Source organism: Luteimonas sp. MC1782, assembly GCF_014164605.1.
In the GTDB taxonomy this organism is placed as follows: domain Bacteria; phylum Pseudomonadota; class Gammaproteobacteria; order Xanthomonadales; family Xanthomonadaceae; genus Luteimonas.
Genome location: NZ_JACJFT010000001.1, coordinates 1,023,797 through 1,081,467, shown reverse-complemented (window position 1 = coordinate 1,081,467; position 57,671 = coordinate 1,023,797). Strand labels below are relative to the sequence as shown.

The 57,671-nt window shown below is 69.5% G+C and carries 47 protein-coding genes and 3 tRNA genes (2 of these 50 running past the window's edge); 36 read left to right on the top strand and 14 right to left on the bottom strand.

Annotated elements, in window-relative coordinates; translation table 11 throughout:
- Positions 1–242, bottom strand: partial view of a 30S ribosomal protein S20 gene (rpsT, locus tag H5368_RS05100; RefSeq protein ID WP_182821986.1) — the 5' portion only. 28 nt of this gene lie to the left of the window's left edge; 242 of the gene's 270 nt are visible here — the first part of the coding sequence; the start codon lies at positions 240–242; the stop codon falls past the left edge of the window.
- A 236-nt stretch (positions 243–478) separates the two neighbouring features.
- On the opposite strand from rpsT, the gene murJ reads away from it, so the two are divergent.
- The 5 genes from murJ (at position 479) to ispH (ending at position 7,416) form a co-directional block, all read left to right on the top strand.
- Positions 479–2,020 (top strand): murein biosynthesis integral membrane protein MurJ, encoded by a 1,542-nt coding sequence (gene murJ, locus H5368_RS05095; RefSeq protein WP_182823768.1) that lies wholly within the window; start codon positions 479–481, stop codon positions 2,018–2,020.
- Between the two features lie 91 nt (positions 2,021–2,111).
- Positions 2,112–3,062 (top strand): bifunctional riboflavin kinase/FAD synthetase, encoded by a 951-nt coding sequence (locus H5368_RS05090; protein ID WP_182821985.1) that lies wholly within the window; start codon positions 2,112–2,114, stop codon positions 3,060–3,062.
- 59 nt (positions 3,063–3,121) lie between these two features.
- Entirely contained in the window at positions 3,122–5,920 is a 2,799-nt protein-coding gene (gene ileS / locus H5368_RS05085) for an isoleucine--tRNA ligase (RefSeq protein WP_220486567.1), read from the top strand.
- Positions 5,911–6,408, top strand: a complete 498-nt coding sequence (gene lspA, locus H5368_RS05080) for a signal peptidase II (RefSeq protein WP_182821980.1) — start codon at positions 5,911–5,913, stop codon at positions 6,406–6,408. The genes ileS and lspA overlap by 10 nt, the downstream gene beginning before the upstream one ends.
- Before the next feature lie 57 nt (positions 6,409–6,465).
- Entirely contained in the window at positions 6,466–7,416 is a 951-nt protein-coding gene (gene ispH, locus H5368_RS05075; protein WP_182821978.1) for a 4-hydroxy-3-methylbut-2-enyl diphosphate reductase, read from the top strand.
- A gap of 503 nt (positions 7,417–7,919) precedes the next feature.
- On the opposite strand, the gene H5368_RS05070 is transcribed toward ispH, so the two are convergent.
- Positions 7,920–8,150, bottom strand: coding sequence for a hypothetical protein (locus H5368_RS05070; protein WP_182821975.1), 231 nt, complete (start codon positions 8,148–8,150; stop codon positions 7,920–7,922).
- Positions 8,151–8,223: 73 nt separating this feature from the next.
- Between H5368_RS05070 and H5368_RS05065 the strand changes: the two genes are divergently transcribed.
- The gene (locus H5368_RS05065; protein ID WP_182821973.1) at positions 8,224–8,463 is read left to right on the top strand and encodes a hypothetical protein; all 240 of its coding nucleotides are present in this window, start codon (positions 8,224–8,226) and stop codon (positions 8,461–8,463) included.
- Positions 8,464–10,366: 1,903 nt separating this feature from the next.
- Here H5368_RS05065 and H5368_RS05060 read toward each other — a convergent pair.
- The 4 genes from H5368_RS05060 to H5368_RS05045 all read right to left on the bottom strand — a co-directional run bounded on the left by H5368_RS05060 (position 10,367) and on the right by H5368_RS05045 (position 12,917).
- Complete coding sequence (locus tag H5368_RS05060; RefSeq protein ID WP_182821971.1) at positions 10,367–10,639, bottom strand: hypothetical protein; 273 nt, start codon at positions 10,637–10,639, stop codon at positions 10,367–10,369.
- Complete coding sequence (locus tag H5368_RS05055; RefSeq protein WP_182821968.1) at positions 10,636–10,845, bottom strand: AlpA family phage regulatory protein; 210 nt, start codon at positions 10,843–10,845, stop codon at positions 10,636–10,638. Before H5368_RS05055 ends, H5368_RS05060 begins: the two co-directional genes overlap by 4 nt.
- Positions 10,846–11,438: 593 nt before the next feature.
- A complete protein-coding gene (locus H5368_RS05050; RefSeq protein ID WP_182821966.1) occupies positions 11,439–12,665 on the bottom strand; it encodes an integrase arm-type DNA-binding domain-containing protein in 1,227 nt (408 codons plus the stop codon).
- A gap of 176 nt (positions 12,666–12,841) precedes the next feature.
- Positions 12,842–12,917 (bottom strand) — tRNA-Thr (locus tag H5368_RS05045).
- A gap of 124 nt (positions 12,918–13,041) precedes the next feature.
- Between H5368_RS05045 and radA the strand changes: the two genes are divergently transcribed.
- Positions 13,042–14,424 (top strand): DNA repair protein RadA, encoded by a 1,383-nt coding sequence (gene radA, locus H5368_RS05040; RefSeq protein ID WP_182821964.1) that lies wholly within the window; start codon positions 13,042–13,044, stop codon positions 14,422–14,424.
- Positions 14,425–14,436: 12 nt separating this feature from the next.
- Here radA and ccsA read toward each other — a convergent pair whose 3' ends face one another.
- Positions 14,437–15,228: a cytochrome c biogenesis protein CcsA gene (ccsA, locus tag H5368_RS05035; protein WP_182821962.1), complete on the bottom strand. Its 792-nt coding sequence runs from the start codon at positions 15,226–15,228 to the stop codon at positions 14,437–14,439.
- 79 nt (positions 15,229–15,307) lie between these two features.
- Here ccsA and ffh point away from each other — a divergent pair, with 79 nt between their 5' ends.
- The 7 genes from ffh (at position 15,308) to H5368_RS05000 (ending at position 20,228) form a co-directional block, all read left to right on the top strand.
- Complete coding sequence (gene ffh, locus H5368_RS05030) at positions 15,308–16,675, top strand: signal recognition particle protein (RefSeq protein WP_182821960.1); 1,368 nt, start codon at positions 15,308–15,310, stop codon at positions 16,673–16,675.
- Positions 16,676–16,697: 22 nt separating this feature from the next.
- Positions 16,698–17,450: an aminotransferase class IV gene (locus H5368_RS05025; protein WP_182821958.1), complete on the top strand. Its 753-nt coding sequence runs from the start codon at positions 16,698–16,700 to the stop codon at positions 17,448–17,450.
- Between the two features lie 96 nt (positions 17,451–17,546).
- Positions 17,547–17,816, top strand: coding sequence for a 30S ribosomal protein S16 (gene rpsP, locus H5368_RS05020; RefSeq protein ID WP_182821955.1), 270 nt, complete (start codon positions 17,547–17,549; stop codon positions 17,814–17,816).
- Positions 17,817–17,853: 37 nt separating this feature from the next.
- The gene (rimM, locus tag H5368_RS05015; protein ID WP_182821953.1) at positions 17,854–18,366 is read left to right on the top strand and encodes a ribosome maturation factor RimM; all 513 of its coding nucleotides are present in this window, start codon (positions 17,854–17,856) and stop codon (positions 18,364–18,366) included.
- Positions 18,367–18,389: 23 nt separating this feature from the next.
- Positions 18,390–19,169 (top strand): tRNA (guanosine(37)-N1)-methyltransferase TrmD, encoded by a 780-nt coding sequence (gene trmD, locus H5368_RS05010; protein WP_182821951.1) that lies wholly within the window; start codon positions 18,390–18,392, stop codon positions 19,167–19,169.
- Positions 19,170–19,304: 135 nt separating this feature from the next.
- A complete protein-coding gene (rplS, locus tag H5368_RS05005) occupies positions 19,305–19,727 on the top strand; it encodes a 50S ribosomal protein L19 (protein ID WP_182821949.1) in 423 nt (140 codons plus the stop codon).
- Between the two features lie 75 nt (positions 19,728–19,802).
- A complete protein-coding gene (locus H5368_RS05000; protein ID WP_182821947.1) occupies positions 19,803–20,228 on the top strand; it encodes a S4 domain-containing protein in 426 nt (141 codons plus the stop codon).
- 36 nt (positions 20,229–20,264) lie between these two features.
- Here the strand turns inward: H5368_RS05000 and H5368_RS04995 are convergent, their stop codons facing one another.
- A complete protein-coding gene (locus tag H5368_RS04995) occupies positions 20,265–20,870 on the bottom strand; it encodes a DUF937 domain-containing protein (protein WP_182821945.1) in 606 nt (201 codons plus the stop codon).
- 96 nt (positions 20,871–20,966) lie between these two features.
- Complete coding sequence (mutS, locus tag H5368_RS04990) at positions 20,967–23,552, bottom strand: DNA mismatch repair protein MutS (RefSeq protein ID WP_182821943.1); 2,586 nt, start codon at positions 23,550–23,552, stop codon at positions 20,967–20,969.
- Positions 23,553–23,984: 432 nt separating this feature from the next.
- On the opposite strand from mutS, the gene H5368_RS04985 reads away from it, so the two are divergent.
- The 14 genes from H5368_RS04985 (at position 23,985) to H5368_RS04920 (ending at position 40,412) form a co-directional block, all read left to right on the top strand.
- Positions 23,985–26,525, top strand: coding sequence for a TonB-dependent receptor (locus tag H5368_RS04985; protein ID WP_182821941.1), 2,541 nt, complete (start codon positions 23,985–23,987; stop codon positions 26,523–26,525).
- A 194-nt stretch (positions 26,526–26,719) separates the two neighbouring features.
- Positions 26,720–27,214 carry a CinA family protein gene (locus H5368_RS04980; protein ID WP_182821939.1) on the top strand — a complete coding sequence of 165 codons (495 nt, stop codon included), beginning with the start codon at positions 26,720–26,722 and terminating at the stop codon, positions 27,212–27,214.
- A gap of 19 nt (positions 27,215–27,233) precedes the next feature.
- On the top strand, positions 27,234–28,916 hold the full coding sequence (locus tag H5368_RS04975; protein WP_182821937.1) for an AarF/UbiB family protein: 1,683 nt from the start codon (positions 27,234–27,236) through the stop codon (positions 28,914–28,916).
- A gap of 50 nt (positions 28,917–28,966) precedes the next feature.
- Entirely contained in the window at positions 28,967–29,605 is a 639-nt protein-coding gene (lexA, locus tag H5368_RS04970; protein ID WP_182821935.1) for a transcriptional repressor LexA, read from the top strand.
- A 189-nt stretch (positions 29,606–29,794) separates the two neighbouring features.
- A complete protein-coding gene (gene recA, locus H5368_RS04965) occupies positions 29,795–30,880 on the top strand; it encodes a recombinase RecA (protein ID WP_182821933.1) in 1,086 nt (361 codons plus the stop codon).
- A gap of 17 nt (positions 30,881–30,897) precedes the next feature.
- Positions 30,898–31,419: a regulatory protein RecX gene (locus tag H5368_RS04960; RefSeq protein ID WP_182821930.1), complete on the top strand. Its 522-nt coding sequence runs from the start codon at positions 30,898–30,900 to the stop codon at positions 31,417–31,419.
- Positions 31,420–31,580: 161 nt separating this feature from the next.
- Positions 31,581–34,223, top strand: a complete 2,643-nt coding sequence (alaS, locus tag H5368_RS04955) for an alanine--tRNA ligase (protein WP_182823765.1) — start codon at positions 31,581–31,583, stop codon at positions 34,221–34,223.
- Between the two features lie 152 nt (positions 34,224–34,375).
- Positions 34,376–34,579 carry a carbon storage regulator CsrA gene (csrA, locus tag H5368_RS04950; RefSeq protein WP_182821928.1) on the top strand — a complete coding sequence of 68 codons (204 nt, stop codon included), beginning with the start codon at positions 34,376–34,378 and terminating at the stop codon, positions 34,577–34,579.
- A gap of 75 nt (positions 34,580–34,654) precedes the next feature.
- Positions 34,655–34,747: transfer RNA gene (locus tag H5368_RS04945), tRNA-Ser, on the top strand.
- Between the two features lie 52 nt (positions 34,748–34,799).
- Positions 34,800–34,876, top strand: a tRNA-Arg gene (locus tag H5368_RS04940).
- A gap of 385 nt (positions 34,877–35,261) precedes the next feature.
- On the top strand, positions 35,262–36,911 hold the full coding sequence (locus tag H5368_RS04935; RefSeq protein WP_182821926.1) for a right-handed parallel beta-helix repeat-containing protein: 1,650 nt from the start codon (positions 35,262–35,264) through the stop codon (positions 36,909–36,911).
- A 212-nt stretch (positions 36,912–37,123) separates the two neighbouring features.
- Positions 37,124–38,518: a TIGR03013 family XrtA/PEP-CTERM system glycosyltransferase gene (locus H5368_RS04930; RefSeq protein WP_223878028.1), complete on the top strand. Its 1,395-nt coding sequence runs from the start codon at positions 37,124–37,126 to the stop codon at positions 38,516–38,518.
- A 47-nt stretch (positions 38,519–38,565) separates the two neighbouring features.
- On the top strand, positions 38,566–38,844 hold the full coding sequence (locus tag H5368_RS04925) for a phosphopantetheine-binding protein (protein ID WP_182821922.1): 279 nt from the start codon (positions 38,566–38,568) through the stop codon (positions 38,842–38,844).
- On the top strand, positions 38,841–40,412 hold the full coding sequence (locus H5368_RS04920; protein ID WP_182821920.1) for an AMP-binding protein: 1,572 nt from the start codon (positions 38,841–38,843) through the stop codon (positions 40,410–40,412). The genes H5368_RS04925 and H5368_RS04920 overlap by 4 nt, the downstream gene beginning before the upstream one ends.
- A 21-nt stretch (positions 40,413–40,433) precedes the next feature.
- Here the strand turns inward: H5368_RS04920 and asnB are convergent, their stop codons facing one another.
- From asnB to H5368_RS04905, 3 genes are read right to left on the bottom strand one after another with little or no spacing between them, the layout of a single operon-like run.
- Positions 40,434–42,401 (bottom strand): asparagine synthase (glutamine-hydrolyzing), encoded by a 1,968-nt coding sequence (gene asnB, locus H5368_RS04915; RefSeq protein WP_182821918.1) that lies wholly within the window; start codon positions 42,399–42,401, stop codon positions 40,434–40,436.
- A 2-nt stretch (positions 42,402–42,403) separates the two neighbouring features.
- Positions 42,404–43,189, bottom strand: a complete 786-nt coding sequence (locus H5368_RS04910; protein ID WP_182821916.1) for a hypothetical protein — start codon at positions 43,187–43,189, stop codon at positions 42,404–42,406.
- 16 nt (positions 43,190–43,205) lie between these two features.
- A complete protein-coding gene (locus H5368_RS04905; protein ID WP_182821914.1) occupies positions 43,206–44,192 on the bottom strand; it encodes a polysaccharide deacetylase family protein in 987 nt (328 codons plus the stop codon).
- Between the two features lie 196 nt (positions 44,193–44,388).
- Between H5368_RS04905 and H5368_RS04900 the strand changes: the two genes are divergently transcribed.
- From H5368_RS04900 to H5368_RS04890, 3 genes are read left to right on the top strand one after another with little or no spacing between them, the layout of a single operon-like run.
- Complete coding sequence (locus H5368_RS04900; RefSeq protein ID WP_182821912.1) at positions 44,389–47,049, top strand: right-handed parallel beta-helix repeat-containing protein; 2,661 nt, start codon at positions 44,389–44,391, stop codon at positions 47,047–47,049.
- A gap of 38 nt (positions 47,050–47,087) precedes the next feature.
- Positions 47,088–48,158, top strand: a complete 1,071-nt coding sequence (locus H5368_RS04895) for a Gfo/Idh/MocA family oxidoreductase (protein ID WP_182821910.1) — start codon at positions 47,088–47,090, stop codon at positions 48,156–48,158.
- Positions 48,155–49,162, top strand: a complete 1,008-nt coding sequence (locus H5368_RS04890; RefSeq protein ID WP_182821908.1) for an NAD-dependent epimerase/dehydratase family protein — start codon at positions 48,155–48,157, stop codon at positions 49,160–49,162. Before H5368_RS04895 ends, H5368_RS04890 begins: the two co-directional genes overlap by 4 nt.
- Here H5368_RS04890 and H5368_RS04885 read toward each other — a convergent pair.
- The gene (locus H5368_RS04885) at positions 49,159–50,331 is read right to left on the bottom strand and encodes a glycosyltransferase (protein ID WP_182821906.1); all 1,173 of its coding nucleotides are present in this window, start codon (positions 50,329–50,331) and stop codon (positions 49,159–49,161) included. The genes H5368_RS04890 and H5368_RS04885 overlap by 4 nt on opposite strands.
- A gap of 106 nt (positions 50,332–50,437) precedes the next feature.
- On the opposite strand from H5368_RS04885, the gene H5368_RS04880 reads away from it, so the two are divergent.
- Positions 50,438–51,607 carry a glycosyltransferase gene (locus H5368_RS04880; protein ID WP_182821904.1) on the top strand — a complete coding sequence of 390 codons (1,170 nt, stop codon included), beginning with the start codon at positions 50,438–50,440 and terminating at the stop codon, positions 51,605–51,607.
- Positions 51,604–53,139, top strand: a complete 1,536-nt coding sequence (locus tag H5368_RS04875; RefSeq protein WP_182821902.1) for a polysaccharide biosynthesis C-terminal domain-containing protein — start codon at positions 51,604–51,606, stop codon at positions 53,137–53,139. The genes H5368_RS04880 and H5368_RS04875 overlap by 4 nt, the downstream gene beginning before the upstream one ends.
- Before the next feature lie 16 nt (positions 53,140–53,155).
- Here H5368_RS04875 and H5368_RS04870 read toward each other — a convergent pair whose 3' ends face one another.
- Positions 53,156–54,013 (bottom strand): class I SAM-dependent methyltransferase, encoded by an 858-nt coding sequence (locus tag H5368_RS04870; RefSeq protein ID WP_182821900.1) that lies wholly within the window; start codon positions 54,011–54,013, stop codon positions 53,156–53,158.
- Positions 54,014–54,144: 131 nt separating this feature from the next.
- Between H5368_RS04870 and H5368_RS04865 the strand changes: the two genes are divergently transcribed.
- The 3 genes in view from H5368_RS04865 to H5368_RS04855 are tightly spaced (at most 13 nt apart) and all read left to right on the top strand, a layout consistent with a single transcriptional unit that may run on beyond the window.
- Positions 54,145–55,263: a glycosyltransferase family 2 protein gene (locus H5368_RS04865; protein WP_343203879.1), complete on the top strand. Its 1,119-nt coding sequence runs from the start codon at positions 54,145–54,147 to the stop codon at positions 55,261–55,263.
- A 13-nt stretch (positions 55,264–55,276) separates the two neighbouring features.
- Entirely contained in the window at positions 55,277–56,587 is a 1,311-nt protein-coding gene (locus H5368_RS04860) for an O-antigen ligase family protein (protein WP_182821898.1), read from the top strand.
- Positions 56,584–57,671: the 5' portion of a glycosyltransferase gene (locus H5368_RS04855; protein WP_182821896.1), read on the top strand. 139 nt of this gene lie beyond the right edge of the window; the window shows 1,088 of its 1,227 coding nt (coding positions 1–1,088); it begins with the start codon at positions 56,584–56,586; its stop codon lies off the right edge, out of view. The genes H5368_RS04860 and H5368_RS04855 overlap by 4 nt, the downstream gene beginning before the upstream one ends.

Genomic DNA, 57,671 nt, shown 5'->3' with positions numbered 1-57,671 from the left:
GCGTTGATGCGGCTCTTGTGGCGGGCGGCCTTGTTGCGGTGGATCAGGCCACGCGCGCTGAAGCGATCGAGGATCGGCTGCGCGACGTTGAAGGCCTCGCGGGCGCCGGCGGCATCGTTGGCGTCGAGCGCCTTGAGCACTTTCTTGACGGCGGTGCGCAGCTGCGAACGCTGGCTGTTGTTGCGCAGGTTGCGCACGACAGCCTGCTTGGCGCGCTTCTTGGAGGACTTGATGTTGGCCACGATGGGATCCTGGAAACTGGGGTAGAGATGAGTTTGGGGTCGAGCAAGCAGGAAATTATGGGTGAATCAGGGGCTTGCGTCAACAATGCCCGCCACGCGGGGCGGCGGGCGTGACCGGCTCCGCCCCCGCACCGGGCGTTGACAGCCCCGATCCCGCCGCGGCCGCGCCCGCGGCCGCTTCGGCAGCCACGCCGGGCGCCCCTGGCCCCGGCGGGCGCGGCCCGCGTGGCGGGCTGATGCGCTCGACCGCGGTGTTCAGCGCGATGACCCTGCTGTCGCGGATCGCCGGCTTCGTGCGCGACATGCTGCAGGCCACGCTGTTCGGCACCGGTGGCGCGATGAGCGCGTTCATCGTCGCCTACCGGATCCCGAACTTCCTGCGCCGCGTGTTCGCGGAGGGTTCGATGGCGATGGCCTTCGTGCCGGTGCTCAACGAGATCAAGGAGCGCGGTGACCGCGCGGCGCTGAAGGACTTCATCGACCACATGGCCGGCGCGCTGTGCGCGGTGGTGCTGGTGGTGTGCGCGGCCGGCGTGTTGCTGGCGCCGGTGATCACCGCGCTGTTCACGCCAGGCGCGCTGGACGAGCCGGAAAAGTTCTCGCAGACGGCGATGATGCTGAGGATCACCTTCCCGTACCTGCTGTTCATTTCGATGATGGCGCTGGCCAGCTCGGTGCTCAACAGCGAAGGGCGCTTCGCGCTGCCGGCGTTCACCCCGGTGCTGCACAACCTGACGATGATCGCCGCCATGTTCTGGCTCGCGCCGCGCTTCGAGGTGCAGCCGGTGGGCCTGGCCTGGGGCGTGCTGATCGCCGGGTTCCTGCAACTGGTGCTGTTGTGGCCGGCGCTCGGAAGGCTGGGCCTGCGGCCGCGCCTTCGCCCCGGCTTCCGCCATCCGGACGTGCGTCGGGTCGGCAAGCTGATGTTGCCGACGCTGTTCTCCTCGTCGGTGGCGCAGGTCAACCTGCTGGTCGGCACGGCGTTCGCGTCGCTGCTGGCCGACGGCAGCCAGGACTGGCTGTACTACTCCGACCGCCTGGTCGAGTTCCCGCTGGGGCTGTTCGGCGTGGCGCTGGGCACGGTGATCCTGCCGCACCTGTCGCGCCGCCATGCCGCCGAGGACGCGGCGGGTTACAGCCATTCGCTCGATTGGGCGCTGCGGATGGCGCTGCTGGCCGGGCTGCCGGCGGGCCTCGGGCTGCTGCTGCTGGCCGAGCCGGTGACGGCCACGGTCTACAACTACGGCGCGTTCACCGCGGTGGACACGCGGATGGCGGCGCTCAGCCTGACCGCCATGAGCATCGGCATCCCGGCCTTCATGCTCAGCAAGGTGCTGGCGCCGGCGTTCTACGCCCGCCAGGACATGAAGACGCCGATGCGCGCGGCCCTGCTCACGGTCGCCATCAACGTGGCGCTCACCATCGCCTTCACCACGCCGATGTGGCTGCACGACACGCCCGGCGCGCACGGCGGCATCGCACTCGCCACGGGCCTGGCCGGGGTGGCCAATGCCTGGTTGCTGTGGCGCTACCTGCGGCGCGGCGGCGTGTACCTGCCGGCGGCCGGCTGGGGCCGGTTCGGCCTGCGGCTGCTGCTGGCGTGCGCCGCGATGGCGGCGGCGGTGCTTGCGATGCGCGCATGGATCGGTGACTGGACCGCGCTCGCTGGCTGGCAGGCACGCGTCGGCTGGCTGCTGGCGACCATCTCCGCCGGGGCGGCCACCTATGGCCTGGCGCTGCTTGCGCTTGGCCTGCGCCCCCGCCACCTGCGGCATTGAGGCCGGCGGTGGAGCGCCGCCGTTATACTCTGCGGTCGACCCCACGCGGTCGCGGCGCCGGTGGTGGCCGCACCTCTCCACCCAGGACCCCATGAAGCAGCTGTTCCGCGACGTCGACGGCGGGCCTTTGTGCCGCGAAGGCAGCGTGGCCTGCATCGGCGCCTTCGACGGCCTGCACCTCGGCCATCGCGCGCTGCTGCGCCACGCGGCCGGGCGCGCCCGCGCGCTCGGGTTGCCGCTGGTCGCGCTGAGCTTCGAGCCGTTGCCCCGCGAGTTCTTCGCGCCCGCCGCGCCGCCGCCGCGGCTGGCGCTGCCACGTGCCAAGTTCGAAGGCTTGTGCGCGCTTGGTGCCGACGCCGTCGGCCTGCTGCGCTTCAACGCCGGCTTCGCGGCGATGTCGCCGGATGCGTTTGCGGAGTCGGTCCTGGCCGGGCGGCTCGCGGCGCGCGAGGTCTGGGTGGGGCCCGGGTTCCGCTACGGCCAGCGGCGCGCCGGTGACCTCGACACCCTGCGCCAGGCGGGGCAGCGGCTCGGGTTCGCCGCCGGCGAGATCGCGCCGGTGCTGCTCGACGACGAGCGCGTGTCCAGTACCCGGATCCGCGCCGCCCTGACGGCAGGCGACTTCGCCGCCGCCACCCGGCTGCTCGACAGGCCCTATGCCATCGCCGGCCGCGTGGTGCGCGGACGCCAGCTCGGCCGCACGCTGGGCTTCCCCACCGCTAACCTGCGCTTCGGCGGCAAGGTGCCGGCGTTGCAGGGCATCTACGCGACCCGCGTGCACGGCATCGGTGACCAGCCGTGGCCCTCGGTGTCGAGCTTCGGCACCCGCCCCACCGTGGACGGCGTGGAGCCGCTGCTGGAAGCCCACCTGTTCGATTTCGACGGCGACCTCTATGGTCGGCGCATCGCGGTCGAGTTCGTGGCGCGCCTGCGCGACGAGGAAAAATACCCCGACCTGCCGACCCTGGTCGCGCAGATGGATCGCGACGCCACACAGGCGCGCCACATTTTGATGCATACCCCGCAGCGAGCGACCGCGTGACCGACGACGACAGCCAGCGCTACAAGCCGACCATCCTCCTGCCCGAGACCGCGTTCCCGATGCGCGGCGACCTGCCCAAGCGGGAGCCGGACACGCTGGCGCGCTGGGAGGCCGAAGGGCTGTACACACGACTGCGCGAGCACGCCGCGGGTCGGCCTAAGTTCGTACTGCACGACGGTCCGCCGTATGCCAATGGGGCCATCCACCTCGGGCATGCGGTCAACAAGATCCTCAAGGACATCATCGTCCGCTCGAAGACCGTCGCCGGGTTCGACGCGCCGTACATTCCCGGCTGGGACTGCCACGGGCTGCCGATCGAGATCGCGATCGAGAAGAAGCACGGCAAGGTCGGCGTGAAGCTCGACGCCACCGCGTTCCGCCAGGCCTGCCGCGACTACGCGCTGTCGCAGATCGAACTGCAGATGCGCGATTTCAAGCGCTTGGGCGTGCTCGGCGATTGGGACAACCCGTACCTCACGCTCGACCCGAAGTTCGAGGCCGACGAGATGCGCGCGCTCGCCAGGGTGGTCGACAACGGCCACCTCTTGCGTGGCGTGAAGCCGGTCTACTGGTGTTTCGACTGCGGCTCGGCGCTGGCCGAGGCGGAGATCGAATATCAGGACAAGCAGTCGCCCGCGGTCGACGTGGCGTACCGGGCGCGTGATGCGCAGGCACTGGCGCGGGCCTTTGGCACCGAGGTGCCCGGGGACGTCGAGATCGCGGTGCCGATCTGGACGACCACGCCGTGGACGCTGCCGGCATCGCTGGCGGTGGCGGTGGGCGCGGCGCTGGACTACACACTTGTCGAGGGCCCGCTGGTCGAAGGGCCGGCGCACGGCGGCCAGCGCCGCTGGCTGGTGCTGGCCTCGGGCCTCGAGGCGAAGGCGCTTGCACGCTACGGCGTGGACGAGGTGGCCGTGCACGGTCATGCCCCGGGCAGCGCGCTCGAAGGCCAGCTGCTGGCGCACCCGTTCTACGCCGAGCGCGACATCCCGCTGATCCTCGGCGAGCACGTGACCGCCGAGGATGGCACCGGCGCGGTGCACACCGCTCCCGGGCATGGCCAGGAGGACTTCGTGGCGGCGCGGCAGTACGGGCTGGTCGAGAAGTACACGGCGGCGCAGCTCAACCCGGTCGACGGCCGCGGCGTGTACCTGCCGTCGACGCCGGCGGCGGACGGCGTGGCGCTCGCCGGCACGCACATCTGGAAGGCCAACGACGCAATCGTGGAGGTGCTGCGCTCGAACTGTGCCCTGCTCGCGCACGCCGGCCTGCAGCACAGCTACCCGCACTGCTGGCGCCACCGCACGCCGGTGGTGTTCCGCGCCACGCCGCAGTGGTTCATCTCCATGGACCAGGCGGGGCTGCGCCGCAACGCGCTCGCCGCCATCCAGGGCGTGGAGTGGTTCCCCGCCTGGGGCGAGGCCCGCATCGCCGGCATGGTCGAGGGCCGGCCCGACTGGACGATCTCGCGCCAGCGCACCTGGGGCGTGCCGATCGCGTTGTTCGTGCACCGCGAGAGCGGCGAGCCGCACCCGCGCTCCAGCGAACTGATGCGCGCCGCCGCCGACCGCGTCGAGGCGGGCGGCATCGATGCCTGGTACGACCTCGATCCGGCCGAACTGCTGGGCGACGAGGCCGGTGACTACGACCGCATCACCGACATCCTCGACGTCTGGTTCGATTCCGGCGTGACCCACGAGTGCGTGCTGGCGGCGCGCGACATCGGCAAGCCGGCCGACCTGTACCTGGAAGGCTCGGACCAGCATCGCGGCTGGTTCCAGTCGTCGCTGCTCACCGGCATCGCGATCGACGGCGCCGCGCCGTACCGGCAATGCCTGACCCACGGCTTCACGGTCGACGAGAACGGCCGCAAGATGTCGAAGTCGCTCGGCAACGGCATCGAGCCGCAGGAAATCATGAAGACGCTGGGCGCGGACATCCTGCGCCTGTGGATCGCGTCGGCCGACTACAGCAACGAGATGTCGCTGTCCAAGGAGATCCTCAAGCGCAACGCCGACGCCTACCGCCGCATCCGCAACACCGCGCGCTTCCTGCTCGGCAACCTGCATGGCTTCGACCCGGTGCGCGACCTGCGCCCGCTGGACGACATGGTGGCGCTGGACCGCTGGATCGTGCACCGCGCGTGGGAAGTGCAGGAGAAGATCGTGGCCGCGTACGCGCGCTACGACTTCGCGGAAATCATCCAGGCCCTGCTCAATTTCTGCAGCGTCGACCTGGGCTCGCTGTACCTCGACGTCACCAAGGACCGGCTGTACACCATGCCGGAAGACTCGCGCGGCCGCCGCAGCGCGCAGAGCGCGATGTACCGCATCACCGAGGCCTTCGTGCGCTGGATCGCGCCGGTGCTGGCGTTCACCGCCGACGAGATGTGGAGCCACCTGCCCGGCGCGCGCGAGGACAACGTGCTGTTCGCCACCTGGTACGACGGCCTTGCGCCGATGGCCGACGATGCGCCGATGTCGGCGCGCGCGTTCGACGAACTGCTGCGCCTGCGAGAGCAGGTCTCCAAGGTGCTCGAGCCGATGCGCGCCAGCGGCGTGATCGGCGCCGCGCTGGAAGCCGAGATCACGCTCGCCTGCGGCGTTGCCGACCAGAACCGGCTGTCGCCGCTGCTCGACGAGCTGCGTTTCCTGCTGATCAGCGGCGATGTCGCACTGGTGGTCGACGACGGCGCCACCGACATCGGCGTCAGTGCGACGCCCACCAGCAAGCCCAAGTGCGTCCGCTGCTGGCAGCATCGCGGCGACATCGGCAGCGTCTCCGCGCATCCGCTGCTGTGCACGCGCTGCGCCGGCAACGTCGACGGCAACGCGGAGGATCGCCAATGGTTCTGAAGCCCGCACGCAACGCGCTGCCATGGCTGCTGCTGTCGGCGCTGGTGATCGTGCTCGACCAGCTGAGCAAGCAGTGGGTGCTCACCAGCCTTCCGGAGTACACGGCCATCCCGGTGGTCGAAGGGTTCTGGAACTGGTACCGCACCTACAACACCGGCGCGGCGTTCAGCTTCCTGTCCGATGCCGGCGGCTGGCAGAAGTGGTTCTTCAGCATCCTGGCCTTCGGCATCAGCGGCCTGCTGGCGGTATGGCTGTCGCGCACCCCGCGCGGCGACTGGCGCACGGCGCTGCCGTTCGCGCTGGTCATCGGCGGCGCGATCGGCAACGTCATCGACCGGCTGGTGCATGGCCATGTCATCGATTTCATCCAGTGGCACTGGCGCGGCCATTTCTGGCCCGCATTCAACATCGCCGATGCCGCGATCGTCGGCGGCGCGATCGGCATCGCCCTGTTCGGGCTGCTCGCCCCGAAGGCAACGGCCCCCTGACGGCGCCCCTCCCGCGCAGGCGGGGAAGGGTCACGTTCGCGGCGGTACAATGGCGGCATGGATATCGTGCTCGCCAACCCCCGTGGTTTCTGCGCCGGCGTGGACCGCGCCATCGAAATCGTCAAGCGTGCCATCGAGACGCTCGGCGCGCCGATCTACGTACGCCACGAGGTGGTGCACAACCGCTACGTGGTCGACGACCTGAAAAAGCGGGGTGCCATCTTCGTCGAGGAGCTCGACGAGGTGCCCGATGGCAACACCGTGATCTTCAGCGCCCACGGCGTCTCGCAGGCGGTGCGCCAGGAAGCCGACCGGCGCGGCCTGAAGGTGTTCGATGCCACCTGTCCGCTGGTGACCAAGGTGCACCTCGAGGTCGCGCGCCAATGCCGCGCCGGGCGCGACGTGGTGCTGATCGGCCATGCGGGTCATCCGGAGGTCGAAGGCACCATGGGCCAGTGGAACAGGGAACGCGGCAGCGGGCGCATCTACCTGGTCGAAGACGTCGCCGACGCCGCCGTGCTCGAGGTCTCGCAGCCCGGAAACCTGGCCTACACCACGCAGACCACGCTGTCGGTGGACGACACCCGCAGCGTCATCGAGGCCCTGCGCCTGCGCTTCCCGGCGATCCAGGGGCCGAAGAACGACGACATCTGCTACGCCACCCAGAACCGCCAGGATGCCGTGCGCGCGCTGGCGTCGCAGTGCGACCTGGTGCTGGTGGTCGGTTCGCCGAACAGCTCGAATTCCAACCGCCTGCGCGAACTCGCCGAACGCGACGGCGTCGAGGCCTACCTGATCGACGGTGCCGACGAGATCGACGTGCGCTGGGTCGAGGGTCGCCGCCACATCGGCGTGACCGCGGGCGCGTCGGCGCCCGACGTGCTGGTCGAAGGCGTGCTGGCGCGGCTGCGCGAGCTCGGCGCCCAGGGCATCCGCGAGCTGTCCGGCGAGCCGGAGAACATGGTGTTCGCCCTGCCCAAGGAACTGCGCCTGCGGCTGGTGGAGTAGGGCGCGCAACCGGGCCTCCCCGGCGTAGCCTGGCTCGCGCAACAAAAAGGCCGCCCGAAGGCGGCCTTTTTGCGTCGTTGGTGCCGGAAATAGGCTCCGAAAGACGGCCTGTAGGCTAGCAACTGCGCGGGCCTCGGCAAGAAGGCTCCGGGCTTTGCCCCCAAATCTGCCCCCACACGGTCGCCGCTAGGGGTGTCATGGCGGCGGCTTCCGCTCCGGCGGGAGATGCTTCCACCAGTCTTTGCGCCCGCGTCCTTTCCGGCGCGCGTCCTCTTTTGCCTGCGCCTCTGCCTTCTCTTCCCGCGTGCGCGTATCCCGCAGCGTGAGGTGCCCGAAAGGTTCACCCGTAGGCTTCGGCGGGGCCGGCTTGTCGTGGTCGTCTGGCATCGGCTCAGGATAGCGACGGCGGTCGCAGTAGCCGCGACGGTACGGGCCTACGCTGCCCCCATGCCAGCAACGTCCGGCCAGGGCGGCCGTCGCACGGATTGCGGCGGTGCTGGCAACTACTCACCGCAAGGCTCATCGTCGCCAGGGATCAGGCCGGCATCGCGCAGAAGGCATTGCAGCGCAGTCCACACGTGCTCCCGGTGCTCTATGCCTGCGTCCTCTAGAATTTCGTCCGCAATACCAGCGAACGCATCCATTTGGTCCTTTTCGTCGAACGTCAGGATCTCCGTCATCTGCTCTCGCAGGGCCGCGATCCGCGCGTCGAGTTTTTCTAGCGACTGGGGCATGGCCGGCTCCGGTAGGCGTCGGCGGGAACGTAGGGTCGCGCGGGTTGCGACCGGGTGAAGGTACGGTGCCGCCATGCTCCCCGAAGGCTTCCAGTGGCGCGTAGACGCCGACAACGAACCAGCCATGTTCCTCGGCGGGCAGCGGGTCGCCTTTCTCACTCGCGTTGACTCAGGCTGGCGTATCGGGATCAATCCGACGCTCATCACCCGGCGCTACGTGTTCCGGCCCACGGAAGCCACGGCGCGCGGCTACGTCGAAGCGTGGGCGCACAAGTGGAAGGACAGGCTGCGGGAAGAATACGGGACCGACTAGACGCAACGGCGCGGGGCACCTCGCGTGCTGGCCATAGCGATAACGCGCGGCTTAGGCGGCGGTCTGCGGGCTGAACTTGGCAGCGATTTTCGGGCCTTGGAGTCGGTCGGCTCGTGAGTCGAGTTTTGCGGACGCATGAAAAAAGCTAGGTGGGCGGATTCCGAGGCCGGTGGGCTGGACCTCCGACCACCCCCCCCTTTACGGCGAGCCTGCCGCAGCTTCGCTAGGACGCGGGCCTTGCCGGCGTTCGCCCCATCCCCCGTAGGCCATAGGCCGCCAGGGGATAAACAAACGGCAGAAATGTTGCGGTTTGCCCCTGCGCGACTGGCGACCGGTGCTAGATGGCGACCGCCCGACAGTTCCACCATGCCCCCCCGGTGGCCTTGCGCGTGCGCGCACCTGGTCGCAAAACCCGCCCCGTGCCCTCGCGTGCGCGCGCGTACTGGTCCACAAACTCCTAGGCCGGCCTCGCGTGCGTGCGCGTATTGGTCACCAACTCTCGACCTACCTCGCGTGCGTGCGCGGAACGCTCAGCATCGCCTCGCCTTACCTCTCGCCAGGGCAGAACCCTAGCCAGGACGGGAAGCCGGCCTATGCCCCATGCCAGCACCCGAAATGATCCTAGCGGCCTACCATGACCCGGTGCCGCCCCTATGGACGGCCCTGCCATCCTCGCCGCCCGACGCGCAGCGGCAGGTGATGCCCGCGCCGCCGCTTTCTTGCCGATGTTCGCCCGGTGGCATCGGCCACGGGTCGCCGTGCTGAACTCTAATTGCTCTCTAAAATAGACAGCCCCCGCCGTGTCAGCAGCGGGGGCCGGGTCTAGCAACGTCACCGCAAGGTTACCGCCAGGTCGCCGTCCTCCATGGTGACGGAATACTCCGGTTCACCCGCCCGGAACAGTCCGCCTCTACGCCACCAACCTTGCACCCCACTGGTAAGAATCTAGAAAGGTGTTCGGAATCCGTACTAGGCGACTTGTCCAACGCCGTCCAGATGGCTACGGAATCCGTATCGGCTACGGGGGCTTTACGGGGCCATCGCTTCGGAATCCGTACCCATCGACTTCGGAATCCGTACTGGCCTTCCGTTTTCGCGGTGCCGGCTTGTAGGGCACCTTTGGCCCTTTCCAGTCACCCGGCGGGGTTACGGTTGGCGACACTTCCAGCCGCCGCCCGCAGTCGTCGATGGCGTTCCAGCTCAGGGCAAACAAGCTGGGACCATGCAGGCCGCCTTGCCGGGTCAACAGCAGCAGCCCGTAGTGCCGCAGCTCCCGCAGCGCGCGCGTCCGGGTTTCCGGTGCATAGCCCGGAACGATTGCAGCCGCCGCGCATAGGTCGCCGTTGTTGCGCCCGTGGTACTGGCGGGCCAGGTCACACAGCAGCTTGATTGCCGTCCCCGAACACAGTCGCCACGCATCCGAGTCCAGGACGGCATGGGGAAGCGGCGCAAACGTTCCGCCCTCCCGCCGCCCCTTGTGCCGCACCCGGCTACGCGGCTTCACCGTATGCCCCGCGCGCTGCATGGTGACCCGTCGCCATCATTGCCCCCGCCGTCCTCAGGGCATCGCTAGGCGTAGGCGGTGCATCCATGACAGCGCCGCCCCGCCCTTGCGCCAGGCGTTGCCCCGCCGCCATGCGGGAACCGCTACGCGCCGCCTCTCGTACGCGCTTCCGCACGCGCTCCCATCGTGCGGCCACCTGCGGGCCTATGGTCGCCAGCCTATCCACCAGCGCCGTAGACAGCGCCGCCCTTAGACGCGGCTCCCCGCCGTCTTTGGCAAGCTCACACAGCAGGCCGCAGACGCGTTCGCCGTCGAGGTGACGCGTCCGCCGCCAGTCGTGGGCCAGCGGGCACACTGGCGCGCTGCATCCTTCCCAGCGGGGGCAGTCACGCGGGCCGATCACCGTGGCACCTCGCCAGCGAGCGCAGCGCGCGCCGCCTCCAGCAGGTCCGCCGCCTCCACTACTCCGGGCCGGGGATCGTCGGTTGCCAGCGCACAATCCTGGAAGTAGTCGCGGGCTGCATCCATTAGCGCCGCCGCCGCAAATAGCGCCACCTGCTCGGTGCGGCTATGCTCTGCCTTGCCGACGCCCACCGCGTTTGCACCTGCCCCCTGCATCCCGTCCGCCGCCAAGCTGTCCGGGGTCAGGGGGTTTTCATTGGGCCGTTTCATTCCGACGGCCTCCCGCTACCCGTGGCGTCTATCAGCGCGCGGATATCTTCGGCTCGCCACGCGGTGCAACGCGTCCCGATCTGTACCGCTGGCGGGAAGCGGCCAGCGCGCACGCCAGCCCACCAGGTAGAACGGGAAACGGGGTACAGGGTCAGGACTTCAGGCAGTCGCAGGAAGCCGGTTTCTGGCAAGCCGGCGCGCTTCACGCCACCACCGCCCGCGCCGCGATTCGCTGAAGTTCCGCATCTGGTATCAGCGTTCGCCGCCCCAGCCGTGCGACCTGGATACGACCTGCGGAGATTTCCGCATACAGCCAACTGCGCCCCATCGAAAGATGCTTACAAGCCCCGTCAATGGAGTGCAGCAGCGGACGCTCGGCAACACTATCCCGTCTCGCGATTTGCGAGTCTTCGTGAATCGTCATCGTATAAAGACCTCGTTTAGAGGCCGGGGGCTTGCGTGGATCGTCCTGGGGTGTCCAGAATGACCTCGCCGGTCCGCCGGCCCATTGCCTACCAATGGAACCTTAGGCCCCTGCCGCGCTAACGGTGGGGGCCTTTTTCATGGCCCCCTCGGGGTTTCGATTCCGCTATTTCAGGCGCTTGCAGTAGCAGTTAGATATGCGCCTGTGGAACCAACACGATTACGCCAGTGCCGCGGACGGTATCGAACACTGCGGCCATTCAACAACCACTGGACCCTTGCTGGCGGGTTCTGTGCGACGAAGTCCGTGTGGACACATTGCCATAGTTGCGTGCGCGGACAAATGCGTCCCGTCGGGCTAGGTGCGGCTGTTAGGTCAGGACGCCTTGCGAATGGCGACCACGTTTCCGCCTACACGCAGGTTGTCCAGATAGTCGGCCCACGCCTGCATCATTACGCGCCGCTCCGGCAGGTGCGCGGTGCGGTTGTAGGCACGGCCGTTCGGGTCGCGTACCGCGTGCGCCAACTGGTGTTCTATGTAGTCGGGCCGGAAGCCTAGGACTTCATCAAGAATCGTCCGCGCCATCGCGCGGAACCCGTGGCCGGTCATGGTGTCGGGGCCATAGCCCAGTGCGCGAAGTGCGGCGTTGACGGTGTTCTCAGACATTGGCCGGCCCTTGCCGCGCTCGCTTGGAAAGACGTACTCACCACGCCCGGTCAACGGTTGCAGGCCGCGCAGGACTTCTACGGCTTGCGTGGACAGCGGCACGATATGCGGGGTGCCGGTTTTGCTCGCTGTGAAGCGCCATTCCGCCGCGTCTAGGTCAATCTCCGCCCATCGCGCAGTGCGCAGCTCGCCGGGCCGCACAAACACCAGCGGGGCCACCTTCAACGCGGCTTGCACTACCGGCCCGCCCTGATAGCCCCACAGTGCGCGCAGCAGCGGGGCCACGGTCGCGGGGTCAGTCAGACTTGCGAAGTGTCCGCCCTTGACTGGCGTCAATGCCCCCAGCAGGTCGCGGGCAGGGTTGCCGGTATTGCGTCCGGTGGCGATGCCGTAGCGGAACACCTGCCCAGCGAAGGCGCGCGCCCGATGCGTTGTCTCGCCGCCGCGTGCTTCGATCTTGCGCAGGGCTGCCAGCAGCAGCGGGCCATCTACGGCGGCAATCGGCATGTTCGCGATAGGCGACAGGTAGCCCAGCAGGCGCGTGGCGCGCTCCTGTGACGTTACGGACAGCTTCCCGCCTCGCTGCGCCATCATCTCCGTCGCCACGGCTGCGAAAGTGTTTGCAGCCCTATCCACCGTGGCCGCTTTTTCCGCTTTGCGTTGCTCGCCGGGATCAATGCCGGCCGCCAGCAGCGTACGCCCCGCTGCGTGCCGCTCACGGGCAGCGGCTAGCGTCACGTCGGGATATGCCCCTAGCGCCAGCCGCTTTTCCTTGCCGGCGTGGCGGTACTTCCAGCGCCACAGCTTCCCGCCCGTAGGCATGACCTCCAGGTACAGCCCGCCAGCATCGGCAAGCTTGTACGGCTTGCCGGTTTCGCCCTTGTCAGGATGAATGCCGGGCTTGGCCTTGCGGATGGCAACGTCGCTTAGGGGCATGGGGCATCCTCATTGGGGGCATGCGGGGCATCGCACCTGCCCCTTGCCCCCACATATGCCCCCGCTTGGGGGCAGATTGCAATGGATGCTTTCGGACGTTACCGGACAGCGGGCAACAAAAAACCCGCATTTCTGCGGGCTTTCTGGACTTTCTCGGCCCTCGCGGGACGGTCATATGGTGCCGGAAATAGGAATCGAACCTACGACCTACGCATTACGAATGCGCCGCTCTACCAACTGAGCTATTCCGGCGTGGCCGCGCATTGTAGGGCGTGCGGACGCATGCGGTCAAAGCGCGTCTATCGCGGCGCCGCGTCTCGCCCGGCGCGACCGGTCGCCGCTATCCTGCGCCCTCTCCATCACCCACGGGATGTCCATGGCCAAGGCGCGCACCGCCTACGTCTGCACCGAATGCGGCGCCGATTCCAGCAAGTGGCAGGGCCAGTGCGGCGCCTGCGGGGCCTGGGACACCGTGTCGGAGATCGTGCTGGAGCCGGCCTCCGCGGCCAAGGCGTCGTCGCCCGCGCGCCGCGGCGGCTGGGCCGGCAAGGTCGAAGCGCCGCAGGTCACCGCGCTCAAGGACGTGCGCCACCACGAGGACGAGCGCGTCTCGACCGGCATCGGCGAATTCGACCGCGTGCTCGGCGGCGGACTGGTGGAAGGGGCTGTGGTGCTGGTGGGTGGCGATCCCGGCATCGGCAAGTCCACTCTGCTGCTGCAGGCCATGGCCAGCATGTCGGCCACGCTGCCGGGGCTGTATGTGACTGGCGAGGAGTCGCTGGCCCAGGTGGCCGGTCGCGCCGCGCGCCTCGGCCTGCCGCTCGACGGCCTGAGCGCCCTGGCCGAAACCGGCGTGGAGAACATCCTCGGCCATGCCGCCAAGCTGCGGCCCCGGGTGATCGTTGCCGACTCGGTGCAGACCCTGTGGACGGAATCGATGACCGCCGCGCCGGGATCGGTCGGGCAGGTGCGCGAGTCGGCGGCGCGCCTGGTGCGCTACGCCAAGGAGACCGGCACCGCCGTATTCCTGGTCGGCCATGTCACCAAGGAGGGCGGCATCGCCGGCCCGCGCGTGCTCGAACACATGGTCGACGCGGTGCTGTACTTCGAAGGCGACAGCGGCAGCCGTTTCCGGGTGCTGCGCGCGTTCAAGAACCGCTTCGGCGCCGTCAACGAGCTTGGCGTGTTCGCGATGGGCGACAAGGGGCTGAAGGAAGTACCGAACCCGTCCGCGATCTTCCTGTCGGGCGCGACGCGCCAGCCCGGGAGCTGCGTGATGGTCACGCGCGAAGGCACGCGGCCGCTGCTGGTCGAGGTGCAGGCGCTGGTCGACGCCTCGCCGCTGTCCAATCCGCGGCGCGTGGCGGTGGGCCTGGAGCAGAACCGGCTGGCGATGCTGCTGGCGGTCCTGCACCGGCACGGCGGCGTCATGGTCGGCGACCAGGACGTGTTCGTGAACGTGGTCGGCGGCATCCGCGTGCAGGAGACCGCGGCCGACCTGCCGGTGCTGCTGGCCGTGCTGTCGTCGCTGCGCGACCAGCCCTTGGCGGACAAGACCATCGCGTTCGGCGAGGTCGGACTGTCGGGCGAGATCCGCCCGGTGCCCAACGGCGAGGAGCGCCTCAAGGAAGCCGCCACGCACGGCTTCAAGCGCGCGATCGTGCCCAAGGCCAACGCGCCGCGGGCGGGTGCCTACAAGGGTATGGAGGTGGTGGCCGTGGAGCGCCTGTCGGACGCGATCAGCGCCGCGTCGGACTAGGCTGCCCCGGCATCAACCCCGGCCGAGCACCATCTCCAGCACGAACTTGCTGCCAAAGAACGCCAGCACCAGCAGAACCATCGCCGCAAGGGTCCAGCGCACGGCGATCGCCCCGCGCCAGCCGCGCCGCCAGCGGCCGACCAGCAGCGCGCCAAAGGCCAGCCACGACAGCACGCTCAGCACCGACTTGTGCACCAGGTGCTGGGCGAAGAAATCGTCCACGAACACCAGCCCGGTGAGCAGCGTGGCAGTGAGCAGCACGAAGCCGACGCCGATGGTGCGGAACAACAGGGTTTCCAGTTCCACCATCGGCGGCAGCACGCGCAGCCAGCCGTGGAATTCGCGTCGGCGCAGGCTGCGCTCCTGCAGCCACAGCATGACCGCCAGCACCGCGGCGACGGCGAGCGTGGCGTAGGCGAGCAGCGCGGAACCGGCGTGCATGCGCAGCGGCAGCGAAAGCCGCGCGCCGCCGGCGTTGTCGCCATGCTGGCTGGCCCAGGCCAGCAGCGAGGCCATCGCGATCGGGAACACCACTACCCCCAGCGCCGCCATCCGCCCGCGCGCGCCGTACCCGGTCGTCAGCGCCGCCATGCCGAGCCCGACCAGCGACAGCGCGGCATGGAAATGCAGGTCGACGCCAGCGGCGGCATGCCAGTCGATGGCGTGCGCGACGGCATGCGCGATCACCGCCGCGGCCGCGAACGGCAGCCAGCCGCGTCCCACGGACGGCCCCCGGCGCAGGGCGCGTACCAGCAGCGCGGTCGCAAGGGCGTACAGCAGGGCCGCGATGAGAATCGATGTCATCGCACAAGTGTAGGCCAATCATGGCCGCCCGCAGGGTGCCGGTATACTGGCCGGCCCTCCCGTTGCGCGGTCGCATTCCATGTTCGAGTCCCTCACCCAGCGCCTGTCCGGCACCATCGAGCGCCTGCGTGGCCGTGGACGGCTGACCGAGGAGAACATCCGCGAAGCCACCCGCGAAGTGCGCATCGCGCTGCTCGAGGCCGACGTCGCGCTGCCGGTGGTGCAGGCGCTGATCGAACGCATCAAGGTGCGCGCAGTCGGCCAGGAAGTCCTGAAGTCGCTGACCCCGGGCCAGGCGCTGATCAAGGTCGTGCGCGACGAGCTCACCACGGTGATGGGCGCGCAGGCATCCGACCTCAACCTCAACGTGCCCGCGCCGGCGGTGGTGCTGATGGCCGGCCTGCAGGGCGCGGGCAAGACCACGACCGTCGGCAAGCTCGCCAAGCTGTTGAAGGAAAAGCGCAAGAAGAAGGTGATGGTGGTCAGCGCCGACGTCTACCGTCCGGCCGCGATCGAACAGCTGAAGACGCTGGCCGAACAGGTCGACGTGCGCTTCTTCGCATCCGACGCCTCGCAGAAGCCCGTGGACATCGTGCGCGCCGCGATCGACGACGCGCGGAAATCCTTCATCGATGTGCTGCTGGTCGATACCGCGGGCCGGCTTGCGATCGACGAAGCGATGATGGCCGAGATCAAGGCCCTGCACGCCGCCGTCAACCCGGTCGAGACCCTGTTCGTGGTCGACGCGATGACCGGCCAGGACGCGGCCAACACCGCCAAGGCCTTCAGCGAAGCGCTGCCGCTGACCGGCGTGGTGCTCACCAAGACCGATGGCGACGCGCGCGGCGGCGCCGCGCTCAGCGTGCGCTACATCACCGGCAAGCCGATCAAGTTCATCGGCACCGGCGAGAAGGTCGACGGCCTGGACGTGTTCCACCCGGACCGCATCGCCAGCCGCATCCTCGACATGGGCGACGTGCTGTCGCTGGTCGAGCAGGTGGAAGGCCAGGTCGACAAGGACAAGGCGCAGAAGCTCGCCGAGAAGGTCGCCAAGGGCAAGAAGTTCGACCTCAACGACATGCGCGACCAGCTCGAGCAGATGCAGGGCATGGGCGGCATCCATGGCCTGATGGACAAGCTCCCGGGCATGGCCAAGATTTCCGACGAGGTCAAGAACCAGGTCACCGGCCGCGAAGTGCCGCGCATGGTCGCGATCATCGGTTCGATGACCAAGAAGGAACGCCGCAACCCGGCCCTGCTCAACGGCTCGCGCCGCAAGCGCATCGCCGCGGGTTCCGGCGTGACGCCTGCCGACGTCAACAAGCTGATGAAGCAGTACCAGCAGATGGAAAAAATGATGGCCAAGCTGGGCCGCGGCGGCATGAAGGGCATGATGCGCGGCCTGCAGGGCATGATGGGCGGCCGCGGCGCGATGCCGTTCCGCTGAGGCCGGCGCTGCAGCCAGCCTGATGGACGCGCCGGCGCACCCCGGGCACTTCACCAGCTTCCAGGTGCGCGAAGGCACGGTGCGCGGGCTTGACCTGCACCTCGCGCGCCTTGAAGGTGCGACCCGTTCAATGTTCGGCTACAGCCTGGATCTTGCGGGCTTGCGCAGCCGGATCCGGGAGGCGATTGCCGGCGACGCCGCGCAGGCCTGCACCGTGCGTGTAGTGGTCGCAGGTGCGCAGGGCGCACGCGTGCAAGGTGCTGCCGATGCCGGTGATGCACCGATGACCCGCATCGAGATCGAAGGTCCGCGTGAACCCGGCGGCCACGCACTGCGCCTGCAGTCGCGGTGCCTGCAGCGCGTCGATCCGCACCTCAAGCACCTCGCCATCGCGCCCCAACTGGACGCGCGAAGGGAAGCGCAGGCGGAGGGCTTCGACGATGCGCTCCTGGTCGACCGTGGCGGGCTGGTGGCGGAAGGCAGCTTCTGGAATATCGGCTTCGGCGGCCGTGCCGGCATCACCTGGCCCGTCGCCCCCGCGCTGCGCGGCGTGAGCGAACGCCTGCTGCAGGCGCGCCTGGCGGCACGGGGTGTCGTGCAGCAGGCCATGCCGGTGCGGCTGGATGCGCTGGGTGCGTTCGATTTCGCGTTCGCGACCAACTCGCGCGGGTTGCAGGACATCGGGTCGATCGATGGCCATGCCTTCCGCGGCGATCCAGGATCGGCCGCCGGCGTGCGCGCCGCTTTCGCGACCATTGCCTGGCAGGTGGTCTGAAACCGGCCGGAGGGGGCGCTTCCTCCCCGCCGGGCATTCCGCTACAATTCGCCGCTTACCTCGCCATCCTGGCGACTGGGCAACACGGAAACCACCATGGTCAAGATCCGCCTCACCCGCGGCGGCGCCAAGAAGCGCCCCTTCTACCACATCATCGTCACCGACTCGCGCAGCGCGCGCGACGGCCGCAACATCGAGCGCGTGGGTTACTACAACCCGGTCGCCACCGGCGCCGAGTCGCGCGTGGTGCTCGATACCGCCCGCGTCGACCATTGGGTCGGGCAGGGTGCGCAGATGACCGACAAGGTCCGCAACCTGTACCGCGAGGCGCAGGCTCCGGCCACCGCAGCGGCTCCGGCCGCCTGACGCGCGGGCCGCGCCCCACGCGCGGCCCATTTCCGCAATGGACGTCACCGGGCGCCGCATCCTGCTGGGCAGGGTCCACGGCGCCTTCGGCGTGCGTGGCGAGCTGAAACTCGAGTCCTTCACCGAGCCGGCGCGCGCGATCCTCGGCTACCAGCCGTGGACCCTGCGCGATGCGCAGGGCGCCGAGCGCGTGGCCGAGGGCGCCACTGGCCGCGACACGGCGAAGGGCCTGGTCGCACGACTGCCCGGCATCGAGGACCGTGACGCCGCCGAGGCGCTGCGCGGCACCGAGGTCTGGGTGGCACGCGAATCGCTGCCGCCGCCCGCACCCGGCGAGTACTACTGGGTCGACCTCGAAGGCCTGCGCGTGCACAACGTCGACGGCAGCGATTTCGGCACGGTGTCGCACCTGTTCTCCACCGGCGCCAACGATGTGCTGGTCGCACGCGGCGACCGCGAGCGGATGATTCCGTTCGTGGTGCCTGACTACGTCGTGTCGATCGATTTCGACGCCGGCCTGGTCACCGTCGACTGGGATCCCGGGTTCTAGGCAACCCGGAACCCGCAGCCGCCATGCGCATCGACGTCGTCAGCCTGTTTCCCGAGTTCGTCACCCAGGTCGCGGCCCACGGCGTGGTCGGGCGTGCGGGCGAGCGTGGACTGCTGTCGGTGCACGGCTGGAACCCGCGTGATTTCGCCGAAGGCAGCTACCGCCGCGTCGACGACCGCCCGTTCGGCGGTGGCCCGGGCATGGTGATGATGGTCGAGCCGTTGCGCACGGCGCTGGCCGCCGCGCGGGCCGCGGCACCGCAGCCGGCGCGCGTGGTCTACCTCAGTCCCCAGGGCAGGCCGTTCGACCAGGCCCGCGCCCGCGCGCTGGCGCTGGAGCCGCGCCTGGTGCTGCTGTGCGGCCGCTACGAGGGCGTCGACGAGCGCCTGCTGGCCGCCGAGGTGGACGAGGAACTGTCGATCGGCGACTACGTGCTCTCGGGCGGTGAGCTCGCCGCGGCGGTTGTGGTCGACGCGGTGGCCAGGCTGCTGCCGGGCGCGCTCAACGATGTCGAGTCCGCGGCGCAGGACAGTTTCGAGCCTTCAACAGACGGCACTGGCCCCTTGCTGCTGGACTGCCCGCACTACACGCGGCCGCTGGAGCATGCCTACGGCGCGGTGCCGCCGGTGCTGCTGTCCGGCAACCACGCCGCGATCGCCCGCTGGCGCCGCCAGCAGGCGCTCGGCCGCACCTGGCAGCGCCGCCCGGACCTGATTGACCGCGGCGCCCTGTCCCGGGCTGATGCACGATTGCTGGACGAATTCCTCGCCACCGCGGGTGACCCGTCGCAGGAAGCCCCGTAAGCCCCTAGCGCGCAAGGGAAAGTTGCCGGTATAATGTCCGGCTTAGCTGTAAACACGCCAAGACGCGGGTCCACGTGCACTCGCGCTACAACACGCCCCCAAGGGGCACTACCAACAGGCAAGCGAAGACCCACCATGAACAAGCCCTCGATCAACACGCTGCTGCAGAACTTCGAAGCCGAGCAGACCACGCGCCAGCTCCCTGACTTCGGTCCCGGCGACACCGTCATCGTCAACGTCAAGGTGAAGGAAGGCAACCGCGAGCGCGTCCAGGCCTATGAAGGCGTGGTCATCGCCAAGAAGAACGCCGGCCTGAACTCCGCGTTCACCGTGCGCAAGATCTCCCACGGCTTCGGCGTCGAGCGCGTGTTCCAGAGCCACAGCCTGATGATCGATTCGGTGCAGGTGAAGCGCCGTGGCGCGGTGCGCGCCGGCAAGCTGTACTACCTGCGTGGCCTGCAGGGCAAGAAGGCGCGCATCCGCGAGGATCTCGCCGGCAACGCCAAGGCCAAGGCCGCCGCGCAGGCCGCCGCCGCGGCCGAGTCGTCCGCCGAGTAAGCGGCTGCCGCAAGGCGCGACCCACGACGGCCACCGCAAGGTGGCCGTTCGCGTTTGCGGCGCTAGAATCCACGGATGCCTGCAACGACCGCTCCCACTGCCAACGCCGGTGTTCCTGCGTCGATACGCATCGACGTCTGGCTGTGGGCTGCGCGTTTCTTCAGGACGCGCACGCTGGCTCGCCAGGCGGTCGAACACGGCAAGGTCGAGCTCGGTGGGCAGCGGCCCAAGGCCTCGCGCGCGGTGCGGGTAGGCGACTGCCTGCGCATCGCCCGCGGCGAAGAGGTGTTCGTGGTCGAGGTGGCGGCGTTGACGGACTCGCGCGGTCCCGCTCCGGTCGCCCAGGCCCTGTACCGCGAGGACGATGCGTCACTGAAGGCGCGCGACGAGGCGCGCCTTGCACGCCGCGACGCGCAGGCCGGTTACCGCGCGCCGGAGCATCGCCCCGACAAGCGCGCGCGCCGGCTGATCCGGGCGCTTGGCGACATCGACCTGAGCTGAGCTGCAGGAAACGCCACTGGCGCGCCGGCAACCCGTCTATTTCCGCCCGAACAGCCCGCCGAGCGTTGCGAGGTCGCCGAGGCCGAGCTGGCCGTCGCCGTCCTGATCGAGCACCGCGCCAAGCAGGCCGCCACCAAGCCCGCCTTCCTGGCGGATCTGCTGCTGCTCCTGGCCGAGCATGTCGCCCAGCGCTGCGGCGCCGTCGTTCTGTTGCGCCTGCCCGGAGGACATCGCGCGTTTGGCGAGGTAGGCCATCACGATCGGCGCGAGCATCTTCAGCAGCTGGCCGGCCGTGCCCTGGCCGAGGCCGGTGGCCTGGGCCACGCCCGCTTCGGCACGCTGCTGGCCGCCACCGAAGATGTGGCCGAGGATCGCGCCGCCCTGGCCGGCTCCGCCGCTGCCGAGGACCGCGCCCAGCACGCTGCCGATGTCCATGCCCGCGTGGTCCTTCTGCAGCGCGCCGTACAGCGCCTGCGCACCCTGCGGTTGGCTGGCATTGCGGCCAAGGGCACCGAGCAGCAGGGGCAGGGCCGCGTTGATCGCACCCGAGGTCTGGGTCGGGGTGAGTCCCAGCTGCTGGGCAAGCTGCTGGGCGGGTGCGCCCTGCAGCTGGGCGAGGAGGTCGTCGGTCAACATGGCCATGGGGTCTGCTCCTGTACGTCGACCGCATCGTACGCCTTGCGTCGGCCGGCGGCAGCAGAGGGCGCCGCCGCCGCCCGCCTGCGCACGGAGCCTCGTTTACCCCAGCGCCTTCAACCGGTACAGCGCTTCCAGCGCCTGCTTCGGCGTGAGGTCGTCGGGATCGATGCCGGCGAGCGCATCAAGCGCCGCCGACGCAGGCGAGAACAGGCCGAACTGCTGCGGTGCGTCGAGCGTCTCGGCCGACAGCGGCGGCGACGCGACATGGCCATGCCGTTCGAGTTCCGCCAGGCGCGCCCGTGCCTGGCGCAGCACCGGCTTGGGCAGGCCGGCCAGCGCGGCCACCTGCAGGCCGAAGCTGCGGTCGGCGGGGCCGTCCTTGACCGCGTGCATGAACACCAGGCTCTCGGCGCCGTCCCTGTCACGGTGCTCCACCGCGTCCAGGTGCACGTTGGCGATGCCACTGCCGGGTTCGGCCAACGCGGTGAGCTCGAAGTAGTGGGTGGCAAACAGCGTGTAGCAGCGGTTGTGCGCGGCCAGGTGGCGCGCGCAGGCATCGGCGAGCGCCAGTCCGTCGTAGGTCGAGGTGCCGCGGCCGATCTCGTCCATCAGCACCAGCGATTGCGCGCTGGCGTGGTGCAGGATGTAGCTGGTCTCGCTCATCTCCACCATGAAGGTCGACTGGCCGCGGGCCAGGTCATCCCCGGCGCCGATGCGGGTGAGGATGCGGTCGATCGGGCCGATCCGCGCCGCGCGCGCCGGCACGAAGCTGCCGATGTAGGCCAGCAGCACGATCAGCGCGTTCTGGCGCATGTAGGTGCTCTTGCCGCCCATGTTCGGACCGGTGATCACCAGCATGCGGCGATCGGCGTGCAGGGCCAGGTCGTTGGGCTCGAACGGCGCGTCGCGCACCGCCTCGACCACCGGGTGGCGGCCGCGCTCGACCTCGAGGCAGGCGTCGTCCACCAGTTCCGGCCGCGCCCAGTCGAGCGCCACTGCACGCTCGGCCAGGCAGGCGAGCACGTCGAGCTCGCCCAGCGCGGCGGCACAGCGCTTGAGCGACTCGAGGTCGGTGTTGAGGGTATCCAGCAGTTCTTCGTACAGCAGCCGTTCGCGCGCCAGGGCGCGTTCGCGCGCGGACAGCACCTTGTCCTCGAACGCCTTCAGTTCCTCGGTGATGTAACGCTCGGCGCCGGTCAGCGTCTGCCGGCGGCTGTAGTGCGTCGGCACCTTGGCCGCGTGCGACTTGCCGATCTCGATGAAGTAGCCGTGCACGCGGTTGTAGCCGACCTTGAGCGTGGCGATGCCGCTGGCCTCGCGCTCGCGCAGTTCCAGGTCGACCAGGAACTGGTCGGCGTGTGTGGACAGGCGGCGCAGCTCGGCGAGCTCCGCGTCGTGGCCATCGGCGAACACGCCGCCGTCGCGGGCCAGCACCGGCGGCTGCTCGACCAGCGCGGTGGCCAGCAGCGCGGCCTGCCCGGCGTGTTCGCCGAGGCCGGCAACCAGCGCTGCGAGGCGCGGCGAATCGAGCGGCGCCAGCATATTGCGCAACTCCGGCAGCATGGCGAGCGCGTCGCGCAGCGTGCCGAGGTCGCGCGGGCGCGCCGAGCGCAGCGCGATGCGCGACAGGATGCGCTCCACGTCGCCGAGCGCGCGGAAGCGCTCGCGCAGGTCGCGTTCGATGCCGCTGTCGAGCAGCGCCGCCACCGCGTGCTGGCGCTCGCCGACCACACCACGGTCGCGCAGCGGACGGTGCAGCCAGCGGCGCAGCATGCGGCCGCCCATCGGAGTCACCGTGCTGTCGAGCACGCCCAGCAGCGTGTGTTTCTGTTCACCGTCGACGCGGGTGTCGAGTTCGAGGTGGCGACGCGTTGCGGCGTTCATCGCGATCGCGCCGTCGCTGGATTCGACCGCGATCGCGGTCAAGTGCGGCAGGCGCTGCTTCTGGGTCTCCTCGACGTAGCCGAGCAGGGCACCCGCGGCGGCGATCGCCAGCGGGCGGTCCTGGATGCCGAACGCCGACAGGTCGTGCAGCGCGAAGAACCGCAGCAGCTGGCGGCGCCCGGCGTCGGCGTCGAACAGCCATGGCGCGCGCCGGCGCAGACCGATGCGGGTCGTCGCGAAGGCCGGCCAGCCGTCGTCGTCGGGGAGCAGGAGTTCGGCGGGGTCGAGGCGCGCCAGTTCGGCCTCGAGCGCGTCATCGCCGGCGACTTCGTTGACCAGGAAGCGGCCGGCCGCGAGGTCTGCCCACGCCAGGCCGTAGCCGGCCTTGCCGCGCGCCACCGCCAGCAGCAGCGTGTCGCGACGCTCGCTCAGCAGCGCCTCGTCGGTGACGGTGCCGGGAGTGACGATGCGCACCACCTTGCGCTCCACCAGGCCCTTGCTGGTGGCGGGGTCGCCGACCTGCTCGCAGATCGCCACCGACTCGCCCAGCGCCACCAGTCGCGCCAGATAGCCCTCGGCCGCGTGGTAGGGCACGCCCGCCATCGGAATCGGCTGCCCGGCGGACGACCCGCGCTGGGTCAGGGTGATGTCGAGCAGCTTCGCCGCCTTGCGGGCGTCGTCGTGGAACAGCTCGTAGAAGTCGCCCATGCGGAAGAACATCAGCACGTCGGCATGCTCCGCCTTGGCGGCGAAGAACTGCTTCATCAAAGGGGTGTGTTCCGGTACTGCGTCCGACTTCATGGGGTCCTGGGGTCCGGTGTTGTCGACATGCGGCTCAGCCTTGCCTTGGCGGCGAGCCGTGGATCCTGCCGGCGTGCACGTCCGGCGGGGTCGGCAGGGTGTGGGCATCCATGCAGGCTATTGTGGACCAGTCGCCATCGGGGGGCTTTGCCACGGCGTCTCCGCATCCGCCACGGACCGCGTTTTCACCCCCTCGCCGGCCACATACGCATGCGTCCGGAAATGTGCTAGCGTCGCGCCACGGCTGCGATACCGCAGCGTCAGGTCCGTCCCCCACGCTGGCCTGGCGCGCAACCGGCATGGACTCCATGCCGGCGGTCGCATCCGTGTCGATGATGCTCATCCAACATCCGGTTAGGGGGACACCCAATGGTCCAAGGCCACCCGCGGCGCCACGCGCTCGCGACAGCTGTTTTCGCGGTACTTGCTTCAATGCCCATCGCACAGGTGGCCCGTGCACAGGATGCCCCGGCGACCAGGCCGACGGCTGACGAGCCCACCACCCTGTCGACCATGACGGTCACCGCGCAGAAGCGCGAGGAAGCCCTGCAGGACGTGCCGATCGTCATCAACGTCATCGACGAGCAGCTGCTGCTCGACACCGGCGTGCGTGACATCAAGGACCTCCAGGTCCTCGTGCCCGGGCTCACAGTCACCAGCACGCAAAGCGCGGCGCAGACCACCGCGCGCATCCGCGGCATCGGCACCGTCGGCGACAACGCCGGCCTGGAGTCGTCGGTCGGCATCGTGATCGACGGCGTGTACCGCTCGCGCAACAGTGTCGGCTTCGGCGACCTCGGCGAGGTGGAGCGCATCGAGGTGCTCAAGGGCCCGCAGGGCACGGTGTTCGGCAAGAACACCTCGGCGGGCGTGATCAACGTGATCACCCGCAAGCCGAGCTACTCGCAGAGCGCGGAAGCCGAGATCACCGCGGGCAACTTCGGACTGCTCGGCGTGTCCGGTGCCTACAACGACGCGTTGGCCGAAAACGCGGCATTCCGCATCTTCGCGGCCAAGCGCAAGCGCGACGGCGTCGACGACGTCCGCGTCGGTGCCGGCCCGCGCAAGGAAACCGACGACGGCGACCAGAACTACCACACGGTCCGCGGCCAACTGTTCCTCGAGCCCAGCGACACGGTCGACATCAACCTGGTGGCGGACTACAGCAGCCGCGAAGAGAACTGCTGCGTCACGGTCACCACCCAGCGCGGACCCACCGCGGCCATCATCAACGCGCTGACCCCGGGCGGCGAGGGCGTGATCCCGGTGGCGGACCCCGAGCGGCGCCTGGCGTACAGCAACCGGCCCACCTCGCAGGACCTGAAGGACAAGGGCGTGTCGGCGCAGGTCGACTGGAACACCCCGTGGGCGAACAACGCCACGTTCTCCTCGATCACCGCGTTCCGTGACTGGCAGGCGATCAATGGCCTCGATTTCGACTACAGCGCGGCGGACATCCTGTACCGCGCCCCCGACGACAACGAGTCCCTGACGCGCTTTGAAACCTTCAGCCAGGAGCTGCGCCTGACCGGCTCGACCGACCGCGTCGACTGGATGGTGGGCCTGTTCTATTCGGACGAGGACCTGACGCGCAATGATTCGTACCGCTTCGGCAGTGCCTACGAGCCGTACCTGTCGACCCTGGTCGGCAGCCAGGTGCTGGCGGGCGTCGCGGCGCAGCTGGCGCCGCTGGGGCTGACCGTCAACCAGGCCAACCCGGCGACGTTCCTGTCGCAGGTCAGCGGCCGGCCCTTCGGGACCAACTTCACCGGCCTCGGCGCGCTCGACCGCCACGACCAGAATGCGCGCAGCACCGCCATCTTCAGCAACAACACCTTCCGCGCCACGGACGCGCTGGATTTCACCGTGGGCCTGCGCTACACGCACGAAAAGAAGGAGCTGGATTCGGCGTACAGCAACCCGAGCGGCAGCGTGGGCTGTGGCGCGACATTGGCCAACCCGGCGGCCCGCATCGGCGGGGCGCTGGCGGCGCGGATCAACGGCTTCGCCAGCCTGCCGCCCGCGCTCCAGGCGCAGCTGCTGGCGGGCCTGGTGCCGGCGGTCGCGCCCGACGTGGTCGGCTTCATGTGCCTGCCCTGGGCGAATGCCGCCCACAACGGCCGCAACGTGTCGCAGTCGCGGACCGAAAAGGAATGGTCCGGTACCTTCAAGGCGGCCTACGACTGGACCGACGAGGTCATGACCTACGTGTCGGTGGCACGCGGCTACAAGGGCGGCGGCTTCAACCTCGACCGCGTGCAGTCGTCCAACGGCCTGTCCAGCGGCGTCCGGGGCATCACTCCGGTGGACGACACCTCGTTCCCCGGCGAGTTCGTCAACAGCTTCGAGCTCGGCATGAAGACCGACTGGGCCGGCGGCAACCTGCTGTTCAATGCGGCGCTCTTCTACCAGGACTACAAGGACTTCCAGCTCAACAGCTTCCTGGGCACGAGCTTCGTGGTGCGCTCGATCCCGGAAGTGGTGTCGATGGGCTTCGAGGCCGACATGATGTGGCAGACCTCGGTGCCCGGCCTGATGCTGCAGGGTGGCCTGACCTACGCCGAAACCGAGTACGGCGACGACCTGCTGCCCGATGCCGACCTGGCGCTGCTGCCCGGCAACCAGATGAGCTTCGCGCCCAAATGGTCGGGCAACGCGTCGGTGACGTACGAATGGGGCTTCGGTGCCAACCACATCGGCCGTTTCAACGTCGGCGCCAAGTACATGTCCGAGTACAACACCGGCTCCGACCTCGATGTGCAGAAGATGCAGGACGGCTACGCGCTGGTGAATGCACGCCTGGGCTTCGGCAGCCAGAACCGGCGCTGGCTGGTCGAGCTGTGGGGCCAGAACCTCACCGACGAGACCTACAAGCAGGTCGGCATCGACGCGCCGATCCAGTCCGGTTCGTGGAATGCCTTCCTCGGCGCGCCGCGCACCTATGGCGTGACCCTGCGGTTCAACTACTTCTGAACCCCGCGGCATCGTGACACTGGAACGGCCCGCTTCGGCGGGCCGTTTCTGTTGGGCGCCGGGTGCCAAGGCCCTCGAGGACGATGTCAAGGAGGAGGCATCCGCCGCCAGGCGGATGCCGGGGGACAGAAGCCGGCGCGACAAGCGCGGTGGGCAGGGACGATACTGCTCGCTTTCCACATGGTGAAAACGCAATGGATGTTCCCGGTGACGCCCTGCTGGCCAACCTTGCGCAGGCCCTTGGCGCGCGCCTCGAAGCCGCGCGCGACAGGCTGGTGACGGCGGAGAGCTGCACCGGGGGCTGGATCGCCAAGACGGTGACCGATGTCGCCGGCTCCTCGTCGTGGTTCGACTGCGGGCTCGCCGCGTACAGCTACGAGGCCAAGCAGGCGCTGCTCGGCGTGCGCGCGCAGACGCTCGAAGAGCAGGGCGCCGTGAGCCGCGACACCGCCATCGAGATGGTGTCCGGCGCGCTGGTGCATTCCGGTGCGTCGGTGGCGGTCGCGGTCACCGGCATCGCCGGGCCTGGCGGCGGCACCGACGACAAGCCGGTGGGGACGGTGTGGATCGCCTGGAAGCGTCGCGGCGGCTATCCGCATGCCGAGCTGTTCCACTTCGACGGCGACCGCGACGCGGTGCGCCGGCAGACGGTCGGCGAGGCGCTGCGCGGCCTCGAATGCCTGCTCTGAACACGCGGAGCACAGGATGATGTGGGAGCGGTTGGCCGGCGTGCGTGACCTGGGGCGGCTGCAGGAGATCGCCAGCGTCCTCGTGCGCCACGGATTCGGCGACCTCGTCCGTCGCAGTGGCATGGCGGGCGCGCTGGAGCGGGCCGGACGTCTGCTGCGTTGGGAACATGCGCAGGAGCGCCACGCCTTGCGCCCGCCGGAGCGCCTGCGCTGCGCGCTGCAGGAACTGGGCCCGACGTTCGTCAAGCTCGGCCAGGTGCTGTCGACGCGCGTGGACCTGCTGCCGCCGGACTGGATCGCCGAGCTCAGCCGGCTGCAGAACGAGGTGCCGGCGCTTCCCTGGGAGGCGGTGCGGCCGCAGCTGGTCGAGGATCTCGGCGCCGAACCCGAAGCGGTGTTCGCGCGCGTCGAACAGGTCCCCGTGGCCGCCGCATCGCTGGCCCAGGCGCACCGGGCCTGGCTACACGATGGCACCGCAGTCATCCTCAAGGTGCGCCGGCCCGGCATCACCGACACCATCGAGGCAGACCTGCGGCTGCTCGCGCGGCTGGTGGTGATCGTGGAGTCCCAGGTCCCCGACCTGCGCCGCTATCGCCCGGTGGAGGTGGTGCGCCAGTTTCGCGAGTCGCTGCGGCGCGAACTGGACTTCGCGGCCGAGTGCCGCCACGCCGAGCGCATCGCCGCGAGCTTCGCCGACAACCCTTGTGTGGTGGTGCCGCGCGTGTACTGGCAGTGGACCAGCGAGCGGCTCAACGTGCAGGACTTCATCGACGGCATCCCCGCCGGGGACCTGGCAGCGGTGGACGCGGCCGGACTCGACCGCGCCGCGCTGGCGCGCGCCGGCACCGGCATCGTGCTGAAGATGGTGCTGGAGGACGGCCTGTTCCACGCCGATCCGCACCCCGGGAACATCTTCTTCCTGCGCTCCGGCGCCATCGCGCTGATCGATTTCGGGATGGTCGGGCACCTCGGCGAGCGACGCAGGCTGGAAATCGCGCGCCTGCTGCACGGCATGGTCGTGCAGGACGACGAGGCGGTGGCCGACATCCTGCTCGACTGGAGCGACGGCGGCGAGGTCGACGAAGACCGCCTGCAGGCCGACACGTCGGTGCTGGTCGACCGCTACCGCGGCGTGCCGCTGAAGGACCTGCGGATGGGCACCATGCTGTCGGATGCCGCCGGCCTGCTGCGCCAGCATGGCCTGGTGCTGCCGCCGGACCTGGCGCTGGTGGTCAAGGCGTTCCTGACCCTGGAAGGCTTTGCGCGCCAGCTCGACCCCGATTTCGACATGGCCAGCGAGGCCAAGCCGTGGCTGGAGCGCGTGATGCTGCGGCGCTACGCACCTTCGATGCTCGCCCGGCGTGGTCGCCGCGGACTGGCCGGACTGGTGGAGCTGGGCGCCGAACTGCCGCGCGACCTTCGCCGGCTGGTGCGTGCGGCGCGCGGCGGCCGGGTGGGCGCGCGGATCGATGTGCCGGAGCTGAAGCCCTTTGGTGACCAGGTCGACCGCGCCGCCAGCCGGCTCACGATCGGCGTGATCACCGCAGCGCTGATCATCGGCTCGTCGATCGTCATGAACAGCGTCGGCGGCGGCGTGGGCAATCGCGGACTCATGGCGCTGGGCGTGCTGGGCTTCGTCGGCGCGGCGGCCGCCGGGGTCTGGATCGTCTATTCGATCTGGAAGGGCAGCCACCACCGTTGATCCGCGGGTGGCGTTGACGGCGCCGGGTGTTAGTAGTAATACTACTAACCATGCAACTGACCGACACCCAGCAGTCCATCCTTGCCCTCATCGCCGAGCGCATCGCCGAGGAAGGCGTGCCGCCCTCCCAGGCGGAAATCGCCCGCGCCTTCGGCTTCAGCAGCGTGCGCGCCGCGCAGTACCACCTGGAAGCCCTCGAGGCCGCAGGTGCGATCGAGCGGGTGCCGGGCCGTGCGCGCGGCATTCGCGTGCTGCAGGCGGCGCGGCCGGCGCAAGGCGCGTTGCCGCTGGCCGGCAACGCCGATGTCCTGGAACTGCCCGTGCTCGGCCAGGTGGCCGCCGGCCTGCCGATCGGCGCCGACATCGGCAGCGAGCAGGTGGTGCTGATGGACCGGGCGTTCTTCTCGCCGGCACCGGACTACCTGCTGCGCGTGCGCGGCGACTCGATGCGCGACGAGGGCATCTTCGACGGCGACCTGATCGGCGTGCACCGCACCAGCGACGCGCGCTCGGGCCAGATCGTCATCGCCCGCATCGACGACACGATCACCGTCAAGCTGCTCAAGATCGGCCGCGACCGCATCCGCCTGCTGCCGCGCAACCCGGACTACGCGCCGATCGAGGTCGAGCCGGGGCAGGAATTCGCCATCGAAGGCCTGTATTGCGGGCTGGTGAGGCCCAACCGGTGAGCCTGCGCCGTGACCCGCGCGCGCCGATCCCCGGTGGCGGCGTTTTCCCACCGCGCAGCCGGGCCAAGGCTGCTGCCGGTACCCGGCGTGGCCCGCTAGTTTCGATTCCCCGCGTCGAAGTCGCAGCCCCTGCGACCGGCCGCGGACACACTGCACACATCCCGAATACCTGATCCGAGGACGACCACGATGGACGAGAACAAGAAGCGCGCGCTTTCAGCAGCCCTGGGCCAGATCGAAAAGCAGTTCGGCAAGGGATCGGTGATCCGCATGGGCGACCGCGTCGCCGAAGTGGTCCCGGTCATCCCCACCGGCTCGCTGCAGCTCGACATCGCGCTGGGCATCGGCGGCCTGCCGCGTGGCCGCGTGATCGAGATCTACGGCCCGGAGTCCTCGGGCAAGACCACGCTCACCCTGCAGACCATTGCCGAGTGCCAGAAGCTCGGCGGCGTGGCGGCGTTCATCGATGCAGAGCACGCCCTTGACCCCACCTACGCGCAGAAGCTCGGCGTCAACGTCGACGACCTGCTGGTGTCGCAGCCCGACACCGGCGAGCAGGCGCTCGAGATCGCCGACATGCTGGTGCGCTCCAACGCCGTCGACATGGTGGTGATCGACTCGGTCGCCGCGCTCACCCCGCGCGCCGAGATCGAGGGCGAGATGGGCGACCAGCTGCCGGGCCTGCAGGCGCGGCTCATGAGCCAGGCGCTGCGCAAGCTCACCGGCAACATCAAGCGCAGCAACTGCATGGTGTTCTTCATCAACCAGCTGCGCCACAAGATCGGCATCATGATGCCCGGCCAGAGCCCGGAGACCACCACCGGCGGCAACGCGCTGAAGTTCTATGCCTCGGTGCGCCTGGACATCCGCCGCATCGGTGCGATCAAGAAGGGCGACGAGATCATCGGCAACCAGACCCGCATCAAGGTGGTCAAGAACAAGATGGCGCCGCCGTTCAAGCAGGTCATCACCGAGATCCTCTACGGCGAGGGCATCAGCCGCGAGGGCGAGGTGATCGACATGGCGGTCGAGGCCAAGATCATCGAGAAGGCGGGCGCCTGGTACAGCTACGGCGAAGAGCGCATCGGCCAGGGCAAGGAGAACGCCCGCCAATACCTCAAGGAGAATGTCGCCGTCGCCCAGCGCATCGAGGCCGAGCTGCGCGCGCGCCTGGCCCCGGTCGCGGTGCCGGCCGCGGCGGTTGATGACGCCGACGACGAGGTCGAAGAAGCCAAGGACAAGCCCAGGTCCCGCGCCAAGGCGGCCGAGGCCTGACGGCCTCGCACGGCAGCGTGAGCCAGGACAGCCAGGCTCCGGGCGAGGACGACGGCGGCGGCAAGCGCCGCCGTCGCCCGGACCCCACGCCGGTGCAGCGGGCGCTGGGGCTGCTGGTTCGCCGCGAGCATTCGCGCAAGGAGTTGCGCCGCAAGCTGGAAGCGCGCGGCGTCGCGGACGACGAGGCCGAGGTGGCCATCGAGCGCATGGTCGAGGGCGGCTGGCAGGACGATCGCCGGTTCGCGATCAGCCTGGCGCGGATGCGGGTGTCCACGGGTTACGGACCGCTGCGCATCCGTGCCGAGCTGGGGACCCATGGCCTGGCGGACGAGGTGATCGAGGCCGCCTTCGCCGACCTGGCGGAAAGCGGCGACGACGACTGGCTGGCCGGTGCCCGCAGGCTGGTCGGGCGTCGGCTGGGTCCAGCCCGAGAGAACGACCTGGTGCAGCGGCGCAAGGCGGCCGAATTGCTGTTCCGGCGGGGCTTTGGCGGCGATACGGTGCGCGCCGCGACCGCGTTCGACCCCGACGACGACTGAACCCGTGCGGCGGGCTTGGGTGCTGCGACCCTCGTGCGGCCTGCTAACCTAGCGGTATCGGAACGCCACCGGATGTCGCCTTCGCGCGCTGCGCGGAGCCTGCGGCACCCGGTGCGGTGCCGCCCCCCAGCCCGCAAGCGCCAGCGCAGATGCCCAACCCCATCGATTCCCCCCGTCCGACCACCGCGGACATCCGCCGCGATTTCCTCGAATTCTTCAGCGGCCGCGGCCATACCGTGGTGCCGTCGGCACCACTGGTGCCCGGCAACGACCCCACGCTGCTGTTCACCAACTCCGGCATGGTGCAGTTCAAGGACGTGTTCCTCGGCGCCGAGAAGCGCAGCTATGTGCGTGCGGCTGACGTGCAGCGCTGCCTGCGCGCCGGCGGCAAGCACAACGACCTCGACCAGGTGGGCTATACCGCGCGCCACCACACGTTCTTCGAGATGCTGGGCAACTGGTCGTTCGGCGACTACTTCAAGGCCGACGCGATCGCCTGGGCCTGGGAACTGCTGACCACGGTCTGGAAGATCCCCGCCGACCGTCTGCTGGTCACCGTCTACCACGATGACGACGAGGCCTACGGCATCTGGCACAACGCCATCGGCCTGACGCCGGAGCGGATCATCCGCATCGGCGACAACAAGGGTGCGCCGTACGCGTCGGACAACTTCTGGCAGATGGCCGACACCGGTCCCTGCGGGCCGTGCACCGAGATCTTCTATGACCACGGCGCGCACATCGCCGGCGGTCCACCGGGCTCGCCCGACGAGGACGGCGACCGCTTCATCGAGATCTGGAACCTGGTGTTCATGCAGTACGACCGCCAGCCCGACGGCAGCCTGCAGCCGCTGCCCGCGCCCTGCGTCGACACCGGCATGGGCCTCGAGCGGCTGGCGGCCGTGCTGCAGGGCGTGCACGGCAACTACGAGATCGACCTGTTCCAGGCGCTGATCGCCGAGGCTGCCGCGCTGACCGGCGCCGACCCGGGCAACAAGTCGCTGCGCGTGATCGCCGACCACATCCGTGCCTGCAGTTTCCTGGTCGTCGACGGCGTGCTGCCGTCCAACGAGGGCCGCGGCTACGTGCTGCGCCGGATCATCCGCCGCGCGCTGCGCCATGGCTGGATGCTCGGCGTGCGCCAGCCGTTCTTCCACAAGCTGGTGGCCACGCTGGATGCGCAAATGGGCGACGCCTATCCGGAACTGCGCGCGCAGCGCGCGCTGGTCGAGCGCGCGCTGCTGGCCGAGGAGGAACGTTTCGCCGAAACGCTCGATTCGGGCATGCGCATCTTCGACGAGGTTGTCGCGCGCAGCGACGGCGCCACCATCCCCGGGGGCGACGCGTTCCGCCTGTACGACACCTACGGATTTCCGGTCGACCTGACCGCCGACATCGCGCGCGAGCGCGGCATGGCGGTGGACATGGCCGGTTTCGAAGCGGCGATGAACCGGCAACGCGAGACCGCGCGCGCGGCCGGCAAGTTCGGCGGCGGCACCACGCTGCCGGCGGAATTGGTGGCGCAGATGTCGCCGACCGCCTTCCTCGGCTACGACCATGTGCAGGCCGGCGGCCTCGAGGTCGTGGCCCTGCTTCGCGACGGGCGCCAGGTGCAGGAAGTCGCGGCCGGCGACGAGGCGATCGTGTTCCTCGACCGCAGCCCGTTCTATGCCGAATCCGGCGGCCAGGTCGGCGATGTCGGCGAACTCGACGGGCAGGGCATGCGCTTCTCGGTGGACGACACCCGCAAGTTCGCGGGCCAGTTCCACGGCCACATCGGCCGCATGCGCGACGGCGTGTTGCGCGTCGGCGACCACGTGCTGGGCAGTGTCGACGCCACGCGCCGCGGCAGCATCGTGCTCAACCACAGCGCGACCCACCTGCTGCACGGTGCGCTGCGCGAACGCCTGGGCACGCACGTGGCGCAGAAGGGCTCGCTGGTCGCGCCCGACCGCCTGCGCTTCGACTTCTCTCATTTCGAACCGATCACCGCCGCCGAGCTGCGCGACGTCGAGCGACGGGTGAACGAGGAGGTGCGCGCCGACCATGGCGTGGCGATCCGCGAGATGGCGATGGACGAGGCGATCGATGCCGGCGCCATCGCCCTGTTCGGCGAGAAATACGGCGAGCGCGTGCGCGTCGTGACCATGGGCGGCTCGGTGGAGCTGTGTGGCGGCACCCATGTCGCCCGCACCGGCGAGATCGGCCTGTTCAAGCTGGTCTCGGAAGGCGGCGTGTCATCGGGCGTGCGTCGCATCGAAGCGCTGACCGGGCAGGCGGCGCTGGAGCAGGTCGCGCTGGACGAGTCGCGCCTGGCCGAAGCCGCGCGGATGCTCGGCGGCACCACCGCAGACGTCGGCGACAAGCTGCGCGCACTGCTCGATCGGCAGAAGAAGCTGGAGCGCGAGCTCGAAGCGATGAAATCGCGCGAGGCAAGCAGCGCCACCGCCGACCTGGCCGCGAGCGCAGTCGACGTGGCCGGCATCAAGGTGCTGGCGGTGCGGCTGGAAGGATTCGATGCGCGCACCCTGCGCGACGCCCTCGACCGCTTCAAGCAGCAACTTGGCGATGCGGTGGTCGTGCTGGCGGGAACGGCCGACGGCAAGGCCAGCCTGGTGGCAGGCGTGAGCGGCGCGGCACTGGGCAAGGTCAAGGCCGGTGAACTGCTGTCCCACATCGCCGGGCGGATCGGCGGCAAGGGTGGTGGCCGGCCCGACATGGCCCAGGGCGGCGGCCCGGACGGAGCGGCGCTGGTCGATGCGCTCGCCGGCGTGGCCGCGTGGGTAGCAGACCACGTGGTCTGAAAAGCGGCGTGCCATGACCTATGACCTACATGTGCGGGCCTGTTCGGCCGGTATCATGATTGGGCTACGTGAACCATCTTGGATGCGGTGACGACGTCACGGCTCCTCAGTCGACCCGGCCATCTGGATGGCCGGGACATGGAGTTCCCTACATGTTGATTTTGACCAGGCGGGTCGGTGAGACGCTGATGATCGGTGATTCGGTCACCGTGACGGTGCTGGGCGTCAAGGGCAACCAGGTCCGCATCGGCATCACCGCGCCGAAGGATGTCTCGGTGCACCGCGAAGAGATCTACCAGCGGATCCACGGCGGCGAGGGCGCGGCCGGGAGTGAAGTCGAGGGCGATGCCGATTGATGTTTGCCGGCTGCGCTGCAAGCCGGTATCCTTCGCTCCCACGCCGGCCTGAAGGCCGGCGTGGTGTTTCATCCCGGAGAGTTGCCCGAGTGGCCGAAGGGGCTCCCCTGCTAAGGGAGTATGGGGCTTAAAACTCCATCGAGGGTTCGAATCCCTCACTCTCCGCCAGCTTCAAAGCGTTGACGAAGTTGGCGTGTTGTTGCAGAATTCCGCTTCTAGCGCGCCCGTAGCTCAGCTGGATAGAGCACCAGGCTACGAACTTGGGGGTCGGAGGTTCGAATCCTTCCGGGCGCACCATACGATGCAAAAACGCCAGCGGCTTGCCGCTGGCGTTCTTGTTTCCGCGACCGGGTGACTGTCTGCAACTCCTGAATGATCCCGATTGCCGCTCGCCAAGTGTGATTGGGGTCGCGTTCTCACGCGATCTTCATCGCTAACCTGCGCCGGCGGTTCAATCACTCACGCACGGCGAACAGGGGCGCTGCTGCAAACTTCGGAGCTTTACATGCGCCCATTATCGCCTTTACAAGGCCGTTGCCCGTTATCAGGCTTATCGGAAACCTCGATCCTCGCCAACCTGCACCATGCTGCACCTGACGCGCCAGAGACTCAGCGCGAACGCTCCACCCGCCGGCCACGCGCACTCGCCGCCCTCGCCGCAACACCACTTCTCCTGGCCTTCGTGGCCGCCCCGGCCTTCGCCGCGGAATGGTTCGTATCCCCCACCGGCAATGACAGCAGCGGCAATGGCAGCATCGGCTCGCCGTTCCGTACCGTGAAGCGCGTGCTGTCCACGACCAATGGCGTGGTGTCCGCCGGCGATACGGTCACGCTTCGCGGCGGCGGCACCTACAACGAATGCGACGTGCGCCTGCGCAAGCCGATGACGCTGCGCTCCTACCCGGGTGAACGCGCGCACATCCATTGCGACGTGAACACCCCCGACAGCGTCACCATCCAGATCGATCCGGGTGCCTCGGGCAGCCGCCTCAGCAACCTGGAGATCAGTGGCGGGCGCTATTACGCCGTGATGCTGCAGACCAGCTGGTACCAGGGCGGCCCGGCCAGCAACAAGGGCGCCGAGAACGTGGTGCTTGAAGACCTGCTGATCCGCGACACCGGCCGTGACGGCATCAAGGTCACCCCGAAGTCCAACAACGCGACCATCCGTCGCGTCGAGATCCGCAACACCGGCAAGATGTACCCGGCTGGCACGTCGCCGGATGCGATGAACGCCGACGGCATCGACAACGTCAATGGCTCCGGCATGCTGGTCGAGGACAGCTACATCCACGACATCGCCACCACCGGCCTGTACTTCAAGGGCGGCGCGGCGGACGTAGTGGTGCAGCGCAACCGCATCGAGAACACCGGCATGGCGGGCATCCTGGTGGGCTTCGACACCAGCACCGAGTTCTTCGACCTGCAGCTCAATCCGCAGTACTACGAGTCGATCCGCGGCACCGTTCGCAACAACGTGGTGCGCAACACGCAGTACGCGGGCATCGGGCTCTATGCGGCGAAGGATGCGCTGGTCGCGAACAACACCATCGTCAACGCGGCGCGCAAGGGCCACGGCGCCCTGTACTTCGGCGTGCCGTTCCAGGACTGGGACCCGTTGGCGGGCCGCCCGTCGAGCGTCAACCCGCGGCTGGTCAACAACCTGGTCATCCAGGACGGCGGGAACTGCATCGACATCCGCTACAGCGGCGAGCTGGGCGGACTGTCCGGGCTCAGCGGCTCGGCCAACTCCAACTACAACGGCTTCCACAATGCCAATTGCACGTTCCGTGACTCGCGCCCGGGCAGTGGCCTGGCGACGGCGGGAACGCTGGGGCAGTGGCGGTCCGCGACCGGCCAGGACGCCAACAGCAAGCTGGCCGCGTTCTCGGTGAGCGCGACCGGCCACCTGCCCGCGGGCAGCCCGGCGATCAGCGCCGGCACCCCGCTGGCCCAGGTGCTGAATGACATCGACAAGGACATCCGTGGCGCCACCTATGACATCGGTGCCGACCAGGTCACGGCCGGCACGACGCCGCCGCCGACCAACCCGCCGCCGACGACCCCGCCGCGCCGGCATCGCATCAAGTCGCCAGCGGTCGACCTTCCGCCGGTTGCCTCGCCGCCGCGCCCGCGGGTGGATGGTCCGGTCAATGGCGGCCGGCCGCCGGTACGCACCCCTGCGCGTCCGGGTGTCACCGGCGCGCGGTTGACCACGGGCCAGCCGGCCACGGCGGACGCCGACGTGGTGATCACCTCGCCAGCCGCGGCTGCATGGAAGCAGCTGGGCAGCTGGGTCGACGGCGCGAAGCAGAAGCTCTCCGCCAACTGAGCACTACCTGGCTGCCGCCCGTCATGGGCGGCAGCCAGGCCGCGGTCGCGGGGCTCCACTCCGCGCGGCCTGGCCCCCCGGTTCCTTTTGGCCGGTTTGCATCGTGATCCGAGTTTCTCTGGATGGGCGTCGCCATGCGCTGCCCACGTCCAGTGATCGCGATGGCGAACGGGGGTCGGCATGTTGTCGTTCAAGTGCAAAGGGCGAGGCCGGTGATCCGGGCCTTCGGCGGGCGTGCCCACCGCCTCGTGCGCATCCAGTGGCTGCTCGAGTCGCTGGCCCTGCTGCTCGCCTCGGTGGCGGCGATCTGCCTGCGCTTTTCCGATGATCCGGACGGCCGCAGCCTGCACCTGGCCATGGTCCCGTTTCCGGCGATCCTGGTACCGATGTACGTCACCATGGCGATGGCGGCATTCGGGCTCTACCAGTCCCACGTACGGCACAATCCTTCCGAACTCGTGCTTCGCATGCTGCTGGCGTTCGCGTTCGGCGGCGTCGGCCTGCTGGTGACCTATTACGCGGTGCCGCAGACCTACATGGGTCGAGGGCTGCTGTCGATCACCCTCGCACTCGGCTTCGTCTCCGTCGCCGCGCTCCGCTGGGGGGCGCGCAGCCTGACGGGTGGCCAGGCCTACAAGCGGCGCGTCCTGGTGTATGGCGCCGGCGAACAGGCCGACCTCATCAACCGCCGCATGCGCCGGCGGGCTGACCGGCAGGCATTCTGCGTGGTCGGCTTCGTGCCGGCCCCCGGCCAGCGGGTCGTGGTCGCCGAGGACCTGCTCGTGCGCACCATGCTCGACCTTCCCTCGCTGACCCGCGAGATGGGCGTGCAGGAGATCGTCGTGGCCCCGGATGAGCGTCGCGGCGGCCTGCCGATGGAGGACATCCTGGCCTGCGCGCAGCGCGGCATCTCGGTGGTGAACATCCCGATGTTCTTCGAGCGCGAGGCGGGCATGATCAAGCTCGAGGCAGCCGACCCGTCCTCGCTGGTGTTCTCCGGAGGCTTCGACCATTCGCTGATGCGGCGGCTGAGCAAGCGCAGCTTCGACCTGGCTGCCGCCACCGCGCTGCTCCTGGTCGCGTGGCCGGCCATGCTGCTGGTGGCGGCGGCCGTGCGCATCGAGGGCGGCGGGCCGGTGCTCTACCGGCAGATGCGCGTGGGCGAGGGTGGACGCAGCTTCGAACTGGCCAAGTTCCGCAGCATGCGCACCGACGCCGAAGGCGACGGCGTGGCGCGATGGGCGAGCCGCGACGACAACCGCACCACGCGCGTGGGCCGCTTCATCCGCAAGACGCGCCTGGACGAGCTGCCGCAACTGTTCAACGTGCTGGCCGGCGACATGAGCTTCGTCGGGCCGCGCCCGGAGCGCCCGCAGTTCGTGCAGCAGCTCAACGGCGAGATCCGCTACTACAACGTGCGCCACTCGGTGAAGCCGGGGCTTACCGGCTGGGCGCAGTTGCGCTATCCGTATGGCGCATCGGTCAGCGACGCGCAGGAAAAGCTCAAGTTCGACCTTTTCTACGTCAAGAACCAGGGGCTCGTGTTCGATTTCATGATCCTGCTGCAGACGGTCGAGGTCGTCCTGTTCAGGCGGGGTGCGCGCTAGGCCGGCCGTCCGCCGCCGTGGATTCCGTTACCTGATCGACCCCTTCCATGGATGATCCAGTGAGCCAGTACGAATCCCGCATCCGCGCCTTCATCGACGAGAACTTCCCGCCCGCCGGCCCGGGCGGGCCGCCCGCCGCGGAGGTCAGCCTGCTGGAATCGGGCGTCATCGATTCCATGGGGGTGTTGCTGCTGGTGACCTGGCTGGAGCAGGAGTTCGGCCTCATGGTCGACGACGATGAAGTGCTGCCGGACAACCTCGACAGCATCGCCGCCATCGACGCTTTCGTCGCGCGCAAGCTCCTGGAGATGGAGCTGTCCGAGTGACGGCACGTTGCGAGCGCTGGCTGGCGCGGGCGGCCGCGCAGCACCCGGGCAAGACGGCCGTCGTGCGTGGCGGTCGCCGGGTCGACTACGCCACGCTGCACGCCGAAAGCGAGCGCTTCGCCGCCGCGCTGGCCGGACATGCGGCACTGGGCGACGGCCAGCGCTGCGTGGTGTTCCTGGAGAACTCGGTCGAGGCCGCGGTCGGCGTGTTCGGCACCCTGCGCGCCGGTGGCGTGTTCTCGGTGATCAATCCCACCACCAAGGCGGACAAGCTCGCGTTCGTGCTCGCCGACTGCGGAGCGACGGTCCTGCTGACCCAGGCCAGCCTGCTGCCGGTGGCCCGGTCCGCCGCGGCGCGTGCGCCCAGCGTGCGTTGCATCGTGGTGGTCGACGGCGATGGCGACGGCATGAATGGCGGGGTCATCGCATACCGGCGCTTCCTCGCCGCGGCTGATCCGGGGCGCCTGCCGCTCCAGGTCGGCATCGATACCGACCTGGCCATGCTGGTGTACACCTCGGGTTCGACCGGCAACCCCAAGGGCGTGATGATGACCCACGCCAACGTCCGCTTCGCCGCCACGTCCATCACCAGCTACCTCCAGGCCAGCCACGACGACGTCGTGCTCAGCGTGCTTCCGCTCGCGTTCGACTACGGCCTCTACCAGTTGCTGATGTGCGTCAAGCTGGGCGCGACGCTGGTGCTCGAGACGTCCTTCGCGTTCCCGCAGAAGGTGCTGCCGCTGCTGGCCACCGAGCGGGTGACCGCATTCCCGCTGGTGCCGACGATGGCGGCGCTGATCGTGCAGCTGCGCAACTTCGACCCTGCCTGGGCCGCCAGCGTGCGCTACCTCACCAATACCGCCGCCGCGCTGCCGCCGGCGCACATCCGCAGGTTGCAGGACCTGTTCCCGGCCGCGCGGGTGTACTCCATGTACGGAATGACCGAGTCCAAGCGCTGCACGTGGCTGCCGCCGGAAGAACTGGCGCGACGCCCGGACAGTGTCGGCATCGCCATTCCCGGCACCCAGGCCTGGGTGGCCGACGACGCCGGGCGGCCGTTGCCCGCCGGCGAGGTCGGCGAGCTGGTGGTGCGCGGCGGCCACGTGATGCAGGGCTACTGGAACAACGCCGAAGCCACCGCGCGCGCGCTGCGGCCCGGCCGCTACCCGTGGGAGCGCGTGCTGCACACCGGCGACCTGTTCCGCACGGATGCCGAGGGATTCCTGTACTTCGTCGGCCGCAAGGACGACATCCTCAAGTCCCGCGGCGAGAAGGTCAGCCCCAAGGAAGTGGAGAACGTGCTCTACGCCATGCACGGGGTCCGCGAGGCCGCCCTGGTCGGTGTCCCCGACCCGGTGCTCGGCCACGCGCTCAAGGCGCTGCTGGTGGTCGACGATCCCGGCCTGGACGCGCGCGCGGTGATCGCGCACTGCCGCGCCCACCTCGAGGAGTTCATGGTGCCGCGCACCGTGGAGTTCCGCGAGTCGCTGCCCAAGACCGGCACCGGCAAGATCCGGCGCAGTGAACTCCAGGCCGAAGCCGAGGGCCGCGAAGCCGCCGAAGCCTGAGTCGACGCCGGCGGACCGGGTTCAGGCCAGGGCGATGCCCGCCGCCTCATGCCGCCGTCCGGCCGGCGCGTGGATGCCCTGCAGCAGGCGCGCCGACAGGATGCCGACGAACGCCTGGTTGTCCGCGAAGCTGGCGGCCTTGCCGGCGCGGGCCTTCGCGTACAGGCGTGACACGGCGGCGGCGTCGAACATGCCGTCGGCGCGGATCGCATCGGGATCGAAGGCTTCGGCCACGTAGTCGAGCGGCTGTCCGTCGACGAAGAAACAGTCGCTGTCCGGCGCGCGGTAGGGTTGCTTGGTGCGGCGCAGGATATCGGCCGGCAGGAGGCCGGCCAGTGCCTTGCGCAGCACATGTTTCTCCGACAGGCCGTGCAGCTTCCACTGTGGCGGGAGGCGGTTGGCGAACTCGACCAGGGTGTGGTCGAGGAAGGGATAGCGGCCCTCGATGGATGCCGCCATCGCCGCGCGATCGCCTTGGCTGGCCAACAGGTATCCGGCGAGCAGCGTCTTGGCTTCCACGTACTGGTCGCGCGCCAGAGGAGCCCAGCGCATGACGCGCGCCGGCAGGCGCGACTCGACCAGCGCCAGCGGGTCGAAGCCGGCGACCGCGGCGCGCAAGTCCGGCGCGAGGAACCTCAGCGCGCGCGCCGACGTGGTCCAGCGCGGCACATGCGCGAACACCGGACGGTCGATGTGCTGCATGCCCTGTCCGAAGAACTCCGCCGCGAACGCGGGGCTCGATGCTGGCGAGGTGGCGAGGTAGCCGTACAGGCGCCCGAGCAGGCGTGGACGTACCCCGGAGTGGGGCTGGCGAGCCCAGAAGCGGCGCACTTTCGCCTCCTTGAACAGGTCGTAGCCGGCGAAGACCTCGTCGGCGCCTTCGCCGGTCAGTACCACGCGATACCCCTGGCGGCGCACCTCATCGGCCAGCAGCATCAGTGGCACGCCGGCCGTGCGCAACACCGGGGTCTCGGCGTGCGCGATGAAGCGCGGGAATGCCTGGCCGATATCGCCCGCCGCGACCTGCAGCGTGGTGTGGTCCGTGCCCAGGTGCCGGACCATCGCCTGCTGGTGCGGGGATTCGTCGAACTCGCGCTGCGCGAACGCCACCGAGAACGTGCGCAGCGGCGTGCTGGTGGCGGTGCGCACCAAGGCGGCGATGCCCGAGGAGTCCAGGCCTCCGCTGAGGTAGGCGCCGACCGGGACATCGGCGCGCAGCTGCAGGCGGACGGCGTCCACCAGCCGCTCGCGCAGCTCGCCCGCGGCCTGGTCGATGTCGCGCCAGGGCCGGGCCGTGTCGCAGGCGTCGGGGAAGCTCCAGTCCCAGTAGCGGTGCAGGCGCTCGCGGCCGTCGGCCTCGACGGCCAGCATGTGGCCCGGCGGCAGCGTGGACACGCCGTGCCACACGGTGTCGGGGTCCATGGGGGCCCACAGCGTCAGCGCTTGCGCGAGGCCCATCGGGTCCAGGCGCGCGTGCCCGGGCAACGCGGCGAACAGCGCCTTGACCTCGGAGGCGAACCACAGTGCGCCGCGCGCACGGGTGTAGTACAGCGGGCGGATGCCGAGGCGGTCGCGCGCAAGCACCAGCCGGCGCCGGGCGCCGTCCCAGAGGGCGATGGAAAACTGGCCGTTGAGGTGATCGACGAAGGCATCGCCGTGGCGCTGGTACAGGTGCACGATCACTTCGGTGTCCGAACGCGTGTGGAACACGTGGCCCTGCGCCTCCAGCCGCGCACGCAACTCGATGAAGTTGAAGATCTCGCCGTTGAACACCGTCCACACCCGGGCGTCCGGACTGGCCATCGGCTGGGCGCCGCTGGCGAGGTCGATGATCGCAAGCCGTGCGTGCGCCAGGCCGACCCCTTCGTCGACGTGGAAGCCGTAGCCGTCGGGGCCGCGATGGGCGAGGGTGGTGATCATCGAGGCCAGCACGGCGCGCGCGTCCTGCGCGGCAATGCCGGATCCGAGGTAGCCGGCCAGGCCGCACATGCTCAATCGTCCCCGTGGGCCTGGGGCGCGACAGCGGTACGCGCGAGGGCGTGGTCGGGGCAGGCGCGGGGTGGCGCCGCGGCCGCGCGTCCGGCGGCGCCCTTGGCCTCGGGCTGCGGCCGCTGCGTGGCGACAGGCAGGGGATACAGGGGTGCGCTGTACCAGTCCGACAGGCGCCCGCACTCGAAATACACCCAGGACGGGCCGTAGACCCAGTGCGAATCGCTGGCGTCGCGCGCCACGGGTTCACCGAGCAGGGCCGTGACGGTGCGACGGTCCATGCCGGGCTGCAGGCGGACCCTCGCGGACACGTCCGCCGGCGGTGCCGCCGCTGGTGCATCGAGTGACGGCGCGGCCCTCTCGCCGGAGGCCGGCAACCAGTGCCATGACGCGCCGGCCACGACCAGCAGCGTCAGCAGCGTGCGCATCCAGACGGCACGCCTGGACGCCGACCCTGGCGCCCGCACCGCCGGGCTGGTGGCCGCGGGTGGCCCGCCGGCAGGCATGCCCCGGCTGCCACCCCGTCGCGGCGCCGCGGCCCGCGTCGCGGAGGTGCCGGGGGGCGGCTCGCCCGGCAGGCGGCCGTGCTCGCGGTGGAAGTCCAGCACGGCGGCGTAGCCCACGTTCAGCGCGATGAGCCTGGCCGGGTCGCGTGCCGCCGTGGAGGGGCGGTCCGGATGCAGTTCCGCGACCCGCCGGCGATACGCCCGTTTGAAGACCTCCAGCGTGCAGGGTGGCGAGATGCCGAGTTCGGCATACAGCCTCGCGAAGTCCGTGGCGTGGTTCATCGCCGGGCCGGCGGCGTCACGCGGCCAGATGCCGGCAGAACATCTGCGGAAGCTGCACCATTGCCCGGAACAGGTCCTGGCCGGTGTCCTCGGACACCGGCACGCGCTGCAGGTCCAGGGGTGCCGACGAAGCGCGGGCAACGCCGCCGTAGAAGGAAAAGGCCTGCGCCACCCCGGCGGCACCGAGCAGCCGCATCGTCTCGTTGTCGAACGCGGTGGGGCCGCCGACCGGATAGGCGAAGTGCGTCATGTCGATTCCGAGCTCCTCCCGCAGGCGCAGGGCGCAGCCCTCGATCTCCGCACGCTGGTCGTCGAGCGCGAGGCTCGACAGGATCGGATGGTTCACCGTGTGCCCACCGATGGTCATGCCGGCACGGGCCAGGGCGCGGACCATGTCCCAGTCCATCCACTGGCCCTCGACCGTCTCCGGGGCCTCGAGGCCGGTCTCGTCGGCAAGCCGGGCGCGGAACGGGACCGTCTGCCCCGAGGGCAGGTCCTTGTAGATGGCGAGGATGCGCCGTATCACCGCTTCACGGTGCTGGCCGAGGATGATCGGCCCGGGAATCCACGGCGACAGGTCGAGCGCGGCGCTGGCACTTTCCCGCACCTGCATCGCGATCGCGTCCCACCACGGCAGGAGATTGCGGTCGATGAAGCCGGTGGCGATGAAGAATGCCGCGGGGACGCGATGGTGCCGCAGCACCGGCAGGGCGATGTCGTGGTTGTCCAGGTAGCCGTCGTCGAAGGTGATGGCGACGTAGCGCCCGTTCGGGCGGCGCAGCGCGTCGGCGATGTCGTCGAGGCCGATGATGTCGCAGTTGTGCTTCAGGAAGCCGACCTGGGCGTCGAATCCCTCGGCCGACGCGCTCCACAGCCCGCGGTCATAGCGCGAGTGACTGCTGTTGCCCACGCGATGGTAGTTGAGCACCAGCACGCCATCGTGGGGCAGCGCGGCGGCTACCAGGCGGCGGAGGCCCGGTGTCGCCAAGAGCTTCGCTGCCATGTCCCGCTTCATCATTCCATGCCCCCACATGCGCGGCCTGTTCGCGGCCGGATATCCGTTGTCCATTACCAACGGCAAACGCTGTCGCAACCAGCCACCCGGACAAGCAGACACCATGCATCGATATAGCGTGCCACCCCGGTACAGCGTTTGCACCGGTGGCTTTCGACGCTGCACCCGCCTCGCGGCCTGCTCGATGCTGGTCGCGCTGGTGGGCATCGCATGGCCGGCTGGCGCGCGCGAATGGTTCGTCTCCACCGCGGGCAGCGACGCCAACGACGGGTCCATGGCACGCCCGTTCCGGACGATCGGGCACGTGCTGTCGCCGGGCAACGGGCTGGTCCGCAATGGCGACACGGTGACCCTGCGCGCCCCGGACGGCCAACGCACCTACGCCGAATGCGACGTGCGCCTGCGTGTCAGGCTCGTGCTGCGCTCGTACCCCGGCGAGCGTGCGCACATCCACTGCGACATCGCGACCCCCGACAGCGTCGCCTTGCAGATCGACCCCTCAGCCTCCGGCAGCCAGGTCAGCAACCTGGAGATCAGTGGCGGTCGCTATTACGGCGTGATGATGCAGACCGAGTGGGAGCAGGCAGGCGCGGCCAGCGGCAGGGGCGCCTCCGACATCCTGTTGGAGGACCTGCTGATCCGCGACACCGGGCGCGACGGGATCAAGATCACGCCCAAGTCGGACAGGGTCACCGTTCGCCGCAGCGAGATCCGCGACACGGGCGCGATCTACCCGCCCGGCACGCCGCTGGAGGAGATGAACGCCGACGGCATCGACAACGTCAACGGCTCCGGGATGGTGGTCGAAGACAGCTACATCCACGACATCGCCACCACTGGCCTGTACTTCAAGGGTGGCGCCACGGACGTCGTGGTGCAGCGCAACCGCATCGAGGACACCGGGATGGCGGGCATCCTGGTGGGCTTCGACACCAGCCTGGAGTTCTTCGACACGACCTTGAACCCCGGATACCACGAGTCGATCCGCGGCGTGGTGCGCAACAACATCGTGCGCAACACCGATTACGCCGGGATCGGCCTGTATGCGGCCAGGGATGCGATGGTCGTCAACAACACGATCGAAAACGCCGCCCGGGTCGGGCACTCGGCGCTGTACTTCGGCATCAGCTTCCAGGACTGGGACCCGGCGGCCGGCCGCCCGCCGAGCGTGAATCCGGTGCTGCGCAACAACCTGGTCGGCGCAAGCGGCGGGCGCTGCTTCGAGATCCGCCACTCGGACGAGCTCGGTGGCCTGTCCGGCCTCGCCGGCCGCGCCGACAGCAATCACAACGGGTATGCACCGGATTGCATGTTCCGCGACTTCCGCCCGGGCCCCATGGCGCGGATTCCACTGCCGCTCGTCGCGTGGCGGGCGGCCAGCGGCAGCGAGGCGGACAGTGTCGCCGCCGACTTCAACCTTGATGCCAAGGGCAGGCCGCGCGCGGGCAGCGCGGCCATCGGTGCCGCGGTGCCGGTGCACGGAGTGGACGACGACATCGAAGGCACCCGGCGCGAAGGTGCACAGACCATTGGCGCCTACCACGTGCAGGTGCCGCCGATCGCGGCCGCGGCCGTGGTGCCGCTGGCGTGGCTGGGGGGCGCGCGCGGGATCACCGCGTTTCTTCCCTCGATCGGCGCGGCGCTTCTGGCAGTGCTTGCACTGGCGGCGATGGCCGCCGGCGCGGTGCTTGTGCGCCGGCGCAATGTCACCGGCTGGCTCGCGGCCTACCTGCGGCAGGACTGGCGCGCTCCGGTGCCCCCGGGCACCACCCGGCATCTCATGTTCTGCTTCGTCGACCACTACGAACCGGCCTGGGGCAACCCCGGGCGCGCGCGCGAGGACATGCGCGTCGCCCGCTGGCTGGACGAACTGCCCCGTCTCTGCGCCAGCCATCGCGACTCCGAAGGCCGACCGCCGATGCACACCTTCTTCTATCCCGAGGAGGAGTACCGGCCCGAACACCTGGACGCACTGGCGACGCTGTGCCGGATGGGGCTGGGCGAGATCGAGATCCACCTCCACCACGACAACGACACCGAAGCGGAGCTGCGCCACAAGCTGTCGCGCTTCACCGAACTGCTGGCGCGCGACCACGACGCGCTGCCGCGCGATCCGGTCACCGGCCAGCCGCGGTGGGCGTTCATCCACGGCAACTGGGCGCTGGACAACAGCCATCCGTCGGGCCGCCACTGCGGTGTCGACAACGAACTGATCGTGCTGCGCGAAGAAGGCTGCTATGCCGACTTCACCTTTCCCGCGGCCCCCGATCCCTGCCAGACGAGCACCATCAACCGGATCTACTACGCCAAGGACGATCCCTGCCGACCGAAGTCGCATGATCGCGGCCCGCGCGTCCGCGTTGGCGGTTCCGGGTCCGGCGACCTGATGCTCGTGCAGGGTCCGCTTGGATTCCGCTGGAAGAGCCGCAAGTTCGGCCTGGTCCCGCGGATCGAGAACGCCGACATCCGTGCGGTGGCACCCCCCACCACCGACCGCATCGATGCGTGGGTGCGCACCGGGATCCATGTCGAGGGGCGGCCGGAATGGATCTTCGTCAAGATCCACACCCACGGCGCCGAGGACTGCGACATGGATACGCTGCTCGGCGACGCCATGCACAAGGCGCATTCGCACCTGGAGTCGCGCTACAACGACGGGCGCGAGTGGAAGTTGCACTACGTCAGCGCGCGCGAAGCCTACAACATCGCCAAGGCCGCGGAAGCCGGCATGCAGGGCGACCCGGGCCTGTACCGCGACCACGCCATACCGAGGCCGCAGTACCGGCCGCGGCGCGATGCAGCCGCGGCCGGGGTCGCCGGAGAGCGCGCGGTGCTCACCCAGTGACCGGACGACAGGAGCAAGGGGCCGCAGGGGTGAAGGGGATGAGGGTTGGAATCGTGGGGTGCGGCAAGATCGCCGATGGCCATGCCGAGCAGCTGCGCGCGATCGGACGCGCGCAACTGGTGGCCGCCTGCGACCGCGAACCGCTCATGGCCGAACAGTTCTCGCAGCGCTGGGGCGGCCTGGCGCAGTACGCGGACATGGCCGAGATGGTGCTCGCCGAGCGCCTGGACGTCGTGCACGTGGCGACGCCACCCGATTCGCACGTGGCCCTGGCGTGCAGCGCGCTGGAAATGGGCTGCCATGTCTTCGTCGAAAAGCCGTTCGCGATGGATGGCGCCGGCGCGCGCAGGATCATCGATTGCGCGAACGCGGTGGGCCGCAAGGTCGGCGTGAATTACCTCTACAACTTCGAGACGCCGGCACTCGAACTGGGACGGCTGCTTGCCGACGGCGACCTGGGCGAGGTGGTGCACGTGGAGACCTGCTATGGCTACAACCTTGCCGGGGACTACGGCATCGCGGTGATGTCCGATCCCGCGCACTGGGTCCACCGCCTTCCAGGCAAGCTGTTCCACAACGTGATCGACCACGTGCTGGCCAAGGTCGTGCCCATGCTCGCCGAGCCGGTGGTGGTGTGGGCCGATGCACGGCGCATGCGTCCGGCGAGTGGCGACGCGGTCGTCGATGCCATGCCCGACGAGCTCAAGCTGCTGTTGAGGGACCGCGATGGCAGGACCGTGTCGGTGATGGTCGGCTCGCATGCGCGGCCGATCGGCCATGCCATGAAGGTGTACGGCACCCGCGACACGGTGGAGCTGGACTACGCGGCACGCACGCTGGTGCGCAGCGCCCGCCAGGACCAGCCTAGCGCCGTCGGCCGCCTGTTCCCCGCATGGGTGCAGGCCTGGCGCTTCGCACGCTGCGGCATGCGCAACCTCGGTGCATTCGGCCGCCACGAATTCCATTATTTCCAGTGCATGCGCGTGCTGCTGGACCGCTTCTACGACGCCATCGAAGGGCGCGGCGACGACCCCGTGCCGCAGGCGGAGATCCTGCGCGTGGCCGCGATCATCGACGGCATTGTCGATGCCCTGGCGCCGCGGCCATGAAGGTCCTGCTGACGGGGGCGGGCGGGTTCCTCGGCCGGTGCGTCGCGCACAGCCTGCTCGAGGCCGGCGTCGACGACCTGCGCTTGCATTTCCGCGGTGCGCCGCCCGGGAATCTGCTGGACGCGCTGCGCCGTCGCCACCCTGATGCACGCATCGAGGCGTCCGCGGCCAACCTGCTGTACGCCTGCGACCTGCCCGCGCTGGTGAACGGCGTGGAGTGCATCGTGCACGCGGCGGCGGGCATGCGTGGCTCCGCCGCCGACATGTTCGCCAACACCGTGGTCGGCACCCGCAACCTGCTCGACGCGGCGGCGGTGGAAGGCGTGCGCCGCGTGGTCATGGTGGGATCGTTCTCGGTCTACCGGACCGAGGGGCTGGCGCGTGGCGCGGTGCATGACGAGTCGGTCCCGATCGAGGCGGTCGGCATCGAGAAGGGCGCCTACGCGCACGCCAAGACGCGCCAGGAGCACCTGCTGGCCGAATACCGGGCGCGGTTCGGGTTCGAGACCGTCGTGCTGCGGCCCGGGGTGATCTACGGGCCCGGGGGTGGCGCGTTCTCGTCACGGGTGGGCATCCGCGCCATGGGGCTGTTCTTCAGCCTTGGCCGCGGTGCCGAACTGCCGCTGACCTACGTCGAGAACTGCGCCGACGCGGTGGCGCGGGCAACGCTGCATGGCGTGGATGGCCGCGCCTACAACGTGGTCGACGACGACCTGCCGAGCTGCGGCCAGTACCTGCGCGGCTACCAGGCGAGGGTGGGGCGGCTGCGCGTGCTGCCGGTGCCGTACTGGCTGTTCCTGCTCGGCGCGCGCTGCCTCGTGCGCTACCACCGCGTGTCGAAGGGGCAGCTTCCGGCCGTATTCACCCCTTACGTGGTGCGCTCGATGTACCGTCCGCTGCGGCATTCCAACGCGGCGCTGAAGGCGCTGGGCTGGCGGCAACGGGTTCCGACCCAGGCGGGCCTCGCGCGCACGTTCCAGGCGCTCTCCGGAACGCCGCCCTAGGGCGTGACCCCCTGCGGCAACGCAGTCTCCGTCCCGCCCCGCGCCCTCTGGTAGAACGCATCGTACCTGGCCCGCATGACATCGACCGACCCGTGCAACTCCACCCGCTGCCGCGCCGCCGTGCCCAGGCGAACGCGCAGTGCGTCGTCGCCCAGCAGTTCGCGCAGGATCCCCTGCAGGCCCGTGCCGTCGGTGGGCGCGAACAGGCGGCCGTTGTCGCCGTCGGAGATGATCTCGACATTGCCGCCGACACGCCCGGCCACGATCGCAAGCCCGGCGGCGCAGGCTTCGAGCAGGGCGATCGACAGGCCTTCGGTGAGCGACGGCAGCGCAAAGACGTCGAAGGCCGGCAACAGCGCCGGGACGTTGCCGCGCGGGCCGGCCAGCAAGACCCGGTCGGCGATCCCCAGGGCGTCGGCGCGGGCGCGCAGGTCGGCGGCCAGGGGGCCGTCACCGACCATGACCAGCTTCAGGCGTGGGAAGCCGGCGAGCAGCGCCGGCACCTGCTCCAGCACGATGCGCTGGTTCTTGAGTTCCACCAGGCGGCCGACGCAGCCGATCACCGGTGCGTCGCCCGCCGCCAGCCCGAACGCCGCGCGCGCCTCGTCGCGCGCGGCGACGGGATCGGCGTGGCGAAGCAGCGGAATGCCGTTGTGAACCACTTCGGCCAGGTTCGCGCGGGCTATGCCGGACGCGACCAGCTGGTCATGGACCTGCTGGCCGACCATCGCGACGCGCCGCGTGCGCGCCAGCGACCAGCGATACAGCGTGCGCAGGCGGCGGTTCGCCAGCCGTGCACCCATGTTGTGGCAGGTGTTCACCAGCGTCGCGTGGCGGTTGAACAGCAGCGCCAGCGCCGCGTAGTAGCTGGGCACGAAGTTGTGCGTGTGCACGATGTCCGCCTGCAAGCCGCCGGCGCTGGAGCGCAGCGCGCGCAGCACGCCAATGTCCAGCGGGCCACGCTTGCCGCCGATCACCACGGGCACGCCCGCCGCTTCCAGTTCGGCGCGGAATCCGCCGGTGTCGTTGATGCTGAACACCAGTACCCGGTGGCCATGCGCGGACTGGGCAATGGCCAGGTCCGCGACCACGCGCTCCAGGCCGCCGAGTTCGAGCGAGTCGACGACATGGACGATCGCGAGCTTCCGGGTGGGGTCGATCGGTTGCATGCCTGGGGATCGTGTATCGACGCCGTTGCCCGGCGTCCTGGAGCAGCGAGCATAGACGGCGGGCCCATGGCGCGCGAGATCCACGCAGGGGAGGTGCCGGATGGCCATGGCCACTGAAGCGATGGCACCGCAGGCCGGGCTGCGCCAGGTGCGTGCCTGCGTGATCGGCCCGGACATCATGCACCGCGAGTCATTGCTGGCGATGTTCGCAAGCCTTTCGATCGAGGCGACCAGCACCGACGACTCCCACACCTTCCTGTCGCGCGCGGGCGGCGACGGGCGCGGCCGCCTGGCGCGCGCGATGGACATCGCCTGGGGCACGCGCGACCCGTCCTGGATGCGCCATGTGCTGGACGCCATCGACGCGAGCCGCGCCGACGTGCTGGTGTTCCATTGGGGCACCTTGCCGCTCTCGGACATCGTCGCGATCAGGCGCGCCCGGCCGGCGCTCAGGACCATGCTGATGCTGCTGTGCTTCCCGCTGGCCCTGTCGCCGGCGGGGATCAAGCGCCAGCACCTGGTGCTGCGCCGCTGCCTGCCGAGCATCGACGCGCTGATCTGTCCCACGCCCGAGATGGCGGACTACCTGCGGCGCCGCGTGCTGGGACGGCACCGCACCCGGATCGGCGTTGTCGCGCCGTGCTGGCCGGACGCGGTGCGTCCCACGCGGCGCGCCGCAGGAGAGCGCACGCGCCCGAACCTGGTGTATGTCGGGCGCACCGACCTGTCCGGCAAGACTGTCCATGGTGCCGACGACATCCGCGTGCTGATGCGCTCGCTGCTCGACGCAGGCATTGAACTGCACCACGCCCGGTCGCCGGAAACCGAGGACGGCCATCCCAATCGCGTGCATTTCAGGCCGCTGACCAACCTGCAGCTGATGCAGGGGATGGCGGCGTTCGATGCCAGCCTGATCGCCTACAACCTCGACGCCTGCAGCCGCACCGATCGCTTCGACCTCACCGTTCCCGACCGCTTGATCTCCAGCGTGCTGGGCGGCACGCCGGTGGCATTGCCACGGGATGGATACGCGGCGTCGAAGACCTACCTGCGCGACCATGGCGCGATGCTCACGTTCGCGTCGGCGCACGACCTGTATCGCCAGCTGTCCGACCGTGGCCGCATGGCCGAGCTGAAGGAGGTCGCCTGGGACGCGCGCAACCGGTTCGTGGCGGAGCGCCAGGCCGGTGCGCTTGCGGGTCTGCTTGGCGAGGTGCTCGACGAAGCGCCGCAGCGGGTGCGCACGGCGGTGGCGTGGTCCGGCGGTCGCGGATGAAGTCCGCCTTTGGCAGCCATGCCCTGATCCGGTCCGCGCTGATCGTCACCGGTGCCACCTACGTCACCTACGTCACTGGCCTGGTGATCAGCATGCTGGCCGCGCGTGGCCTCGGGCCGGCGGATTACGGCCGCTACTCCTATGTGGTGTGGCTGTCGGGAATGGTGGTGGTGGCCTGCACCAACGGCCTGACGACGACCGGCATCAAGTTCGTCGCGGAGTGCCTGGGCCGTGACGACGGCGAGGCTGCCGCGCGTGTCTACGGGTTGCTGCGCCGCTACTTCATGCTGTCGACGGTGGTCGCGTGCCTCGCGTTCCTGGTGCTGGCCCGTTTCACGCTGCCGGACGGCTGGGAGGGCGGCATCGGCCTGTTCGCCGTCGTCGTTCTGGCCAGCGGCGTGGCGAAAGCGTTCTACCTCCTGCATTCGTCGGTCGCCAAGGGTTACGGCAATTTCGGCATCGAAGCCAACACCACCAACATCCTGGGCCTGGTGGGACTGGTGGCGACCATTGGCCTGGTGGTCGCGCGGCGCCCGCTCGAGTCCTATCTCGAGCTGCTGGTGGTGCTGAGCATCTGCCACGCGCTGTTGACCTTCGTCTTCATCCGGCGCACCGCCATCCGCCCGGCCCATGGTCCCATCGAGGCGGCGATGGCCAGGCGGCTGCGCATCCACCTCGCGTGGACGGTGCTGCTGGTGTTGCTGGCGACCTTCTCCAACCGGACGGTCGAGACCTTCCTCCTCAACAGGACGGCCGGAGCCGAAGCCGTCGGCTTCTTCATCATCGCCGCCACGATCACGCGCGGCGGCGCCGACCTGCTGGTGAACGGACTCACCGCGGTGCTGATCCCGGCGATGGCGCACTCCTACGGCCGTGGCGGCACCGCCGGATTGAATCCGATCCTGTCGAATTCGGTGCGCTACTTCCTGTTCATGGGCCTGGTGCTGGCGGGCGTCGGCGTGTTCTGCGCCGAGCTTGCGATCAGGCTGCTGTACGGGCCCGAATACGCGCCCGTGGTGAACGTGTTCCGGGCGATGGTGGTCATCGCCGGCCTCACCCTGATGGAAGGTGCCTTCAACGCGCTGTTGACCACGGCCGACCACCAGCGCCTGCGCGTGATCCTCACCGTCGTGGCGGTCACGGTCAGCGCCGTGCTCGCCTTCGCGCTGGTGCCGCGCTACGGCCTGTCGGGTGCCGTGGCCGCGCACCTGATCGCGAAGATGGTCATGTTCACGACGATCGTGCTCACCGCGACCCGCACGATGCAGGTTCGCCTGCCGTGGCGGGAGATCGGCAGGCAATTCGCCTGTGCCATGGTCGCGGCCGCGCTGGCGGCGCTGGTGTGGTGGGCGGGCGATGGCGCGTGGATCGGCCTGGTGGCGGCGATGGTCTATGCGGTCGCCATGGTCATCTGCTCGTTCCTGTTCAAGTCGTGGAGCGCGCAGGACCTGGAGATGCTGGCCCAGTTGACCACGCGATTCCCGCGTGCCTGCTGGTTGCTGGCCGCGCTGGCGCGCCTGGGCGTGCGCTGAACGCGCCAGGCGACGCTCAGCCCGGCTTCCAGGCGACGTAATAGATCCAGGGGTCGTCGAGCACGTCCAGGTCACGCCGGCCGTCGGCCGCGATGGTCACCACATCGACGAAGCCGGCCGCGGCCAGCGCTTCGAGTTCATGCGCCGGGTCCACGTACACCGTGAGCGACGCGTGGTCATAGGCCTCGTCGTTGACCACGGCGTGGCCTTGCGCCATGACCTGGTCCCCGGCCAGGCGCCTGCGGTTGGCCTCGCGTGTCCTGCGCGCGGCCACGGCCCTGGCAATCCGCACCGCGAGTCGCAGCGGGTTCGCGGTGACCTTGACACCGGGCAGCGAGACCGGGGGGAACGCGCCGCCCAGGATGCGCATGTTGTGCGACGAATACACGAAGGCGCCACCCGGGCGCAGCACGCGCGCCACCGCGCGGTGGACCTGCGCGCGCTCCTCGTATGCGATGTAGTCGATGCCGTTGAACGAAAAGAGCACCAGGTCGCAGCTGGCGTCGTCGATGCCTTCAAGCGTGCGCGCATCGCCAAGCCGGATGTCGACCCCCGGATGCCTGGCCCTGCAGGCGTCCACCATGCCCGGCGAGATGTCGAGCGCACGATAGCTGCGCGCGAGTGCATGCAGGTAGCCGGTGGTGCGCCCGCCGCCGACGCCGACATCGAGCACGTCGCCGCGCACCAGCGGCCAGGCCTCACCGAGCGCGGCGACTTCCGCGGGCGTGAGTGCGGAACGCGTGGCGAAGTCCTCGACGACGCGCGGCTGCAGGTACGCTTCATTGCCCATGTGCTCACCCTTGGCGATGGCCCCCGCCGGATAGTAGCGGAACATTCCAGCGGCCCGCACGTGGCTGCCGTTCGCGCGTGGCATGGCCGGTTGCAGGCATTCCGCGCGTTGTCATTGCACGGAATGCCACGTCCGCAGCCGAAGGCCATGTCGATGCCCATCCGCCCGCAACCGACCGCCGATCGGGCCGACCGCCACGCGTACGCGGCAGTGCCGTGAGCAGCGTGTTCTGGGCCTGCGTCGTGCTGCTGGCGTACACCTATGCCGGTTACCCGTTGCTGATGCGACTGCTGGCGTGGCGGCGTCCGCTGCCCGCGGCCCGGTCCGCGCAGGAGCCGATGGTCACCGCGGTCCTGGTCGTGCGTGACGCGGCGGGGCTGGTGCGCGCTAAGCTCGACAACCTGCTCCTGCTCGACTGGCCCGGTGACCGGCTCGAGATCGTGGTTGCATGCGACGGCTGCACCGACGGCACGGCCGCGGCATGCCGCGCGGTTGGCGACCCCCGCGTGCGCGTGCTCGAATTCAATGCGAGGCGCGGCAAGGCCGCATGCCTCAACGACGCGGTGGCCGTGGCGCGCGGCGAGGTGCTGCTGATGGTCGACGTGCGCCAGCGGGTGGATCCGCAGGCGCTGCGCGCACTGGTCGCGCGCCTCGCCGATCCCGCCGTCGGCGCGGCCAGTGGCGAGCTGTGTTTCGAGGACCCGGAATCGGGTTTCGCCTGCAGTGTCGACGCCTATTGGCGCTACGAGAAGATGCTGCGGCTGGCCGAGAGCCGGAGTGGCTCGGTGGTCGGTGTCACCGGCGCCTTGTACGTGCTGCGGCGCAACCTGTTCGAGCCCCTCCCCGAAGGCACCGTGCTGGACGACGTGCTGGTGCCGATGCGGGTCGCGGCGCGCGGGGGCCGGGTGGTGTTCGAGCAGCGTGCCATCGCCTGGGACCGTGCATCGCCGTCGCCGGCCCAGGAGCGTGCGCGCAAGGTCAGGACGCTGGCGGGCAACTTCCAGCTGCTGCAGCTCGCGCCGTGGCTGTTGGACCCGTTCGCCAACCCGCTGTGGTTCCGCTTCGTGAGCCACAAGTTGCTGCGCCTGGTGGCGCCATGGGCGATCCTCGTGCTCCTCGCCGCAACCTGCGTACTGGCCACGCGCGGAAGCTTCTACCAGGCCTGCCTGTGGCTGGCACTCGCCGCGGGGCTCCTGCTGCTGCTCGCCCGCGTGCTGCCTGCGCTGTCACGATCCCTCCCGGTCAGGCTGCTGTCGGCGTTCCTGCACATGAACCTCTATTCCGCGGAAGCGGCGATCGCGTTCGCGCGACGCGACGCGACCCGCCTGTGGTGAGCGGCAACCGCCCATGTCCGCCTTCGTATTCATCGTCGCCTACCTGATTCTTGTCCTCATCCGCCCGCAGGAGTATCCGCGCTGGGCGGATTCCGGCGTGCCGTTCATGCCGGTGGCGCTGATCCTCGCGGTGCTGGCATGGCTCGCTTCGCGCAACAAGCGCTTCGACGAGCCGCAGTACCCGCTGCTGGTGCTGTTCACGGTCGCCACGGGCATTTCGGTGGCGGTGAACGGATGGCTGGGCGGTGCGGTGGAGCAGTACAAGCAGTTCATGCCCACGCTGGTCGCGTTCGTGCTGCTGGCCAATGCCATCACCACCCGGCGGCGGACGGAACAGGTCATGGTGGTCTTCATCCTCAGCGCGCTGTTGCTGGCGTGGCATGGCGTCGAGCAGTCGGCGCTGGGCGTGGGCTGGACAGGGATGCCGCTGGTGGAGGACGGGCGCATCCAGTACGTGGGCATCTTCAGCGATCCGAACGACCTCGGCATGCTGTTCGTGATCTGCCTGCCGATGACGGTCTACATGGGCAGCCGCGGCGGCATGATGGGGATGCGACGCCTGCTGTGGGTCGCGGTCGGGGCGTTCCTCCTCTACGGGGTCTACCTGACGAATTCGCGCGGGGCGATGCTCGCAGTCGTGGTGATGGCGGGGGCACACGTCTGGCTGCGCCGGGGCCCGATGCTGGCCGGGCTGATCGCGGCGGGCAGCCTGGCCACCATGCGGCTGATGCCCTCGCGCCTCACCGACCTCGATGTCCAGGAAGGTTCGGCCACGGGCCGGGTGGAGGCCTGGTACGAGGGCTTCCGGATGTTCCTGGAAAACCCGCTGTTCGGCGTGGGGACGGGAAGCTTCGAGGAGTACCACACGCTCACCGCGCACAACTCGCTGGTCCTCGTGCTGGCGGAGAACGGCCTGTTCGGGTTCATTCCCTGGCTGGCGTTCGTGGGCTACTGCTTCTGGATGATGCTGAGGCTGGTGCGGCATTCGCCCGAGGTTGCCGATGGCGGCGGCGATGACGCCAACGAGGAAGCCAACGACATCGCGGCCGCGCAGTCGTGGGCCACCGACCGGGCGATCGCGTGGACGCTGCTGGTGTCGCTGGCCGGGTTCGCCACGTGTGCGTTCTTCCTCAGCCGCAGCTACCTGATCCTCTTCTACCTGCTGGCGGCCGTGGTGGTCGCGCACTTCACCGACGTGCGGCAGCGCTGGCCGGACGTGGTGCCGTTCCGGCTGAGCCAGGACATTCCGCGCTGGGGGCTGTACTCGGGCGTGGCCGTGGTCGTGTTCTACCTCATCCTCAAGGTGCTGCTGGCGAGACTATGACCATCGACGCAAGTGCACGGCGATCGCGACGCATCGCCATCGTCACGCCGATCCTGCCTGTCCCGCATGACCTCACGCGTGGTCGCTACATCCACGAGACCGCGCGCGCGCTGTCCCGGCTGGCCACGACCAGGGTGTTCTTCCCGCAGGTGAAGTACCCGCACATCCGCGGGCTGGCACCAAGGAGTTTCCTGCAAGGCCATGTCGGTCATGACTACGGCCTCGCCGGCATCGACCTCGAGCCCTACACCTATCCGGGACTGCCCGGCCTGTCGCGTGCCAGCAATGGCATGGTCGGCGCCTGGGCCCTGACCCCCAGGCTGCGTGCCTTCGCCCCGGATGTGGTGCTGGCGTACTGGGTCTATCCGGATGGCCATGCCGCGCTGATGGCATCACGGCGGCTCGGGCTGCCCTGCATCATCGGCGCCCGCGGGTCGGACATCCACGTGCGGTCGGGGATCAGCCGCCGCCTCACCCGCCGGGCGCTGCTCGGCGCCGACGCGGTGCTGACCGTCAGCGAAGCGATGCGCCGCGCGGCGATCGGCGATTACGGCGTGGAGCCGGCCCGGGTGCGCACGATCGTCAACGGTATCGACACCGCGGTGTTCCACCGCAGGGATCGTGGCCGGATGCGCGACCTGCTGGGCATCGCTGGGCAGGCGAAGCTCGTGACCTACGTCGGCCGCTTCGTCGAAGCCAAGGGCATGCACGAACTGCTGGCCGCGTTCGCGGCGCTGGCCGCACGCGACCCCGATGTCGCGCTCGCGCTCGTCGGCGACGGCGTGATGCGGTCGCAGCTGGCGGCCATGGTCGAGTCCGCCGGGCTGGCGCACCGCGTGCACATGCCCGGCGGGCTGGAGCCCGCACAGGTGGCGGAGTGGATATCCGCCTCCAACGTGCTGGCCTTGCCCAGCTGGTCGGAGGGCTATCCCAATGTGCTCGTCGAGGCGGTGGCCTGCGGCTGCCCGGTGGTTGCCAGCGACGTCGGCGGTGCGCGCGAGATCATCCATGCGGGCAACGGCCTGCTGGTGCCGGCACGCGACGCGGCGGCACTGGAACACGCGCTCGAAGAAGCCATGGCCAG

Excerpts from the sequence above, each read along its gene's own strand:
- murJ (WP_182823768.1), top strand. The coding sequence starts at position 479 with ATGCGCTCGACCGCGGTGTTCAGCGCGATGACCCTGCTGTCGCGGATC.
- H5368_RS05090 (WP_182821985.1), top strand. The coding sequence starts at position 2,112 with ATGAAGCAGCTGTTCCGCGACGTCGACGGCGGGCCTTTGTGCCGCGAA.
- ileS (WP_220486567.1), top strand. The coding sequence starts at position 3,122 with ATGCGCGGCGACCTGCCCAAGCGGGAGCCGGACACGCTGGCGCGCTGG.
- lspA (WP_182821980.1), top strand. The coding sequence starts at position 5,911 with ATGGTTCTGAAGCCCGCACGCAACGCGCTGCCATGGCTGCTGCTGTCG.
- ispH (WP_182821978.1), top strand. The coding sequence starts at position 6,466 with ATGGATATCGTGCTCGCCAACCCCCGTGGTTTCTGCGCCGGCGTGGAC.
- H5368_RS05070 (WP_182821975.1), bottom strand. The coding sequence starts at position 8,150 with ATGCCCCAGTCGCTAGAAAAACTCGACGCGCGGATCGCGGCCCTGCGA.
- H5368_RS05065 (WP_182821973.1), top strand. The coding sequence starts at position 8,224 with ATGCTCCCCGAAGGCTTCCAGTGGCGCGTAGACGCCGACAACGAACCA.
- H5368_RS05060 (WP_182821971.1), bottom strand. The coding sequence starts at position 10,639 with ATGAAACGGCCCAATGAAAACCCCCTGACCCCGGACAGCTTGGCGGCG.
- H5368_RS05050 (WP_182821966.1), bottom strand. The coding sequence starts at position 12,665 with ATGCCCCTAAGCGACGTTGCCATCCGCAAGGCCAAGCCCGGCATTCAT.
- radA (WP_182821964.1), top strand. The coding sequence starts at position 13,042 with ATGGCCAAGGCGCGCACCGCCTACGTCTGCACCGAATGCGGCGCCGAT.
- ccsA (WP_182821962.1), bottom strand. The coding sequence starts at position 15,228 with ATGACATCGATTCTCATCGCGGCCCTGCTGTACGCCCTTGCGACCGCG.
- ffh (WP_182821960.1), top strand. The coding sequence starts at position 15,308 with ATGTTCGAGTCCCTCACCCAGCGCCTGTCCGGCACCATCGAGCGCCTG.
- H5368_RS05025 (WP_182821958.1), top strand. The coding sequence starts at position 16,698 with ATGGACGCGCCGGCGCACCCCGGGCACTTCACCAGCTTCCAGGTGCGC.
- rpsP (WP_182821955.1), top strand. The coding sequence starts at position 17,547 with ATGGTCAAGATCCGCCTCACCCGCGGCGGCGCCAAGAAGCGCCCCTTC.
- rimM (WP_182821953.1), top strand. The coding sequence starts at position 17,854 with ATGGACGTCACCGGGCGCCGCATCCTGCTGGGCAGGGTCCACGGCGCC.
- trmD (WP_182821951.1), top strand. The coding sequence starts at position 18,390 with ATGCGCATCGACGTCGTCAGCCTGTTTCCCGAGTTCGTCACCCAGGTC.
- rplS (WP_182821949.1), top strand. The coding sequence starts at position 19,305 with ATGAACAAGCCCTCGATCAACACGCTGCTGCAGAACTTCGAAGCCGAG.
- H5368_RS05000 (WP_182821947.1), top strand. The coding sequence starts at position 19,803 with ATGCCTGCAACGACCGCTCCCACTGCCAACGCCGGTGTTCCTGCGTCG.
- H5368_RS04995 (WP_182821945.1), bottom strand. The coding sequence starts at position 20,870 with ATGGCCATGTTGACCGACGACCTCCTCGCCCAGCTGCAGGGCGCACCC.
- mutS (WP_182821943.1), bottom strand. The coding sequence starts at position 23,552 with ATGAAGTCGGACGCAGTACCGGAACACACCCCTTTGATGAAGCAGTTC.
- H5368_RS04985 (WP_182821941.1), top strand. The coding sequence starts at position 23,985 with ATGCCCATCGCACAGGTGGCCCGTGCACAGGATGCCCCGGCGACCAGG.
- H5368_RS04980 (WP_182821939.1), top strand. The coding sequence starts at position 26,720 with ATGGATGTTCCCGGTGACGCCCTGCTGGCCAACCTTGCGCAGGCCCTT.
- H5368_RS04975 (WP_182821937.1), top strand. The coding sequence starts at position 27,234 with ATGTGGGAGCGGTTGGCCGGCGTGCGTGACCTGGGGCGGCTGCAGGAG.
- lexA (WP_182821935.1), top strand. The coding sequence starts at position 28,967 with ATGCAACTGACCGACACCCAGCAGTCCATCCTTGCCCTCATCGCCGAG.
- recA (WP_182821933.1), top strand. The coding sequence starts at position 29,795 with ATGGACGAGAACAAGAAGCGCGCGCTTTCAGCAGCCCTGGGCCAGATC.
- csrA (WP_182821928.1), top strand. The coding sequence starts at position 34,376 with ATGTTGATTTTGACCAGGCGGGTCGGTGAGACGCTGATGATCGGTGAT.
- H5368_RS04925 (WP_182821922.1), top strand. The coding sequence starts at position 38,566 with ATGGATGATCCAGTGAGCCAGTACGAATCCCGCATCCGCGCCTTCATC.
- asnB (WP_182821918.1), bottom strand. The coding sequence starts at position 42,401 with ATGTGCGGCCTGGCCGGCTACCTCGGATCCGGCATTGCCGCGCAGGAC.
- H5368_RS04910 (WP_182821916.1), bottom strand. The coding sequence starts at position 43,189 with ATGAACCACGCCACGGACTTCGCGAGGCTGTATGCCGAACTCGGCATC.
- H5368_RS04905 (WP_182821914.1), bottom strand. The coding sequence starts at position 44,192 with ATGGCAGCGAAGCTCTTGGCGACACCGGGCCTCCGCCGCCTGGTAGCC.
- H5368_RS04900 (WP_182821912.1), top strand. The coding sequence starts at position 44,389 with ATGCTGGTCGCGCTGGTGGGCATCGCATGGCCGGCTGGCGCGCGCGAA.
- H5368_RS04895 (WP_182821910.1), top strand. The coding sequence starts at position 47,088 with ATGAGGGTTGGAATCGTGGGGTGCGGCAAGATCGCCGATGGCCATGCC.
- H5368_RS04890 (WP_182821908.1), top strand. The coding sequence starts at position 48,155 with ATGAAGGTCCTGCTGACGGGGGCGGGCGGGTTCCTCGGCCGGTGCGTC.
- H5368_RS04885 (WP_182821906.1), bottom strand. The coding sequence starts at position 50,331 with ATGCAACCGATCGACCCCACCCGGAAGCTCGCGATCGTCCATGTCGTC.
- H5368_RS04880 (WP_182821904.1), top strand. The coding sequence starts at position 50,438 with ATGGCCACTGAAGCGATGGCACCGCAGGCCGGGCTGCGCCAGGTGCGT.
- H5368_RS04875 (WP_182821902.1), top strand. The coding sequence starts at position 51,604 with ATGAAGTCCGCCTTTGGCAGCCATGCCCTGATCCGGTCCGCGCTGATC.
- H5368_RS04870 (WP_182821900.1), bottom strand. The coding sequence starts at position 54,013 with ATGCCACGCGCGAACGGCAGCCACGTGCGGGCCGCTGGAATGTTCCGC.
- H5368_RS04860 (WP_182821898.1), top strand. The coding sequence starts at position 55,277 with ATGTCCGCCTTCGTATTCATCGTCGCCTACCTGATTCTTGTCCTCATC.